This window comes from Ruegeria sp. CDSA241 (assembly GCF_059611265.1).
In genome coordinates, this window is sequence record NZ_JBXWPF010000004.1 from 1 (window position 1) to 56,482 (window position 56,482).

General features: G+C 57.1%; 54 protein-coding genes (1 of these 54 cut by a window edge). 34 read left to right on the plus strand and 20 right to left on the minus strand.

What is annotated here, in order from left to right:
* The 13 genes from AC2FJV_RS04700 to AC2FJV_RS04760 form a co-directional block, all read left to right on the plus strand.
* The coding region (locus AC2FJV_RS04700; protein ID WP_496712855.1) for a phage major capsid protein at positions 1–832 on the plus strand (832 nt) is incomplete at its 5' end.
* A 171-nt stretch (positions 833–1,003) separates the two neighbouring features.
* A complete protein-coding gene (locus AC2FJV_RS04705; protein ID WP_496712857.1) occupies positions 1,004–1,603 on the plus strand; it encodes a head-tail connector protein in 600 nt (199 codons plus the stop codon).
* Positions 1,600–1,938: a phage head closure protein gene (locus AC2FJV_RS04710; RefSeq protein ID WP_496693397.1), complete on the plus strand. Its 339-nt coding sequence runs from the start codon at positions 1,600–1,602 to the stop codon at positions 1,936–1,938. The genes AC2FJV_RS04705 and AC2FJV_RS04710 overlap by 4 nt, the downstream gene beginning before the upstream one ends.
* Positions 1,935–2,348, plus strand: a complete 414-nt coding sequence (locus AC2FJV_RS04715; protein WP_496712859.1) for a DUF3168 domain-containing protein — start codon at positions 1,935–1,937, stop codon at positions 2,346–2,348. Before AC2FJV_RS04710 ends, AC2FJV_RS04715 begins: the two co-directional genes overlap by 4 nt.
* 20 nt (positions 2,349–2,368) lie before the next feature.
* Positions 2,369–2,782 (plus strand): phage major tail protein, TP901-1 family, encoded by a 414-nt coding sequence (locus AC2FJV_RS04720; protein ID WP_496688422.1) that lies wholly within the window; start codon positions 2,369–2,371, stop codon positions 2,780–2,782.
* 2 nt (positions 2,783–2,784) lie between these two features.
* The gene (locus AC2FJV_RS04725; protein ID WP_496688420.1) at positions 2,785–3,105 is read left to right on the plus strand and encodes a gene transfer agent family protein; all 321 of its coding nucleotides are present in this window, start codon (positions 2,785–2,787) and stop codon (positions 3,103–3,105) included.
* On the plus strand, positions 3,102–3,311 hold the full coding sequence (locus tag AC2FJV_RS04730; RefSeq protein WP_496688418.1) for a rcc01693 family protein: 210 nt from the start codon (positions 3,102–3,104) through the stop codon (positions 3,309–3,311). Before AC2FJV_RS04725 ends, AC2FJV_RS04730 begins: the two co-directional genes overlap by 4 nt.
* Positions 3,298–3,960 carry an RcGTA-type gene transfer agent tail tape measure protein gene (locus AC2FJV_RS04735; protein ID WP_496712861.1) on the plus strand — a complete coding sequence of 221 codons (663 nt, stop codon included), beginning with the start codon at positions 3,298–3,300 and terminating at the stop codon, positions 3,958–3,960. Before AC2FJV_RS04730 ends, AC2FJV_RS04735 begins: the two co-directional genes overlap by 14 nt.
* 15 nt (positions 3,961–3,975) lie before the next feature.
* Positions 3,976–4,608 carry a DUF2460 domain-containing protein gene (locus tag AC2FJV_RS04740; protein WP_271947592.1) on the plus strand — a complete coding sequence of 211 codons (633 nt, stop codon included), beginning with the start codon at positions 3,976–3,978 and terminating at the stop codon, positions 4,606–4,608.
* A complete protein-coding gene (locus AC2FJV_RS04745; protein ID WP_496712863.1) occupies positions 4,608–5,495 on the plus strand; it encodes a phage/gene transfer agent baseplate hub protein in 888 nt (295 codons plus the stop codon). The genes AC2FJV_RS04740 and AC2FJV_RS04745 overlap by 1 nt, the downstream gene beginning before the upstream one ends.
* A complete protein-coding gene (locus tag AC2FJV_RS04750; RefSeq protein WP_271947589.1) occupies positions 5,492–5,938 on the plus strand; it encodes a C40 family peptidase in 447 nt (148 codons plus the stop codon). Before AC2FJV_RS04745 ends, AC2FJV_RS04750 begins: the two co-directional genes overlap by 4 nt.
* Positions 5,939–9,901, plus strand: coding sequence for a baseplate multidomain protein megatron (locus AC2FJV_RS04755; RefSeq protein WP_496712865.1), 3,963 nt, complete (start codon positions 5,939–5,941; stop codon positions 9,899–9,901).
* Positions 9,902–9,906: 5 nt separating this feature from the next.
* Positions 9,907–10,203, plus strand: coding sequence for a DUF7742 family protein (locus AC2FJV_RS04760; protein ID WP_496688410.1), 297 nt, complete (start codon positions 9,907–9,909; stop codon positions 10,201–10,203).
* Here AC2FJV_RS04760 and AC2FJV_RS04765 read toward each other — a convergent pair.
* Entirely contained in the window at positions 10,184–10,522 is a 339-nt protein-coding gene (locus AC2FJV_RS04765) for a TraR/DksA family transcriptional regulator (RefSeq protein WP_496712867.1), read from the minus strand. The two genes, AC2FJV_RS04760 and AC2FJV_RS04765, sit on opposite strands and share 20 nt — an antisense overlap.
* Positions 10,523–10,606: 84 nt before the next feature.
* Between AC2FJV_RS04765 and cysE the strand changes: the two genes are divergently transcribed.
* On the plus strand, positions 10,607–11,416 hold the full coding sequence (cysE, locus tag AC2FJV_RS04770) for a serine O-acetyltransferase (RefSeq protein ID WP_142633207.1): 810 nt from the start codon (positions 10,607–10,609) through the stop codon (positions 11,414–11,416).
* 60 nt (positions 11,417–11,476) lie between these two features.
* On the opposite strand, the gene AC2FJV_RS04775 is transcribed toward cysE, so the two are convergent.
* The 5 genes from AC2FJV_RS04775 to AC2FJV_RS04795 all read right to left on the minus strand — a co-directional run bounded on the left by AC2FJV_RS04775 (position 11,477) and on the right by AC2FJV_RS04795 (position 16,964).
* Positions 11,477–12,781, minus strand: coding sequence for a pyruvate dehydrogenase complex dihydrolipoamide acetyltransferase (locus AC2FJV_RS04775; protein ID WP_496712869.1), 1,305 nt, complete (start codon positions 12,779–12,781; stop codon positions 11,477–11,479).
* Positions 12,782–12,796: 15 nt separating this feature from the next.
* On the minus strand, positions 12,797–14,167 hold the full coding sequence (locus AC2FJV_RS04780) for a pyruvate dehydrogenase complex E1 component subunit beta (protein WP_271947583.1): 1,371 nt from the start codon (positions 14,165–14,167) through the stop codon (positions 12,797–12,799).
* 15 nt (positions 14,168–14,182) lie between these two features.
* Complete coding sequence (gene pdhA / locus AC2FJV_RS04785) at positions 14,183–15,172, minus strand: pyruvate dehydrogenase (acetyl-transferring) E1 component subunit alpha (RefSeq protein ID WP_142633213.1); 990 nt, start codon at positions 15,170–15,172, stop codon at positions 14,183–14,185.
* Positions 15,173–15,347: 175 nt separating this feature from the next.
* A complete protein-coding gene (locus tag AC2FJV_RS04790) occupies positions 15,348–15,647 on the minus strand; it encodes an FtsB family cell division protein (RefSeq protein WP_185956602.1) in 300 nt (99 codons plus the stop codon).
* Positions 15,648–15,773: 126 nt separating this feature from the next.
* Complete coding sequence (locus AC2FJV_RS04795) at positions 15,774–16,964, minus strand: phosphoglycerate kinase (RefSeq protein WP_496693403.1); 1,191 nt, start codon at positions 16,962–16,964, stop codon at positions 15,774–15,776.
* Positions 16,965–17,097: 133 nt separating this feature from the next.
* Between AC2FJV_RS04795 and AC2FJV_RS04800 the strand changes: the two genes are divergently transcribed.
* Complete coding sequence (locus AC2FJV_RS04800) at positions 17,098–17,604, plus strand: peptidylprolyl isomerase (protein ID WP_271947577.1); 507 nt, start codon at positions 17,098–17,100, stop codon at positions 17,602–17,604.
* Complete coding sequence (locus AC2FJV_RS04805; protein WP_142633219.1) at positions 17,597–18,145, plus strand: peptidylprolyl isomerase; 549 nt, start codon at positions 17,597–17,599, stop codon at positions 18,143–18,145. The genes AC2FJV_RS04800 and AC2FJV_RS04805 overlap by 8 nt, the downstream gene beginning before the upstream one ends.
* A gap of 59 nt (positions 18,146–18,204) precedes the next feature.
* On the opposite strand, the gene aqpZ is transcribed toward AC2FJV_RS04805, so the two are convergent.
* Positions 18,205–18,891 (minus strand): aquaporin Z, encoded by a 687-nt coding sequence (gene aqpZ, locus AC2FJV_RS04810; RefSeq protein WP_281994467.1) that lies wholly within the window; start codon positions 18,889–18,891, stop codon positions 18,205–18,207.
* 177 nt (positions 18,892–19,068) lie between these two features.
* Between aqpZ and AC2FJV_RS04815 the strand changes: the two genes are divergently transcribed.
* Entirely contained in the window at positions 19,069–19,842 is a 774-nt protein-coding gene (locus tag AC2FJV_RS04815; RefSeq protein ID WP_496693404.1) for a hypothetical protein, read from the plus strand.
* 77 nt (positions 19,843–19,919) lie between these two features.
* On the opposite strand, the gene AC2FJV_RS04820 is transcribed toward AC2FJV_RS04815, so the two are convergent.
* The 4 genes from AC2FJV_RS04820 to AC2FJV_RS04835 form a co-directional block, all read right to left on the minus strand.
* Positions 19,920–20,420, minus strand: a complete 501-nt coding sequence (locus AC2FJV_RS04820; protein ID WP_271947570.1) for a bactofilin family protein — start codon at positions 20,418–20,420, stop codon at positions 19,920–19,922.
* On the minus strand, positions 20,410–21,735 hold the full coding sequence (locus AC2FJV_RS04825; protein ID WP_281994469.1) for a M23 family metallopeptidase: 1,326 nt from the start codon (positions 21,733–21,735) through the stop codon (positions 20,410–20,412). Before AC2FJV_RS04825 ends, AC2FJV_RS04820 begins: the two co-directional genes overlap by 11 nt.
* 210 nt (positions 21,736–21,945) lie before the next feature.
* Positions 21,946–22,782 carry a ferritin-like domain-containing protein gene (locus tag AC2FJV_RS04830; protein ID WP_425595905.1) on the minus strand — a complete coding sequence of 279 codons (837 nt, stop codon included), beginning with the start codon at positions 22,780–22,782 and terminating at the stop codon, positions 21,946–21,948.
* 65 nt (positions 22,783–22,847) lie between these two features.
* Entirely contained in the window at positions 22,848–23,309 is a 462-nt protein-coding gene (locus AC2FJV_RS04835) for a peroxiredoxin (protein ID WP_496688394.1), read from the minus strand.
* A 68-nt stretch (positions 23,310–23,377) separates the two neighbouring features.
* Between AC2FJV_RS04835 and AC2FJV_RS04840 the strand changes: the two genes are divergently transcribed.
* The 4 genes from AC2FJV_RS04840 to AC2FJV_RS04855 all read left to right on the plus strand — a co-directional run bounded on the left by AC2FJV_RS04840 (position 23,378) and on the right by AC2FJV_RS04855 (position 29,925).
* A complete protein-coding gene (locus AC2FJV_RS04840) occupies positions 23,378–26,761 on the plus strand; it encodes a YhdP family protein (protein ID WP_496712871.1) in 3,384 nt (1,127 codons plus the stop codon).
* A gap of 44 nt (positions 26,762–26,805) precedes the next feature.
* A complete protein-coding gene (queA, locus tag AC2FJV_RS04845) occupies positions 26,806–27,852 on the plus strand; it encodes a tRNA preQ1(34) S-adenosylmethionine ribosyltransferase-isomerase QueA (protein WP_496688390.1) in 1,047 nt (348 codons plus the stop codon).
* A gap of 111 nt (positions 27,853–27,963) precedes the next feature.
* A complete protein-coding gene (locus AC2FJV_RS04850; protein WP_271947562.1) occupies positions 27,964–29,238 on the plus strand; it encodes an MFS transporter in 1,275 nt (424 codons plus the stop codon).
* 108 nt (positions 29,239–29,346) lie between these two features.
* Positions 29,347–29,925, plus strand: a complete 579-nt coding sequence (locus AC2FJV_RS04855) for a DUF924 family protein (protein WP_142633241.1) — start codon at positions 29,347–29,349, stop codon at positions 29,923–29,925.
* Here AC2FJV_RS04855 and AC2FJV_RS04860 read toward each other — a convergent pair.
* Complete coding sequence (locus AC2FJV_RS04860; RefSeq protein ID WP_496688388.1) at positions 29,922–30,356, minus strand: hypothetical protein; 435 nt, start codon at positions 30,354–30,356, stop codon at positions 29,922–29,924. The genes AC2FJV_RS04855 and AC2FJV_RS04860 overlap by 4 nt on opposite strands.
* Positions 30,357–30,570: 214 nt before the next feature.
* Between AC2FJV_RS04860 and lpdA the strand changes: the two genes are divergently transcribed.
* Positions 30,571–31,965: a dihydrolipoyl dehydrogenase gene (lpdA, locus tag AC2FJV_RS04865; RefSeq protein ID WP_271947557.1), complete on the plus strand. Its 1,395-nt coding sequence runs from the start codon at positions 30,571–30,573 to the stop codon at positions 31,963–31,965.
* Positions 31,966–32,074: 109 nt separating this feature from the next.
* Here lpdA and AC2FJV_RS04870 read toward each other — a convergent pair whose 3' ends face one another.
* Positions 32,075–33,460 carry a M20/M25/M40 family metallo-hydrolase gene (locus AC2FJV_RS04870; protein WP_496712873.1) on the minus strand — a complete coding sequence of 462 codons (1,386 nt, stop codon included), beginning with the start codon at positions 33,458–33,460 and terminating at the stop codon, positions 32,075–32,077.
* A gap of 324 nt (positions 33,461–33,784) precedes the next feature.
* Between AC2FJV_RS04870 and hemA the strand changes: the two genes are divergently transcribed.
* From hemA to AC2FJV_RS04890, 4 genes are all read left to right on the plus strand, one after another.
* On the plus strand, positions 33,785–35,008 hold the full coding sequence (gene hemA, locus AC2FJV_RS04875; RefSeq protein WP_496693409.1) for a 5-aminolevulinate synthase: 1,224 nt from the start codon (positions 33,785–33,787) through the stop codon (positions 35,006–35,008).
* Positions 35,009–35,136: 128 nt separating this feature from the next.
* Positions 35,137–36,348, plus strand: a complete 1,212-nt coding sequence (locus AC2FJV_RS04880) for a helix-turn-helix domain-containing protein (RefSeq protein WP_142633252.1) — start codon at positions 35,137–35,139, stop codon at positions 36,346–36,348.
* Between the two features lie 70 nt (positions 36,349–36,418).
* On the plus strand, positions 36,419–37,540 hold the full coding sequence (ispG, locus tag AC2FJV_RS04885; RefSeq protein ID WP_496688384.1) for a flavodoxin-dependent (E)-4-hydroxy-3-methylbut-2-enyl-diphosphate synthase: 1,122 nt from the start codon (positions 36,419–36,421) through the stop codon (positions 37,538–37,540).
* 305 nt (positions 37,541–37,845) lie between these two features.
* Positions 37,846–39,267 (plus strand): pectate lyase family protein, encoded by a 1,422-nt coding sequence (locus tag AC2FJV_RS04890; protein WP_496712875.1) that lies wholly within the window; start codon positions 37,846–37,848, stop codon positions 39,265–39,267.
* A 39-nt stretch (positions 39,268–39,306) separates the two neighbouring features.
* Here the strand turns inward: AC2FJV_RS04890 and AC2FJV_RS04895 are convergent, their stop codons facing one another.
* Positions 39,307–40,065: a DsbA family protein gene (locus AC2FJV_RS04895; RefSeq protein WP_271947549.1), complete on the minus strand. Its 759-nt coding sequence runs from the start codon at positions 40,063–40,065 to the stop codon at positions 39,307–39,309.
* On the minus strand, positions 40,062–41,444 hold the full coding sequence (locus tag AC2FJV_RS04900; RefSeq protein WP_496712878.1) for a M48 family metalloprotease: 1,383 nt from the start codon (positions 41,442–41,444) through the stop codon (positions 40,062–40,064). The genes AC2FJV_RS04895 and AC2FJV_RS04900 overlap by 4 nt, the downstream gene beginning before the upstream one ends.
* On the opposite strand from AC2FJV_RS04900, the gene AC2FJV_RS04905 reads away from it, so the two are divergent.
* The 3 genes from AC2FJV_RS04905 to AC2FJV_RS04915 all read left to right on the plus strand — a co-directional run bounded on the left by AC2FJV_RS04905 (position 41,443) and on the right by AC2FJV_RS04915 (position 46,478).
* Positions 41,443–42,606: a pyridoxal phosphate-dependent aminotransferase gene (locus tag AC2FJV_RS04905; protein WP_496712989.1), complete on the plus strand. Its 1,164-nt coding sequence runs from the start codon at positions 41,443–41,445 to the stop codon at positions 42,604–42,606. The genes AC2FJV_RS04900 and AC2FJV_RS04905 overlap by 2 nt on opposite strands.
* 66 nt (positions 42,607–42,672) lie before the next feature.
* A complete protein-coding gene (locus AC2FJV_RS04910) occupies positions 42,673–43,893 on the plus strand; it encodes an N-acetylmuramoyl-L-alanine amidase (RefSeq protein ID WP_142633265.1) in 1,221 nt (406 codons plus the stop codon).
* A gap of 95 nt (positions 43,894–43,988) precedes the next feature.
* Entirely contained in the window at positions 43,989–46,478 is a 2,490-nt protein-coding gene (locus AC2FJV_RS04915) for a penicillin-binding protein 1A (RefSeq protein WP_281971944.1), read from the plus strand.
* Here AC2FJV_RS04915 and AC2FJV_RS04920 read toward each other — a convergent pair.
* A complete protein-coding gene (locus AC2FJV_RS04920; RefSeq protein WP_496712880.1) occupies positions 46,472–47,305 on the minus strand; it encodes an aminoglycoside phosphotransferase family protein in 834 nt (277 codons plus the stop codon). The two genes, AC2FJV_RS04915 and AC2FJV_RS04920, sit on opposite strands and share 7 nt — an antisense overlap.
* A 77-nt stretch (positions 47,306–47,382) precedes the next feature.
* Here AC2FJV_RS04920 and prfB point away from each other — a divergent pair, with 77 nt between their 5' ends.
* From prfB to AC2FJV_RS04940, 4 genes are all read left to right on the plus strand, one after another.
* A complete protein-coding gene (gene prfB / locus AC2FJV_RS04925; RefSeq protein ID WP_142633271.1) occupies positions 47,383–48,510 on the plus strand; it encodes a peptide chain release factor 2 in 1,128 nt (375 codons plus the stop codon).
* Between the two features lie 23 nt (positions 48,511–48,533).
* Complete coding sequence (locus AC2FJV_RS04930; RefSeq protein ID WP_496712882.1) at positions 48,534–49,217, plus strand: M50 family metallopeptidase; 684 nt, start codon at positions 48,534–48,536, stop codon at positions 49,215–49,217.
* Between the two features lie 95 nt (positions 49,218–49,312).
* Entirely contained in the window at positions 49,313–50,707 is a 1,395-nt protein-coding gene (locus AC2FJV_RS04935) for an amidase (RefSeq protein WP_496712884.1), read from the plus strand.
* 29 nt (positions 50,708–50,736) lie between these two features.
* Entirely contained in the window at positions 50,737–51,516 is a 780-nt protein-coding gene (locus tag AC2FJV_RS04940; RefSeq protein ID WP_496712886.1) for a DUF2189 domain-containing protein, read from the plus strand.
* Between the two features lie 16 nt (positions 51,517–51,532).
* On the opposite strand, the gene AC2FJV_RS04945 is transcribed toward AC2FJV_RS04940, so the two are convergent.
* The 4 genes from AC2FJV_RS04945 to AC2FJV_RS04960 all read right to left on the minus strand — a co-directional run bounded on the left by AC2FJV_RS04945 (position 51,533) and on the right by AC2FJV_RS04960 (position 55,281).
* Complete coding sequence (locus AC2FJV_RS04945) at positions 51,533–52,375, minus strand: helix-turn-helix domain-containing protein (protein ID WP_342781989.1); 843 nt, start codon at positions 52,373–52,375, stop codon at positions 51,533–51,535.
* 186 nt (positions 52,376–52,561) lie between these two features.
* Positions 52,562–53,122 (minus strand): acetolactate synthase small subunit, encoded by a 561-nt coding sequence (ilvN, locus tag AC2FJV_RS04950; protein ID WP_142633282.1) that lies wholly within the window; start codon positions 53,120–53,122, stop codon positions 52,562–52,564.
* Positions 53,123–53,128: 6 nt separating this feature from the next.
* Positions 53,129–53,521, minus strand: a complete 393-nt coding sequence (locus AC2FJV_RS04955; RefSeq protein WP_142633284.1) for a hypothetical protein — start codon at positions 53,519–53,521, stop codon at positions 53,129–53,131.
* A gap of 8 nt (positions 53,522–53,529) precedes the next feature.
* The gene (locus AC2FJV_RS04960; RefSeq protein ID WP_496688368.1) at positions 53,530–55,281 is read right to left on the minus strand and encodes an acetolactate synthase 3 large subunit; all 1,752 of its coding nucleotides are present in this window, start codon (positions 55,279–55,281) and stop codon (positions 53,530–53,532) included.
* Between the two features lie 422 nt (positions 55,282–55,703).
* On the opposite strand from AC2FJV_RS04960, the gene AC2FJV_RS04965 reads away from it, so the two are divergent.
* Positions 55,704–56,482 carry the 5' portion of a HalD/BesD family halogenase gene (locus AC2FJV_RS04965; protein WP_142633288.1) on the plus strand. 67 nt of this gene lie beyond the right edge of the window, so the window shows 779 of its 846 coding nt (coding positions 1–779); the start codon lies at positions 55,704–55,706; its stop codon lies beyond the right edge, outside the window.

Genomic DNA, 56,482 nt, shown 5'->3' on the forward strand with positions numbered 1-56,482 from the left:
CGCCGAGATCATCAAATCGGTGCTGAAATCTACGGCCTCTATCCGCTCGATTGCTTCGATCGTAAATGTCGAGGCGAACTCGTTCGATGTTTTGATCGACCACACGGATGTCGGTGCGGGCTGGGCAGATGAAAATGCTGCGGCGAGCGAAACCAGCACCCCGTCGATTGACCGAATCTCGATCCCGCTGCACGAGCTGAGCGCACTGCCCAAAGCCTCGCAGCGACTGCTGGATGACAGCGCGTTCGATGTCGAGGGTTGGCTGGCCGGCCGTATCGCGGACAAGTTTGCACGCGCCGAGGCCTCGGCCTTTATCAACGGCGACGGTGCGGACAAACCCAAGGGTATTCTGAACCACGCCAAGGTCGACAACGATGTTTGGGATTGGGGTAACATTGGTTATGTCCCCACCGGCATCGATGGCGGTGTCGAGGCGGATGCCATTGTGGACGTGGTTTATGCGCTGGGTGCGCAGTACCGGGTCAACGGAACCTTCGTGATGAACTCGAAAACTGCTGGTCTGATCCGCAAGCTGAAAGACAGCGATGGCCGCTTCTTGTGGTCGGACGGTCTGGCGGCGGGTGAGCCGGCACGTCTGATGGGCTATCCGGTGCTGATCGCCGAAGATATGCCGGATGCGGGAACCGACAGTTTCTCGATTGCCTTCGGTGACTTCCAGGCGGGCTATACCATCGCCGAGCGCCCGGACCTGCGCGTATTGCGCGATCCCTTCAGCGCCAAACCGCATGTTCTGTTCTATGCGACCAAGCGCGTCGGCGGTGATGTCAGCGACTTTGCTGCGATCAAACTCGTGAAATTCGGCACCGCCTAAAGCGGGCTGAAACCCGGGGGGCCTTCGCCCCTCGGGGCGGCGGGCGCGGGTCGGGGTGAGACCCCTGCGTTGTCTAGCTGCTCCCCTCCGTCCGAGCAACGTGGGGCGGCGCGTGCCCGTCAATTCCTGAAGTTACGGCCCCGGAGGGGTCCGAGATTGCGGAGTGAATGGATGATGTTGATCGAAGAAACCGCCATCGCGGATGCGGCGCTGCCGGTGGATCAGTTCAAGGCGCATTTGAGGCTGGGAACAGGCTTTACTAGTGCCAGCGTGCAGGATGAAGTGCTCAAGGGCTTCTTAAGGGCGGCGATTGCTGCGATTGAGGCGCGTACCGGGAAGGTACTTATCACGCGTGAGTTTTCCTGGAGCCTTAACAGTTGGCGTGACCCTGCGGGCGAAGTGCTGCCTGTGGCGCCGGTCTCGACCATCAATACGGTCAGTTTGACGGATGCAGCGGGTACTGAAACCGCCGTTTCGTCTGACAGATACAGATTGGATCGCGATAGCCAGCGCCCGCGGATACGCCCTGCCGGGGCTGTCTTGCCCGCTATTTCGACCGGCGGATCCGTGAAGATCGCGTTTATCGCCGGTATTGCCGGGGAATGGTCAAACTTGCCGGCAGATCTTGGGCAGGCGGTTCTGTTGTTGGCCGCGCATTACTATGAATACCGGGATGAGACCACGTTGAGTGCCGGCTGTATGCCCTTTGGCGTGACCAGCCTGATCCAACGCTATCGTGTGGTTCGTTTTGGTGCAGGGGTGGCCCAATGAAGGCGCCCCGGCTGAATAGAAAACTGTTGCTTGAATCCTCTGTGCGCACCGCTGATGGCGCCGGTGGGTATCTGGAAACATGGGTCGCCTTGGGCTCGGTTTGGGCCGAAGTCACTGCGCGCAGCGGGTCAGAGAGAAATGTTGCAGGGTTGCCGGTTTCGCGTGTCGGCTACCGGATTGTGGTTCGTGGCACGCCAGAAGGATCGAGCATGCGCCCCTCGCCGGATCAGCGGTTTGCGGAAGGCACACGCCGTTTCGTTATCCGCGCCGTCGCCGAGCGAGACCCGCGCGGCCAGTACCTGATCTGCTTTGCGGATGAGGAGGTGGCGGTATGAGCTATGGCGTTTCAGCCGCGTTGCAGGCGGCAATCTACCAGAAATTGTCGGAAGACACACAGATCAGCACTCTTTCAGGTGGAGCGATCTATGACGCCGTTCCAGCGGGTTCAGTGCTGCAAACCTATGTGACGCTGGGCCCGGAAGAGGTGCGCGATGCCTCGGACCGATCGGGGACCGGTGCCGTCCATCGTTTCACGGTGTCTGTCGTGTCCGAAGCTGCCGGGTTCGGTGCAGCAAAAACGCTGGCGGGGGCGGTTTGTGACGCCTTGGACAGTGCGGGGCTGACCCTGGATCGAGGCCGATTGGTCGGGCTGTGGTTCGAACGTGCCTCGGCCCGTCGGACCGGAACGGGCGGCGCGATCCGCCAGATCGACCTGAGATTCCGCGCCCGCGTGGAAGACGATTAAGTAATCAACGGAGAGAGCAAATGGCTGCCCAGAACGGAAAAGACCTGTTGGTCAAAGTGGATATGAACGGCTCAGGCCTGTTCGAGACCATTGCGGGGCTGCGTGCCACGCGGGTCAGTTTCAACGCGGAAAGTGTCGATGTGACCAGCCTGGAAAGCCAGGGTGGCTGGCGCGAGCTTTTGTCTGGCGCGGGGGTCAAGTCGGCCTCGATTTCGGGCTCGGGCGTATTCAAGGACGCAGGAACGGATGAGCGCGCGCGACAGCTGTTCTTTGACGGTGAGACACCGGGTTTCCAGATCATCATCCCGAATTTCGGGATTGTTGAGGGTGCGTTCCAGGTGACCGGCATCGAATATGCGGGCTCTCACAATGGCGAAGCGACCTATGAAATGAGCATGGCAAGCGCCGGTGCTCTGACCTTTACGGCGCTGTAACGATGGCCAATCCGTGGACGGGAGAGGTGGCACTGACCATCGATGGAGAGCAACGGGTTCTGAAGCTGACGTTGGGCGCTTTGGCGGAACTGGAACGGGAGTTGGGCACAGGGACACTGGTTGAACTGGTGCAACGGTTCGAAGGCGGCGCCTATTCCAGCGGTGATGTTCTGGCGCTTATCGTCGCCGGGCTGCGGGGGGGCGGGGCCAATGTCACCCGCGCCGATCTGCTGAGTGCCGAGATTGAGGGCGGGCCAATGCACGGCGCACGTGCAGCGGCCGAGCTGTTGGCAAGGGCCTTCATGGTGCAGGGGCAGGCATGAGCGGGTTCGACTGGCCCGCATTGATGCGGGCCGGATACCTCAGCCTACGCCTGACACCGGATCAATTCTGGAGCCTTACCCCGGCCGAGTTGCGGCTGATGCTGGGGCAGGGCGCGGGCATGCCTTCGATGAACAGAATGGGTCTGGATGCGTTGCTGGCGGCCTATCCGGACAAGACAATAGGAGAGCGTGATGACGGATCGTGACGGGTTGGACGACCTGCAGGAGCGAGGCGAGGCGCTTGGCGACTCGTTGGGTGATGCGGCGTCGATGGCCGCGGCATTTGATGGGCAGATGAAGCGCATCAAAGCAGCCTTTGAGGAAACGGGCAAGGATGTTGCAACGCTGGAGCGTGGCATGTCCGGCGGCCTGCGGCGGGCGTTCGATGGCGTCGTGATGGACGGAATGAACCTTTCCGATGCGCTGGACGTTTTGAAGAACTCGATGGTCCGCACCGCTTATTCTGCCGCGATCAAACCGGTCACGGATCATTTCGGCGGCCTTCTAGCCAATGGGATCGGAGGTTTTGTGAAGGGCATTCTTCCTTTTGCTGACGGCGGCAGTTTCAGTCAGGGACGGGTGATGCCCTTTGCCAACGGCGGAGTGATCAGCGGTCCAACCACGTTTCCAATGCGTGGCGGCACCGGGCTGATGGGCGAGGCTGGCCCCGAGGCCATCATGCCGCTGGCCCGCGGTACCGATGGGAAGTTGGGCGTGCGCATGTCTGGCGGAGGCTCTGCGGTGAACGTGGTGATGAACATCACGACCCCGGACGTGCAGGGTTTCCGTCGAAGCCAAAGCCAGATCGCGGCCCAGATGAGCCGCGCGCTGGGCCGTGGCAATCGCAATAGGTAGATCAAGGAGCAGACCATGAATTTCCACGAGGTGAGATTTCCGGCCAGCCTGAGTTTTGGTTCGGTCGGTGGGCCCGAGAGGCGCACGGATATTGTGACGCTGGCGAATGGGTTCGAAGAGCGCAATACCCCCTGGGCGCATTCGCGGCGTCGCTATGATGCCGGTCTGGGTATGCGATCCTTGGATGACATCGAAACGTTGGTCTCGTTCTTCGAGGCGAGGCAGGGGCAGATGTTTGGATTTCGCTGGAAAGACTGGTCCGATTTCAAATCCGGTGCGGCTACGGGCGAAGTTGCCCAAGGCGACCAGATCATTGCGGAAGGTGATGGCGTAGCGACAGAATTCCAGCTGGTAAAGACCTATTCCTCGGGTGGATTCAGTTATGTAAGGCCGGTCGTCAAACCCGTATTGGGAACCGTCCGCGTAGGCGTCGAGCAGGATGAGATGCGTGAAGGTGTCGACTTCGAGGTGGATCTGAACTCGGGGTTGGTCACGTTCTATTCGCCTCCGCCTGAACGGGTTGATATCACCGCCGGCTTTGAATTCGATGTGCCAGTGAGGTTTGACACCGACAAGATCCAAACAAGTGTCGCGAGTTTTCAGGCAGGGGACGTTCCGAACGTGCCAGTGGTCGAGGTGCGTGTCTGATGGCTGGTGACAAACAGGCCCTGCAGGCCCATCTGCAGAGCGGCCTGACAACGACCTGTCGGTGTTGGGCGATTACGCGCACAGACGGTGTTCAGCTTGGCTTTACCGACCATGACCTGAAGCTGAGCTTTGAAGGCCTGGACTTCAATGCAAGTTCGGGTCTGACGGCGGCCGCGATCGAGCAGGCAACGGGGCTGTCCATTGATAACTCGGAAGCAATGGGTGCGTTATCGGATGTCGCAGTAACCGAAGAGGATATCGAATCCGGTCGCTTCGACGGGGCCGAGGTGCGGGCATGGCTTGTGAACTGGGCCGATCCATCGCAGCGAATGTTGCAGTTCCGCGGATCAATTGGTGAATTGCGACGGGCAGGTGGGGCTTTTCATGCCGAACTGCGGGGCCTGACAGATAAGTTGAACCGACCTTTGGGCCGGATTTACCAAAAGCCCTGCACAGCCGTGCTGGGCGACAAGGCGTGCGGGTTCAACACCGATGCCCCGGGATATTCTGACGAAGCCGAAATCGTCGGTTTGACGGGGGGCAGTATTTTGCAGCTGCGAGGGGCGGAAACTCACCTTGAGGCATGGTTTGAACGTGGGCGGCTTGATGTGCTGACAGGCCGTGCGGCTGGGCTGTGGGGGGCGGTCAAGAAGGACCAAAAGACCGACACAGGTCGATCGGTCGTTCTGTGGTCTGCAATCAGCGGAGGATTGGCCGAGGGCGACAAGGTAAGGCTGACCGCGGGTTGTGACAAGCGCATGACGACCTGTCGTGCGAAGTTCAATAATATCAATAATTTCCAAGGTTTTCCTGACCTGCCTTCCGAAGATTGGGTGATGGCCGTTCCCAAGAACAACGGGGCGAACCGCGGAGGCAGCAGACGATGATCCCGATAAAGCAAAGCATTGTTGATGAGGCCCGAAGCTGGCTTGGTACCCCCTATGTTCATCAAGCTTCTGTCAAAGGGGTCGGAACAGACTGTCTGGGCCTGCTGCGCGGCGTATGGCGGGCGGTGCTTGGGCACGAACCTGAGGCCGTCCCGATCTATAGCATGGATTGGTCTGAACCACAGGGCGAAGAGCGTATGTGGGCCGCAGCACGCCGCCATCTTATCGAGAAAGACCCGGCATGGTTTTCTGTCGGAGACGTGTTGCTGTTTCGTATGCGGGAAAGTGGCGTTGCCAAGCATTTGGGGATTGTCAGCACCTGTCGAGACATCCCTCGGTTCATTCACGCTTATTCCGGACATGGCGTTGTTGAAAGCGCCCTGAGCGACCCGTGGCGACGGCGGGTCGTTTCTTGTTTTGAGTTCCCCACGGAGGATATCTAGATGGCGACGATATTACTGTCTGCGGCGGGTGCCGCTGTTGGCGGGGCCATTGGCGGGACGGTTGCGGGGCTGTCCACGGCAGTTATCGGCCGTGCCATTGGTGCCACTCTTGGGCGTGTCATCGACCAGCGTTTGATGAGCCAGTCGGTCATGGGCAGCGGCAGCGAAGTTGTAGAAACGGGCCGATTGGACCGTTTTCGCCTTACTCAGACGGGCGAGGGCGCCGCTGTCGCCAACATCTTTGGTCGGATGCGTGTCGGGGGGCAGGTTATCTGGGCTTCGGATTTTCTGGAAGCCCGCAGCACCAGCTCTACCACGCAATCGGTTGGGGGTGGCAAGGGATCCCCCAAGCAGCCCGAGGTTACAACGACCACCAACAGCTACAGCTATTCAGTTTCATTAGCGGTCGCGTTGGGCGCGGGGCAAATATCTGACGTGCCGCGTGTCTGGGCAGATGGCGAAGAGATTGAGCGCAGCAGTTTGAATATGCGCGTCTATCCTGGCACCGACGATCAGCTGCCCGATCCGTTGATCGAAGCAATCGAAGGTACTGGAAATGTCCCGGCCTATCGTGGCACCGCCTATATTGTGATCGAAGATTTGAAGCTGGGCGCTTTTGGAAACCGCGTCCCGCAGTTCTCGTTCGAGGTCGTGCGGCAAGAGCAGCCTGGTTTGCCTGATACCGAAAATTCCTTGTCACGTATTGTACGAGGCGTGGCGCTAATGCCTGGGACCGGTGAATATGCACTGGCGTCCCAGCAGGTGAATTACACAAAAGGCCGCGGCCGCAGTTGGGCGGCCAATGTGAATTCAACCTCTGGTTTGCCTGATCTCGTGACGTCCACACAAGCCTTGAAAAGTGAACTTCCGGGCTGTGAAGCCGCCTCTTTGGTTGTGTCCTGGTTCGGAAGTGATCTGCGATGCGGTCAATGCAAGATACAACCAAAGGTTCTGCAAAATGGTATCGAAGGCAAAAATATGTCCTGGGGTGTCGCGGGGCTGACAAGGGCAACCGCCCAAATCGTTCGTCAGGAAAATAACGAGCCCGTCTATGGCGCGACACCAGCGGACGCGTCGGTCATTCAAGCGATCCAACACCTTAAGCAAGAGGGGAAGCGGGTCATGTTCTACCCGTTTATCCTGATGGATCAGATCGGTGGAAACGGATTGCCCGATCCGTGGTCAGACGCCAGCGATCAGCCCCACCTTCCCTGGCGCGGTCGCATCACCCTGAGCGTTGCGCCTGGGCGGGACGGGTCTCCGGACCAGATGGCTGAGGCCGATGTTCAGGTGTCCGATTTCTTTGGTCAGGCGCGAGCGGATGATTTTGTTATCGGAAACGGCACGGTTTCCTATTCTGGCCCGCAGGAATGGGGGTTGTGCCGATTTATTCTTCACTACGCTGCCTTGTGTAAGGCGGCAGGTGGGGTGGACTCCTTCTGTATCAGTTCGGAAATGCGCGGTCTTACCCAGATTCGTGGCCTAAACGGATTTCCGGCCGTTGAGCAGCTGCGCGTTTTGGCAGGGCAAGTGCGTAGTATTCTGGGGCCAGACACAAAGATCGGTTATGCGGCGGACTGGAGCGAGTATTTCGGCTACCAGCCAAATGATGGCAGTGGGGATCGCTACTTCCACCTCGATCCGCTTTGGGCGGATGACAACATAGATTTCGTCGGTATCGACAACTACATGCCTCTGTCCGACTGGCGGGACGGTGAAGATCACGTGGATGCGGATGCCGGCGCAAAATCCATCTACGATCTTTCCTATCTGCGTGGGAACATCGAAGGTGGCGAAGGCTATGACTGGTATTATGCCTCGCCCGAAGAAGAGGCGGCACAAATCCGTACGCCGATCGGAGATGGTTCACATAACGAGCCGTGGATCTGGCGTTATAAGGACATTCGCAACTGGTGGTCACAACCGCATCACGAGCGAATCAATGGTGTGCGTAGCGATAACCCGACTCTTTGGTTGCCAGAGTCCAAGCCCATCTGGTTCACTGAGCTCGGTTGTGCGGCAGTAGACAAAGGCACCAACCAGCCCAACAAGTTTCTAGACCCTAAATCTTCAGAATCCGGGTTGCCGAAATATTCAAACGGGCTTCGGGACGACTTTCTGCAGACGCAATACCTCAGGGCGGTTCTTGGCTATTGGTCGGACGCAGATATCAATCCAGTTTCATCCAGCTATGGCGGCCCGATGGTGGACGTGTCCAATGCCTATGTCTGGGCGTGGGATGCGCGGCCCTATCCGACCTTTCCAAACCTGCGCAGCCAGTGGAGCGATGGGGCCAACTATGCCCGCGGCCATTGGCTTAATGGGCGTTCCGGCTCACGAACGCTGGCCTCTGTTGTGACCGAGCTTTGCCATGCTGCCGGTGTTACCGAGATTGATGTCTCGGGCCTTTACGGTTCCGTTCAGGGCTATGCGGTTGAACAGGTTTCGGATGCCCGTTCGGCATTGCAACCGCTCATGCTGCGGTATGGTTTCGATGCGCTTGAACGCGAAGGAAAACTGATCTTTCAGATGCGGGATGGCGCACGTGCCCTGACCCTGAATGAAGAGCAGTTGGCCATCACTTCGGACATTGACGGACACGTGGAATATCGCCGCGAGGCTGAGGCGGAAATGTCTGGCCGTGTCAGGCTGCGCTTTGTTCAGTCTGATGCTGACCATGAAATAGCCTCGGAAGAGGCTGTGTTGCCTGATGATGAAACCCATTCGGTATCGGTAAATGAGATGCCGTTGTCCATGACGCGGGCCGAGGGGCGTCAAACGGTGGAACGCTGGCTGAGTGAGGCGCGTGTCTCGCGTGAAACGGCTAGGTTTGCATTACCGCCTTCGCTTTTGAATGTCGGGGCAGGGGATGTTGTGCGGCTGGTCAGTGGTGGGCAGGACGCGCGCTATCGCATTGACAGGCTTGAACAGGTCGAAATGCAACTGGCCGAGGCTGTCAGGATCGAGCCCGGCGTTTACACACCGCCAGATGCCCCCGCTGATGAAGTTACGACGAAGCCATTTGTCGCTCCGGTGCCGGTGCTGCCGGTATTCTTGGACCTGCCTCTGATCACCGGTTCCGAAGTGCCGCATGCGCCATATCTTGCGGTTGCAGCAGACCCCTGGCCAGGAAGCGTTGCGGTGTACGCCGCATCAAGCGATGAGGATTACGCGTTGCAACAGGTGATAACAGGGCAGGCCATAATAGGCTTCACCGAAAGCCCGATGCGAAGGGCCAGTGCCGGACTTTGGGACGAGGGCGATGCCTTACGTGTCAATCTTGTAGATGGCGTCCTGGAGTCCCGTCCACGGACTGCCTTGTTAAGCGGGGCAAATCTTGCGGCGATTGGCGACGGAACGCCGGACAACTGGGAGGTGTTCCAATTCGCGGATGCGGCTTTGCAATCGACAGGTGCCTACTCCGTGTCCGGGCGGTTGCGCGGTCAGCTGGGGACAGATGCGATTATGCCCGATCTCTGGCCCGAAGGATCAATGTTCGTGTTGTTGGACGAACGTGTCTTCCAGACAGGGTTGTTGCGGTCGGAACGTGGCCTGACCAAACATTATCGCATTGGCCCTGCAACCAGAGGGTATGAAGATCCCTCTTACGAGCATCTGGTCGAGGCCTTTGAAGGCAATGGTTTGCGGCCCTATGCCCCCTCTCATCTTCGCGTGCAGCAATCCAGCTCGAGGGACGTGTTCTCATGGGTGCGGCGGACACGTCTGGATGGCGATGACTGGTCCGGGCTGGATGTGCCGTTGAATGAAGAAACCGAAGCCTACCTTGTTCAGGTTCGGCAGAATGGTAGCCTGATCCGCGAAGAGGTCGTTGCCCAGCCGGATTGGCACTATACGTCATCCATGAAGGCCACGGATACTGTTACAGGGTCTTATGAGGTGTCGGTTTCGCAGATATCTGCGGCTTACGGACCCGGATTGCCTGTCAGGCTGCAGGTCGGATAGGCGCGGTGCGGCCCGTATTGCACGGAGATGTCAGCGCGGCGGCGCGTGTTTTGTTGAACGCGCCGCCCGATCAGCGTGACCGTTTATGCCGACGTATGATTGCCGAAGCTGAAACGGCTGATGGCCATGTAAGTAAAACAGGGCGGCTACACCCGTTGTTCGGCAACGGTTCGTTAATGGCTGCGGCGCGAAACCGGCACCTTGCCGCCGAACCCTCATTCGATGATCTGCAGTATTGCCGGTGTTTTGAGACGGTGCTGCGTCATTTGATCCGGTTCCGCATTAACCAGAAGCACAGCTGACAAATCTGGTTGCGGCGAGGTCCAATTCAAGTCGGCCATTTGGAATCGGCTCGCCGCAATCTTCGCAGAATCCGTATTCTTGACTTTCAATCCGCTTCAGCGCGGCCAAAAGGCGTCGGTATTCCAGGTCCCGATTGACTTGGTGCGCCTTGGCCATGGCCTGGTTCTGTAGCGCATCCATCCGGCTCAGACGACCGATAGATTGTTGATCCAGTTCAACAACAGATTGCGCATCTTTCCCGGCCTGCGACTGGCGCTCCAATTCGTCCATCCTGGCACGGATTTTCTCGTTGATTTGCTTCAGGTCAGCCTCATTCATTTTCGTTGCTTTGCCGATCACGGGTTTGCGTTTGGCGTTTTAGCCACTAAATGGCATTCTAGGCGCAGCAAAGGATCAAAAGCCATGTTGGAAAAGCGCAGTCATGTCACACCTGTAGATCCCGTTTGGGATCGCATCACGACCGAGGCTCAGGCCGCGGTCGAGAATGAACCACTGATGGGTGGATTGGTGCACGCCTGTATTCTGCATCATCGCAGCCTGACCAGAGCATTGTCCTATCGCGTTTCCGCTAAACTATGCTCGAACGAAATGTCGATGATGGTTCTGCGCGAGATCGTGGACGAAGCTTATGCTGACGATCCCCATTTGATTGAGGCCGCCCGCGCAGACCTGATGGCGGTCTACGAGAGGGACCCGGCCTGCCACCGTCTTCTGCAACCGATTCTGTATTTCAAGGGTTATCAAGCGATGCAGGCCTACCGCGTCGCCCATTGGCTATGGCTCAAGGGGCGATATGATCTGGCCTATTTCTTCCAGATGCGGTCCTCCGAAATCTTCGGCATCGACATTCACCCGGCTGCCAAAATCGGTAAGGGGATCATGATCGACCATGCTCATTCCATCGTGATCGGTGAAACGGCCATCGTTGGCGACAATGTTTCGATGTTGCATTCGGTCACGCTGGGCGGGACCGGAAAAGAAGAGGAGCAACGTCACCCCAAGATTGGTGATGGCGTTTTGATCGGCGCCGGCGCCAAAGTCTTGGGCAATATCAAAGTGGGCCATTGTAGCCGGATTGCCGCCGGTTCGGTGGTGCTGCAAGAGGTGCCACCATGCAAAACTGTTGCCGGTATTCCGGCCAAGATCGTCGGTGAAGCAGGATGTGACCAGCCCTCGATCTCGATGGATCATATGCTGGGCAAAGATCACTAGATCTGAAGGTTCTTAAAGAAAAAGGCCGCCCAGTAGAGGCGGCCTTTTTTTAGCCAGATATCAGGCTAGCATGACCATCGGGTTTTCCAGATTGTCGACGATCGCCTGCAGCAGCTGCGCACCGAGGGCACCGTCAATGACCCGGTGATCGACCGACATCGTAACCGACATGACTGTTGCAACCGTCAGTTCGCCATCGTCACCAACAACTGGTTTCTTTGCGCCAGTGCCGACGGCCAGAATGCCCGCATGCGGTGGGTTCACGATAGCGTCGAAATTGTCGATGCCGAACATGCCTAGGTTCGAGACCGCAAATGTACCGCCCTGATACTCATGCGGGGCCAGCTTGCGTTCGCGGGCACGGGCAGCCAGGTCCTTCATCTCGGTTGAAAGCGCTGACAGCGACTTGGTGTCGGCGTCTTGCAGGACCGGCGTGAACAGGCCACCTTCGATCGCGACGGCAACGGCCACGTCCGAGGGTTTCAGCTGCAGAACCCGATCTCCCGCCCAGACGGCGTTGCATTCGGGTACCTGTTGCAGCGCATTGGCCAGGGCCTTGATGATGAAGTCATTGACGCTGAGTTTGACGCCACGGGCCTCAAGTTGCTTATTCAACTGACCGCGGAATTTCAGCAGTGCGTCCAGCTTGATATCCCGGCGTAGATAGAAATGCGGGATGGTTTGTTTGGCCTCGGTCAAGCGCGCGGCGATGGTTTTGCGCATCCCGTCCAGCTTGACCTCTTCGTAATCGCGGGATTCGTACATCCGCATAACCATATCCGTCGAGGGGCCGGTTGGCGTAGCTGAGGCTGCGGGTGCTGCTGCGGCCTGTACCGGGGCAGCCGCCACAGCAGGGGCTGCGGTTGCGCTTTCGACATCCGCCTTGACGATACGCCCATGTGGGCCGGATCCACTGATTTGTGCTAGGTCGAGACCTTTTTGCGCAGCGATGCGACGAGCCAGGGGCGAGGCGAAGATACGACCGCCATCTGCCTTGACCGGCGCTGCCGGGGCGGGGACGGGCGCTTCGGACGCCGCTGGAGCGGAGGCCTCGTTGCCCGTGGCGGCTGGCGCCGCCGCCGGAGCCGCTGCAGGCGTTGCACTGATATCATCAGCGCTTTCGCCTTCTTCCAGCAAAACCGCGATGGCGGTGTTGACCTTGACCCCTTCGGTTCCTTCAGGGATCAGGATTTTGCCGATTGTGCCTTCGTCAACGGCCTCGAACTCCATCGTGGCCTTGTCGGTTTCGATTTCGGCGAGCAGATCTCCGGAGGAGACTGTGTCGCCCTCTTTGACCAGCCATTTGGCAAGCGTGCCTTCCTCCATGGTCGGCGACAGGGCGGGCATCAGAATTTCGGTGGGCATCTGTCTGTTGCTCCCTTACCGGTAGGTCACTTGTTTGACGGCTGCGATCACCTCGTCGGTGGTCACCAGCGCCAGTTTTTCGAGGTTCGCTGCGTAGGGCATCGGAACATCCTTGCCGGTGCAGTTGATGACAGGCGCGTCGAGGTAATCAAACGCTTCCTGCATCACCACCGATGAAATGTAGCTGCCGACCGAGCCTTGCGGCCAGCCTTCTTCGACGGTCACAAGACGGTTGGTTTTCATCACCGAATTGATGATTGCGCCTGTGTCCATCGGGCGGATGGTGCGCAGGTCGATCACTTCGGCACTGATACCGTCCTCGGCCAGCTTGTCTGCAGCTTCCAGTGCGAACTGCATGCCAATGCCAAAGCTGACGATGGTCACGTCTGTGCCCTCGCGCCAGATGCGGGCCTTGCCCAACGGAATGCTCAGGTCATCCACCTGCGGTACTTCGAATGAGCGGCCATAGAGGATTTCGTTTTCCAGGAAGATCACCGGGTTCGGGTCACGGATCGCGGATTTCAGCAAGCCTTTGGCGTCGGCCGCTGAATAGGGCATGACGACCTTGAGGCCGGGGATCTGCATATACCAGGCTGCATAGTCCTGGCTGTGCTGCGCGGCCACGCGGGCGGCGGCACCGTTCGGACCCCGGAACACGATGGGACAGCCCATCTGACCGCCGGACATATAGAGCGTCTTCGCGGCCGAGTTGATGATCTGGTCAATCGCCTGCATGGCGAAGTTGAAAGTCATGAACTCGACAATCGGTTTCAACCCGCCAAAGGCCGAACCAACTGCGATCCCGGCAAAACCATGTTCGGTGATCGGAGTGTCGATTACGCGCTTGGCGCCAAACTCATCCAGCAAACCTTGCGAGATTTTATAAGCGCCCTGATACTCCGCGACTTCTTCACCCATGAGGTAGACGTCACCGTCATTGCGCATTTCTTCGGCCATGGCGTCGCGCAGGGCTTCACGCACGGTTTCGGACTTCATCTCGGCATCAGCTGGCCAATCTGGGGACAGATCTACCTTAGGTGCGGCTGGGGCAGAGACAGGAGTAGGGGCCTCAACCGCAGCAGGGGCGGCTTCGGTCGTCGCTGCGGCTGCGGGTGCAGCCGCGGGCAGGGCGGAGGCGTCTTCGCCTTCTTCGACGAGGATGGCGATAGGGGTATTTACTTTGACCCCTTCGGTGCCTTCAGCGATCAGGATCTTGCCCATGATCCCTTCATCAACGGCTTCAAACTCCATCGTGGCCTTATCTGTTTCGATTTCGGCCATGATATCGCCGCTTGATACGGTGTCGCCTTCCTTGACCAGCCATTTGGCCAGGGTGCCCTCTTCCATCGTGGGGGAAAGGGCGGGCATGAGAATTTCGGTTGCCATGTCTTAATCGTCCTCTCAGGCGTAGATATCTGTCCAAAGCTCGTCCAGCGACGGCTCGGGGCTTTCTTTCGAGAATTCAGCGGCTTGATTGACGATCTCCTTGATCTCTTTGTCGATCGCCTTCAGGTCATCCTCGGTCGCGTGTTTGCCGGAAAGCAGCAGCTCGCGGACATGTTCGATCGGGTCGCTTTGTTCGCGCACCTTCTGAACCTCTTCGCGGGTGCGGTACTTGGCCGGGTCGGACATCGAGTGTCCGCGATAGCGATAGGTTTTGATTTCCAGAATGTACGGACCTTTGCCCGCGCGGCAATGGGCAACAGCCTTTTCGCTGGCCTCTTTGACCGCTAGCACATCCATGCCGTTGACGATCTCGCCAGGGATGCCGAACGCCTCGCCCCGGTGGTAGATATCCTTGGTCGAAGTCGACCGCGCCTGGGATGTCCCCATCGCGTATTGGTTATTCTCGATCACGAAGATCACCGGCAGTTCCCAGATGGCGGCCATGTTGAAAGTCTCATAGACCTGACCCTGGTTGGCGGCACCGTCCCCGAAATAGGTGAAGGTGACGCGGCCGTTTTCCTGATACTTGTCGGCAAAGGCCAGACCGGCACCCAGAGGAACCTGCGCCCCGACGATGCCGTGACCGCCATAGAAATGCTTCTCTTTCGAGAACATATGCATCGAACCGCCTTTGCCCTTGGACAATCCGCCCTCGCGCCCGGTCAGTTCTGCCATTACGCCGCCCGGATCCATGCCGCAGGCCAGCATATGCCCATGATCGCGATAAGAGGTGATCCGCTTGTCACCTTCTTCGGCGGCTGCTTCCAGTCCCACAACAACTGCCTCTTGACCGATATACAGGTGGCAGAAACCACCGATCAGACCCATGCCGTATAGCTGGCCAGCCTTTTCTTCGAATCGGCGGATCAGCAACATTTCACGGTAATAGGTCTTGAGTTCTTCCGCAGAAACGTTTGGTTTCTTTGTGGTTTTTCGCGCAGCCATTGTGGCGATCTCCCCCTCTCGGCAAGATAGTTTAGCGTTAAACTATCTAATAGAACATTTGAGGCTTTCTGGCGAGTGGAAATATTGCGCTGTGGTTTGACACGCGGAAAACCGTTCAGGTAGGGACGTATGCGTTACCACAGCAAGGATTTCCGACGAAGAATTTTGGTCCCGCTCAGCGGATGACAATCTCATCCGAGCGGATCATACCAAGGATCGAGCGCGCCTGCTGATCCAGTAAATCGAGGTCAAGATAGGTGTCTGAAAGCCTGCGGGTCAGATTTTCCATTTCGGCGATTTCGGTGCTCAACGCTGCAAGGTCGCGCGACAGAGCATCCCGTTCCGCTGCAATCTCGACCCGTCGAAACAGGCCATAGTCTCCCTGGACGGCAGCAAAGGTGAAATACACACCCAGCATGAAAGCCACCGAGAAAAAAGCAACTGAGCCCAAACCGGGCCGATGGGAACGGGACACTCTGTTTACCGCCGTATGAAGTCTGCCTCAATGTCGTGCCATTATGCTTGGCATCTGACTGCACTATGTCACAGGTGATTCGGCTTGTGAATCCCCCGATTCGCAAAATTACCCGTGCAGCTGAATTTATTGTTCCAGCGCGGCGACGCCGGGCAGGGTTTTTCCTTCCATCCATTCCAGGAATGCGCCGCCTGCTGTCGAGATATAGGTGAAATCCCGCGCCGCGCCGGACGCGTTCAGGGCGGCTACGGTATCACCACCGCCCGCGACCGAGACCAACTGGCCCGAACGGCTGAGCGCGGCAGCCTTCAGTGCGGCCGCATTCGTTGCGGCATCGAAGGGTTCCAGTTCAAAGGCGCCCAAAGGGCCGTTCCAGATCAGGGTTCGGCTTTGGCTGATGATTTCAGTGATAGCGGCGACACTCTTGGGGCCTGCATCCAGGATCATGCCGTCTTCGGGGCATTGGTCTGCGGGCAAAACTTGATGCGGCGCATTGGCCTGGAAGGCTTTTGCGACAACCACGTCACACGGCAAAACGATCTGGCATCCAGAGTTTTCCGCCTTGGCAAGAATCTCTGCGGCAGTGTCTTTCATCGCGGTTTCGGCCAGCGATTTGCCGACACTGATACCTTGTGCCACCAGAAAGGTGTTGGCCATGCCACCGCCGATGATCAGGTGATCCACCTTGTCGATCAGGTTGCCCAGCAGCTCTAGCTTGGTTGACACTTTTGCCCCACCGACCACCGCTGTCACCGGACGCTCGGGCGCGCCAAGGGCGCTTTCAAGTGCCTGCAGCTCGGCCTGCATCAGCCGACCAGCGCAGGCAGGCAGCAGGCGAGCGATAGCTTCGGTTGAGCTGTGGGCGCGGTGCGCAGCGGAAAAGGCGTCGTTGCAATAGACCTCGCCCAGTTTGGCCATGCCAGCAGCCAGATCAGGATCATTCTTGGTTTCAGCAGCATGAAAACGGGTGTTTTCCAACAGCAATACTTGCCCGGCTTGCAGAGTGTCTGCGACAAGCTCGGCCTCGGTGCCGACGCAATCGGCTGCGAACAGAACCTGCGCACCAAAGGCGCTTTCCAATGTGGGGATAAGTTGTTTCAGCGACAGGCTTTCGCGCCGCTCTCCGCCCGGGCGTCCGAAATGGGCCAAAAGGATAGGCTTGCCACCTGCAGCGAGAATATCGCGTACTGTGGGTACGATGCGCTGAATCCGGGTAGCGTCGGTCACGACCCCATCCACCACGGGCACATTGATATCCACGCGCACCAGCACGCGCTTACCGTTCAGGTCCATATCGTCCAGTGTTTTCCAGCCCATCGCGCGATCCTCGTGTTTGGCAACCGATCTAGGCGGTTCTTTTCCTGCATTTTGCCCTCAGGTCAATGCGTCACTTGGCTTTCGCGTGCGTGGCGCATAGGTATTTGCGCAAGATAAACGACAGGAGGGCCACATGGCCGAGATCAAGGATCCCGAAAACACAATCATCATCGAGCTGAAGGGCGGCAATGTCGTCATCGAGCTGCTGCCAGATGTGGCCCCGCAGCATAGCGCTCGGATGAAGGAACTGGCGCGCAGCGGTGAATATGACAACGTGGCATTTCACCGTGTGATCGACGGTTTCATGGCGCAAACCGGTGACGTGCAGCACGGCGATATGGAAGACGGATTCAACCTGCGCAGTGCAGGCACAGGCGGGTCATCGCTGCCGAATGTTCCGGCAGAGTTTTCGAAACTGCCGCATGATCGCGGCACGTTAGGCGCGGCTCGGTCGCAGAATCCGGACTCGGCCAATTCGCAGTTTTTCATCAACTTTAGCGACAACCATTTCCTGAACGGCCAATACACGGTCTATGGCCGTGTTATCGACGGGATGGAGCATGTGGACGCCATCGTTCGGGGCGAGCCGCCTGCAAGCCCGGATCGTATGATCAGCGTCAAGGTGGCTGCCGATGTATAAGCTGGCCGCCGCATTTGTCCTGCTGGCCGGTCCTGCACTGGCCACGGGCCTTGAGATCGAGATTGAGGGCGAGGGGGCCAATGGCACCGTAACCGTTGATCTGTTTGACGATATTGCCCCCAAGCATGTTGAACAAATTAGCGCCCTTGCCGCTGCTGGTCAGTATGATGGCGTGGTGTTTCACCGCGTGATCGACGGCTTCATGGCTCAGACCGGTGACGTTGAACACGGTCGGGTGGGTGGCGATATGCGTCGTGCCGGTACTGGTGGTTCGGATCGGCCGGATCTGCCAGCTGAGTTCTCGGACTATAACTTTGATCGTGGTGTTATTGGCATGGCGCGGGCGCAGGATCCCGACAGTGCCAACTCGCAATTCTTCATAATGTTTGAACCTGGGCCGTTCCTGAACGGTCAATATACGGTTGTCGGTCAGGTTACTGACGGTATGGACGTTGTTGATGCGATCAAGCGAGGCGAAGGCCCGAACGGAGCCGTAATCGGCCAGCCGGATGCGATGAAAAAGGTCACCGTGACCGAATAGATAAAAGGACCCCGGTGCCTGGTCAGGTGCCGGGGTCTTTTTGTAAGCGTGCGCTTGGGTCAGTCGTCAGACATGGCCTTCCAGATCAGCGCACCAATCGCGCCACCAATCAGCGGGGCAACCCAGAACAACCATAGCTGAGCCAGCGCCGGCCCATCGGCAAACAGGGCAACACCGGTTGACCGTGCTGGGTTGACAGATGTGTTGGTCACCGGGATCGAGATCAGGTGGATCAGCGTCAGCGCCAGACCGATGGCAATCGGCCCGAACCCTGCCGGAGCACCGCTTGAGGTCGCGCCCAGAATGATCAGGATGAAAAATGCCGTCAGCACGATCTCGATCACCAAGGCGGACATCATCGAATAGCCCATGGGTGATGCCTCGCCATAGCCATTGGACGCAAAGCCTCCGACCCCGGCGAAATCTGGTGCGCCGCTGACGATCAGATACAGAACAGCCGCTGCTGCAATGGCTCCGATAACCTGAGCAATCCAATAGGGCAGCAGATCCTTAGCCGGGAACCGTCCGCCGATCATTAAACCCAGACTGACTGCCGGATTGAAATGCCCGCCTGAAATGTGGCCAACGGCAAATGCCATAGTCAGCACTGTTAGGCCAAAGGCGAAAGATACGCCCAACCAGCCGATACCGACATCCGCGACGCCAGCCGCTAAAACAGCGCTGCCGCAACCGCCAAGCACCAACCAGAATGTACCGAAAAATTCAGCCATGAGTTTTGTTGACATGAAAAGTCCTCCGAAAACCAACGGGCTGTAGTGTAATCCAAAACACAGAAATATCGAAGCTACTCATCACACATAGAAATTCGGCGAAGAATGAAGGGGTATTTGAGCGCGCTTGCCACGTCAAAAGTGGGCAGATAGACCTATGGGTGTGGCATGGAAATATGGGTTCAGCCTACGATGACGTCAAAGACGAATAAGCCGGTTAAGGCCAAGTTATTGCCGGATGATCCGTTCTTCCCGCTCATTCAGGATGCTTATCGCGTTTTTAAACGTCCAAAGCCAAGCAATATCGAGGTCTGCGAAGGGTGCTGCATGGAACCGGATATCGAGGCTGATTTCTTTCACCCGCCCATTCAGGAACTGCCGTTGCACTATCTTCAGGACTGGTATTTTGCAGCGAGTGATCCGGGAGGGATTGCCAAGAATACCTGGGCCTATCTTTTGCCGCGTGTGCTAGAGGTCTTGGCCTGTGGCGAAGAGGTAAGCTCTGTCGGGATCGAAGTCAGCCTGAGCCGGTATCCGACGGGACAGGCCCGGAACTGGTCGTCGGAGGAGTGGCGTGTCCTGGACGATTTCCAGAAACGTTTTCTTCTGAAGGCGATCGAAGGGGGCTCAGAAGAATGTCTGGACGATACGCTATGCATGTTTCGCCTCGGGGGTTGGCCAATGGATGGCCTTTTGGCGCAAGTAGCCGCAGTTAAAACGGCGACTTTGGCAGAACGGTTCTGGCAGGACTGGTGTTACGGGTATGCACCCTCGGTTTGGATCACGGCCTTCTGGGAAAGCCCGGACGGCACGGCTGCATTTGATTTTTACACGTCTGAAGTCATGTATCGAAGAATGCAGCAGCTTGCCTTTGATGATGGCACGCCACCAGAATTGTCCGAAAAGGCGCTGATGGTCGCAGAAGTGATCGAGGCCAATGCGACCTGGAACCAACCTGATCAGTGAAAGCCTTTCGGTCAGAATTGCAAAAGAAAACGCCGCAGGCTGTCCCGCGGCGTTTGTTTCCTGTCAGTCTGTCAGGATTACTGTTTGACGTCAGCAGCCGGGTTAGCGCCCGGTTTTCCGCTGCGGCCAGGGTTCAGAGGATCGTCCTGACGCTGAACGGAGCCTTCGAAATGCGCGCCGCTTTCGATGGCGATTGTCTTGTGAATGATGTCGCCTTCGACCCGTGCGGTCGAGGTCAGGCGCACTTTCAGGCCACGCACGCGGCCAACGATACGGCCGTTGATGACAACGTCATCTGCAGTGACTTCGCCCTTGATGGTCGCCGTTTCACCGATGGTCAGCAGATGCGCACGAATGTCACCTTCCACCGTACCTTCGACCTGAATGTCACCCGAGGTTTTCAGGTTTCCGGTGATGTGCAGATCCGAAGACAGGACCGATGCGGGTGGCTTGGGTTTGGGCGCGGTGCTGGCCTTGGTTTCCGTCGGTGCAGGGGTTGCCGGAGTGGCCGGAGCGGCAGGCTTGGCGGCCTCTGGGGCATTGGTTCCGGGCTCGTTGATTTTGCTCTTAGAAAACATTTCTTGCAGCCTTGATGTAAGTCATTGGGTTAACTGGTTTTCCGTTTACGCGGACCTCATAGTGCAGGTGCGTTCCGGTCGACCGTCCGGTGTTACCCATATCAGCAATATGATCCCCGCGCGAGACCCTTTGGCCAACCTTAACCCGTAACTTGGTGTTATGAGCGTAAAGTGTCTCAATTCCGAAGGCGTGCCGGATTTTGACCAGACGCCCGAAACCCGATTGCCAGCCCGCATGGGTGACTACGCCGTCGGCGGTCGCAAAGATATCAGTTCCAAGTGCACCGGCGAAATCGGAACCGTTATGCATGCGGCGACCGCCCGTTTTTGGGTCACGGCGCGTGCCGAAGCCACTGGTAAAGCGGACAGCCGCTTTCACCGGGCTGGCAAACGGGGCCTTTTCTGCTGCGATACGATAGAGGTTCAGCTGGTCCATCTGTTGCAACAGAGTGTTCGCGCGGATCTCGTCGGGGGTCAGGTCCTCACCGCGCGTGCTGAAGGAAATTGGGGTGAGGGGGCCACCCATGCCGCTATAGCCACGCCGTACTTCTTCAATGATACGGTCAGTTGGCATACCTGCCTGTCGGAACATCTTGTCGAGCGGTTCAACCGAGATGATCATTGCTTCTTCTAGCTGACGGAAAATCTCGTCGCTGCGTTCCTGCATCAGCCGGATCTCAAGCTCGAGATCGTCCCGCTGATCCAGTGCGTTCCGGGCGTCGGCTGCGATCTGATCACGCTCCTGCGCGGTGCGGGTCAGAGCAACGGTCATAAATTCCATCTGTTCGGGGCTGGCAGTGTTTGCCAACGTGAGCCCATCATCGGAATCTGATTGTTGCAGCGCCGCAAGCTCCTGACGGGCAGATTCCCGTTGTTTCATGGTGGTGCGCAGGGTGGACTGGATTACCTCGATCCCCGTTTCCAACTCACGGCGGCTGTTTTCGGACGCCAGCAGCTCGGATTGCATCGCAGAGATCTGTTCAAGCGCGGCGTTGAACCGGTCCTGAGCCATCAGAGCCTCATGAGCGCGCACGTCACGCTCTGCTGACAGAATATTCAGCCGCTCCTGATATGTCGCCTGATCGCGCTTGGCCTGTTCTCGGAAGTTGCCTGATCCGATGCTGTCCATCAACAGGATTGCCGTAGTGACCGCAGTCCAGCCAACAAACAGGGCAACACCAGCAACTGCAAAGATCTGTGTCTCTGAGCTGAGCCGGATGAACCGTGTGTCATTGTCAGATTTCAGAAAGACCCGGCGTTCCGGGAAGTGCTGCTCAAGCAGCGAATGTAGTTTGATTGCCAGACGTGCTCGCACGCGCCTTACCTCTCGATCCCCAAATTCGGGATCGGTTGTGAGTGGTCTCCGTCCCTTGGGGCAACTGAATAGAGGGGACGTCCGATTTGGGCAAGTTTGTTAACTAGTTCACACAACAAACAGGGTTAATCCCGCCAATTCTCGGCGAGAAATTGCCGATTACATCAACTGGAGGATGATTCAAAGACCGCTATGACCGTGCATGCCGACCTAGCGGGCAGAGCCGGGCGGCGGCAGGCCTTCGGTCAGCGGCCAATAGAAATCCGGCGGTAACCCGGCTTCGGCCCGCTTTTCTTCGTTGAAGGGCGGTTTAAGAACGCCATGAAAATAGCGCCGGACCAGATCGTGAAAGATACCCTTTGGGTCAGCGTTCTCGCGTCCGCAAAGGAAATGGAACCACTTGGACCCGTAAGCAACATGCCCGACTTCTTCGGCGTAGATCACCTCGAGCGCGGCAATGGCCTGTTCAGCCTTGGCCTTGCGGAAGATGTCAATCATGCCGGGGGTCACATCCAGACCCCGCGCCTCAAGCACCATCGGCACTACGGCCAAACGGCCCATCAAATCTTCTGCTGTATCTTCGGCAGCGCGCCACATACCCGCATGGGCGGGCAGGGCGCCGTAATGACTGCCCATCTGTTCCAGGCAATCACAGACCATTTCGAAGTGGCGCGATTCCTCTTCGGCGCATTTGACCCAGTCGTCGTAGAAACCGATAGGCATAGGGACATGGCCAAATCGGGCGATTAAATCCCAATGCAGATCAACCGCGTTCAGTTCGATATGGGCGACCGCGTGTAGCAGGGCGATGCGCCCAGCCTCGGAGCCGGGGCGGCGCCTTGGGACATCCCGGGGGGACAGCAAATCTGGTTTGTCCGGTCGGGCGGGATTCAACGGCGGTGTTGCGGTGCCCACTTCAATCGCAGGAGCGTCCCCTGATCGCGCCGCAAACCAAGCTGCGGCATGGCGCTTGGACAGGGCGGTCTTTTCGCGCCCGTCTGCTGTGGTCAGAACTTCGGTCGCCATTTGGGTCAGTGTTTTCGACACCGGGATATCTCCGCTTTCAAGATTTGTTCGGGTAATAATCCGGATGACGACCGCGGTGAAGAGGGTTACAGCGCGCGCACGGCTTCCAGTACCTCTTCCACATGGCCGGGCACTTTGACCTTTCGCCAGATGCGAGCGATCTTACCGTCGGCGTCAATCAGAAAGGTTGAACGCTCGATCCCCATCGACTTGCGCCCGTACATGTTCTTCTCGACCCACACACCGTAATCCTCGCAAACGGTCGAGCCTTCGTCGGACAAAAGTGGCGTCGTAAGACCGTGTTTGGCGACGAATTTGTCATGCTTAGCCACCGTGTCGCGCGAGATGCCGAAAACCAGGGCGCCGGCATCAGCAAAGGCTTGAAGTTGTTCCGAGAAACCGATGGATTCCTTGGTGCAGCCCGGCGTATCATCACGGGGATAGAAAAACAAAACGACGGCGCTGCCTTGCAGGTCTGACAGCGTAACCTCACCACCGCCGTCGCGGGGCAAAGTGAAACCGGGGGCGATGTCTGTAACGTCGGGCATTGGAAACTCCGCTAAAGGTTTTTAAGTGCTGCCTGACATCATGGTGCGGTGCAAGCAGGTAATAGGGCGTGGGTCGGAATTTGGCGCGGCAAGAAGATACACAAGAAGGCCCGGACGGGAAACCCCGCCGCCGTCGGTCACGCCGCCGCATCGCTGCGTGGGGGATCGTCGGAACCTTCCTGTTGCTTTGCCTGCTGGCCTTTGGCGGCTGGTTCTTTCTGATTGGCAAACAACTGCACGCGCCCGACTGGATGCGGGCGCAGGCCGAAAAACGGCTGGATGAAAGCCTTGGAGGGATCAAGATCCGCTTTGGCGACGCCAGCTTTATCGTCAACGAAAACTGGTTGCCACGTTTGCGACTGACGGATGTGACCATAAGCGACGCGGCGGGACAACAGATCGCGCAAGTGGCGGATATGCGCACCCGGTTGTCGATGCGGTGGCTGCTACGGGGGAAAATCCGCCCGCGCACGATTACCCTGCGCGATGCCCAAATCGCATTGACCCGCGGATTGGACGGGGCGCTTTCGTTGACAGTCGGTTCTGGCAGTGCACCGGTTCAGCGGGCGCGGACATTGATCGAGTTGATCGAGGAATCTGACGATGTCTTTTTGTCACCACTGCTGTCGGGGCTGCGGTCGGTCGAGCTTGAGTCGTTGACGCTGGACTATCAGGATTTGCGCCTGTCGCGCGCCTGGGTTTTCGACGGCGGACATATTTCGATCATCCGTACCGGTGACGAAATGCGCATGTCCACCGGGTTCTCTGTTCTGACAGGGCGCGATTATGCCAGTTCGATTGAGGTAAATTATACCAGCGTACTTGGAACGCCCCAGGCAAGCTTTGGCTTTGCCATAACCGACCTGCCTGCCGAGGATATTGCAAGTCAAAGCCTTGCCTTGTCATGGTTACAGGTCCTTGACGCTCCGATCTCGGGCGCGGTGCGCGGCAGCGTTGATGGCAACGCGGCGCTGGGGCCGTTATTTGCGACCCTGAACCTTGCGGCAGGCGCGGTGCAAGCCAACCAAGAGACAAAACCGATCCCGTTTGAATCCGCCAGGGCTTATTTCAGCTATGACCCAAGTCGGCAGGAGCTGGATTTCGACGAGGTTTCTGTAGTCTCCGCCTGGGGGTCCGTTCAGGCCGAGGGAAGGGCCTTTTTGAGAGGTATCGAGAATGGACTGCTGGAAAGCCTGACCTCTCAACTCCGTCTCAGCAGCATCGACATCAACCCGGCTGGTCTGTTTCCGGAACCCCTCAAGTTGGCGCGTGCCGACCTTGATCTGAAGATGAAGCTGGCCCCGTTCGAGTTGCGCCTCGGACAGATGACGGTTGAAGACGAAAACCTAACGCTGCGTGCTAGGGGTAATCTGAATGGTGAAGCCGAAGGTTGGTCGGGGTACCTCGAGGCCCATCTGGACGAGTTGGAGTCAGGCCAGTTGCTGAGATACTGGCCCCAATTACTTGCCGAAAAGCCGCGTAAATGGGTGTCCGACAATTTATATGAAGGCCGGCTCTCGGATGTCGATTTTGCATTGCGGTTGAAGCCGGACACCAAGCCGGACATTTACTTGGACTTCGGGTTCGACGACGCCAAAGTCCGCTTTGCCAAAACTTTACCGCCGGTCCAGAACGCTCAGGGGCAGGCCAGCCTGATCAACCAACGGTTTACGGTGACAGCCGAGAAAGCGGTTGTCATTGCCGATCAGGGCGGCCCGATAGACGGGTCAGGAACATCCTTCATAATTCCAGATACGTCGATCAAAAAGCTTTCGCCGGCGATTGTGCGCGTCAAGGCCAAGGGCTCGGCAACGGCCGCCTTGTCTTTGATGGATCGTCCCCCTTTGCAGCTGATGACAAAGGCAAATTTGCCCGTGGATGTGGCCTCTGGCGATGTGGAACTGTCAGGCACCTTATCTCTGCCGATGAAGAAGGGGCTGAAGTTCGATGAAACCCAGTTTCACTTTACTGGTAAGATTGGTGATGTGCACAGTGATCGCTTGGTCAAAGGTTTTGTCGTCAGCGCGCCTCAGTTGACTATTTCAGGTGATCAATCCGCTGTCGAAGTCGGCGGCGACGGATATTTCGGCGACGTGCCCCTGCAGGCAACCTGGCGCCAGCCTATTGGGGGTCGAGAACCGAAACCCAGTGAACTGAAAGGGCAGATCGAGATTTCGCCCCGGTTGGTGACCGAGCTGCGTGCCGGGTTACCAAAGGGTATGCTGACTGGAAAAGGCGTTGCCGAAATAACCTTGGGCATCGGTGCTGGCCGCCCCCCGAAACTGACGGCGACATCGGATCTGGAAGGCGTAGTGCTGTCTATCCCCGAGCTCGGGTGGCGCAAAGGCGCTGGTACCAAGGGGTCGATCGATGTCGAGGCAACGCTGGGCGATCAGATGCGCGTGGATACACTTCGGCTGGATGCGGCGGGGTTGAGAAGCCTGGCCTCCATTAATTTCAAAAATGGTGCTTTCGATCGTGTAGAGTTCAGCTCATTCGAACTGGGGAACTGGCTTGCGGTTCCGGCGGAGCTGATTTCACGGGGGTCAGCCTTGCCCGACATCAGGGTTTTAGGGGGCGTGATGAATCTGGGGGGCGCGACCTTTGGATCCTCCGAAGGTGGTGGCGGTGGTTCCGGGCAGGGGCCCGAGCTGGATGTAGTGTTGGATCGCCTCCAGATTACAGAGACGATCGCCCTGACCGGGTTCAAGGGAAAATTTGCGACAACTGGCGGTGTCAGCGGCGCGTTCACGGCGAATGTAAACGGCGGTGCTGCTGTGCGCGGGCAGGTGACCCCGCGCGGAGGGCGCAGTGCAGTCAATCTAATCTCTGGTGATGCAGGCGACGTTCTGAGATCGGCCAAAATGATAACCCAGGCGCGCGGTGGCAAACTGGACCTGCAACTGGAACCGGTCGGCGGGGCCGGGAACTTCGATGTCATCATGAAGATCGTGAACACCCGAATTCATGACGCCCCGGCCATGGCTGCCTTGCTGAACGCAATCAGCCTTGTTGGGCTTGTGGATGAAATGGCTGGGCAAGGCATCTTTTTCTCGAGCATCGAAAGCCGAATGCGGATTACTCCGACCGAAATCAAGGTTCTCAGCGGCAGCGCCGTCGGTCCTTCGATGGGATTGTCCTTCGACGGGACAATCGACACGGTTAGCGAAATGCTGAACTTGCGTGGCGCGATTTCCCCAATCTATCTGGTGAATGCGATTGGAAGCGTCTTCACCAAAAAAGGTGAAGGTGTGATCGCGTTCAATTATACTCTGACCGGCCCTTTGAAATCACCCTCTGTCTCGGTCAACCCTCTGTCAGGGCTTGCGCCATTGTTCTTGCGCAACCTTCTAAGGGAGCCCGCGCCGAAGGTTCAGGATGGGCCAAATGCACAGAAAGCCAAGCCGGATGAGCCCAAGCGCACATTTGGATCGCCGCCAAAAGACAACTGAACAGGGATATAGCCGAATCTGATACGACCCTGTAAGGCGCGCCCATGAAACTCAGCGATTTCGATTTCCACCTGCCCGAGAATTTGATTGCCACCCGGCCTGCCAACCCGCGGTCTTCGGCGCGTTTGCTTGTGGCCGAGGGCGATGCAATCTCGGATGCGCACGTCTTTGACCTGCCAGACTGGCTGCGACCCGGTGACCGGCTGGTGTTGAATGATACGCGGGTCATCCCGGCACGCCTCACCGGGCGGCGTCATCGCGACAGTGCGCAAGGGCCGGTGTCTGCGTCGATCGAAGCGACGTTGCTTGATCCGCAGGCAGACGGCACCTGGGCCGCGTTGATCAAACCGCTCAAGAAGGTCAAGACAGGTGAGGTTATCCGGTTTTCGGATCAACTGAGCGCTGAGTTGGATAGGGTGGCGGACGGGCAGGCCTTTCTGCGGTTTAACCTTACGGGGCAGGATTTCGATGCTGCGCTGGAACAGGCCGGCGCGATGCCGCTGCCGCCTTATATTGCCGCCAAGCGTCCTGCCGATGCGCAGGACAAGACGGATTACCAGACGATCTGGGCGCGCAACTCCGGGGCCGTGGCCGCGCCCACCGCGTCGCTGCATTTTGACGAAGCGCTGATGCAGGCGCTTACCGCGCGCGGCGTTTCTGTTTCCTACGTTACGCTTCATGTCGGTGCCGGAACGTTTCTGCCAGTCAAGGTCGAGGATGTGACGACCCATAAGATGCATGCAGAATGGGGCAGGGTCAGTGCGGAAGCCGTCAGTGAAATTCGTGAAACCAAAGCCATAGGTGGCCGTGTCATTCCGGTGGGCACAACCGCGCTGCGATTGATCGAAAGCGCCGCCCGCAGTGGGCAGATCGTACCCTGGGAGGGCGATACCGACATCTTCATCTATCCGGGCTTTCAGTTTTACGTCACGGATGCGCTGATCACCAATTTCCATCTGCCGAAATCCACGCTGCTGATGTTGGTTTCAGCTTTGATGGGGCAGGATCGGATGCAAGAGGTTTATGAGCACGCGATTGCGCAGAACTATCGGTTCTTTTCATATGGGGATGGGTCGCTTTTGATCCCTTGAGCGGCGTGTTGTCGGGATCGTTGCGTTTCGATGTCGTAGACAAGCTGGTTCAAAGCCGTTTTTGATATAAAAACGAATCTCTAGTTCAGGTTAGCAATCTCGGAGGCCTCTATGCTTCAGGTCATTACCAGCGCGTGGTCACTTCTTCTTGGCATGGGCCTGCTTATGATTGGCAATGGCCTACAGGGCACAATCCTGGGCGTCCGAGGCGAGATCGAAGGGTTTTCGACCCTTCAGATGTCTGTTGTGATGTCAGCTTATTTCGTAGGTTTCCTCGGAGGTTCTCGCCTTGCACCGGAGATGATCCGGCGGGTGGGGCATGTGCGGGTCTTTGCTGCGCTCGCTTCTTTTATTTCGGCCGTGATGATCATGTATCCGATGTTGACCGAGCCAGTCGCGTGGGCTTTGGGGCGTGTCGTGATCGGGTTTTGTTTCTCGGGAGTGTATGTCACCGCCGAAAGCTGGCTGAACAACGCGGCCAATAACGAGAACCGGGGCCAGGCGCTTTCGCTTTATATGATCGTACAGATGACTGGGATCATCACCGCTCAGGGGCTTATGCTGGTTGGCGATCCTGCTGGTTACGAAACCTTTGTGATCGCATCCATTCTGGTTTCGGTTTCCTTTGCTCCGATTCTGCTGTCGATTTCACCGACACCGGCATTTGACACGACCAAGCCCATGACATTGCGTGAACTGATGGGGAAGTCGCCGTTGGGCTGCGTGGGCATGTTCCTGCTGGGCGGAGTGTTCTCGGCCCAGTTTGGTATGTCGGCGGTCTATGGCGCGCGCGCTGGGCTGACACTGGTTGAGATTTCGACCTTCGTGGCGGCTTTCTATGTCGGGGCAATACTGCTGCAATATCCGCTGGGTTGGTTCTCGGACCGGATGGATCGCCGGTTCCTGATCATGCTGGCGGGCATCATTGGTGCTTGCGGGGCGGCCACTGCGATGATGTTCGGGTCGACTTCATTTCCGTTCCTTCTGGCCTCGGCCTTTGTGATTGGCGGCATGTCTAACCCGCTGTATTCGCTGCTGATTGCGCATACGAATGACTTTCTGGAGCATGAGGATATGGCGGCGGCCTCTGGCGGTCTGGTCTTCATCAATGGACTGGGCGCCATTGCTGGCCCGCTGATTACCGGTTGGTTGATGGGCGATGACGTGTTCGGACCGTCGGGCTTTTTCCTGATCATCTTTGCACTGCTTGCAGCCACTGCTGTCTATGCGATGTATCGCATGACACAGCGTGCGGCGATTCCTGTGGATGAGACGGGCACCATGTCTCCGCTTTACCCAACGGCCTCGCCGGTGGCTTTCGAATTGGCGCAAGAGGTGGCCATCGAAGCCGCCGAAGCCGATCAGGAAACGCAAGATGTAGCCTAGGACACGAAATTATGTCGCAAGTGTTGCAAATTTTTACTGTCACAAATATGTAAATCAGCCTTAAATGACGTTACGTCCCTGGGGAGGGCAAAACGACGGAGCAAGGCAATGGTAGGGCCTGAAGAAGTATTGAGTTTTTGGCTGGATCAAGTGGGTCCAGATGGTTGGTATATTGAGGATGAAGCGCTAGACGCAGAGATCCGCGAAAAATTTCTTTCCACATGGGAAATTGCAAATGAGGGAAAGTTCTCTCTCTGGCTGACATACCCCAGCGGGGCACTGGCCTATATAATTCTGATGGACCAGTTTCCTAGAAATATGTTCCGCGGCAGTGGTAAGGCGTTCGCCACTGATAAGGCGGCCTTGTCGGCAGCGAAATGCGCCATCGACAAGGGCTGGGATCTGAAGATTGACGAACCCGCGCGGCAGTTCTTTTATCTTCCACTGATGCACTCGGAAAATCTGTGTGACCAAGAGCGTTGTGTACGCCTGATGTGCCAGAATATCGACGAATCCAAGTCAACCAACCTGCTGCATGCAAGGGCGCATAGGGAGGTGATCCGAAAGTTCGGCCGTTTCCCCTATCGTAACGAAGCATTGTCGCGCCCCATGACCGAACATGAGGCCGCCTATGTAAACATGGGCGGGTACGGGTCCACCGTCCGAGAGCTTCAGGCCGCAGGTTAGCCTTCGACCGAACAACCTTTGATTGTGATAATACGGTCGGCCACAGTGTCGGCCGTTTTTTCTATTGCGGTGCCGATGAAGGCGTCAGGCGTTTCGGCAACCGCAACGATACGAGACTGCGCCGCCTGCAGCGTATCTTCGATTTGGCTCAGACGGTCGAGCGTTTGCGAGACCCGTTGGGCGGTGGCGGTGTCGGCAAGCGCGCCATTGACTTGTATAGTTGCGAGTTCAGTGCGAAGTGCTGCCAATTCACTGCGCACGCCTTGAACCTCTTTGCGCAAAGGGGCGACGATCTGAACCTTCTGTGAAAAATCAGACATCAGGGACTGCGCTGTTGTGGTCAGCTTCCAGCCCAAAAACAAACACAAGGCCACCAGGATAAGCGTGGCGTTAATTAGGGCGAGGGCCAGATCTTTCAGCGTTTTAGCCATGTTATGCCTTTCGCGTAAATGGATTTAGAATGGAGCAACTGGGATACTTAGCTATCTTCTAGCGTTTTGAACGGGTGCGGTATAGGCTCGAACCTCTGCAATCCGTATGGGTTTACCCTGCGTAGCTTTTGTCGCGGGGACTAAGTGTTGAAGGGTGGCTGATATTAGTTTAATGGTAAACTAATTTGGAAATGACCTGCTCCGAGAGGGAAACATGGCAGCACAATCTTTTGATCTGATCGTAATCGGCGCTGGTCCTGGCGGGTATGTCGCAGCCATTCGCGCAGCACAGCTTGGTTTGAAAACCGCCGTGGTCGAGCGCGAACATCTCGGGGGGATATGTCTTAACTGGGGCTGCATCCCAACAAAGGCGCTGCTGCGGTCTTCAGAAGTGTTTCACCTGATGGAGCGCGCAAAGGATTTTGGGCTGAAGGCCGAGAAGATCGGATATGATCTGGATGCTGTGGTCAAGCGATCGCGCGGTGTCGCCGGGCAGCTTTCAGGCGGTATCGGTCACCTGCTGAAAAAGAACAAAGTGACGGTTGTCATGGGCGAGGCGACGATTCCGGCCAAGGGCAAGGTCTCCGTCAAAACCGACAAGGGCAGCGAAGAGTTGACAGCCAAGAACATCGTTCTGGCAACCGGCGCGCGCGCCCGCGAGCTTCCCGGGCTGGAAGCGGATGGTGATCTGGTCTGGACATACAAACACGCTCTGCAGCCGCCGCGGATGCCCAAGAAACTGCTGGTCATCGGGTCGGGTGCAATCGGGATCGAGTTCGCTAGCTTCTACAATACGCTCGGTGCAGATACGACGGTGGTTGAAGTCATGGACCGGGTTCTGCCCGTCGAGGATGCCGAGATCAGCGCCTTCGCCAAGAAAGCCTTTATCAAACAGGGCATGAAGATCATGGAAAAGGCGATGGTCAAGCAGTTGGACCGCGCTAAGGGTAAAGTCACTGCGCATATCGAGGTGAAGGGAAAGGTCGAAAAGCACGACTTTGACACTGTGATTTCTGCCGTGGGCATCGTCGGCAATATCGAAAATCTGGGGCTTGAAGCGCTGGGTGTGAAAATCGACCGGACCCATGTCGTGACTGACGAATTCTGTCGCACTGGTGTCGATGGCCTATACGCCATCGGTGACATTGCCGGAGCGCCATGGCTGGCGCATAAAGCAAGCCATGAGGGTGTCATGGTGGCCGATCTGATCGCCGGGAAACATGCCCATCCGGTCAAGCCCGAAAGCATCGCGGGCTGCACCTATTGCCATCCGCAGGTTGCGTCGGTCGGCTATTCCGAGGCAAAGGCGAAAGAGCTTGGCTATGACATCAAGGTCGGCCGTTTTCCCTTCATCGGCAACGGCAAGGCAATCGCGCTTGGAGAGCCCGAAGGGCTGGTCAAAACAGTCTTCGACGCCAAAACCGGAGAGCTGTTGGGCGCCCACATGATTGGCGCGGAAGTCACTGAGTTAATTCAGGGGTATGTGGTCGGGCGCCAGCTTGAAACCACCGAAGAGGACCTGATGAACACAGTGTTCCCGCATCCGACTTTGTCCGAGATGATGCATGAAAGCGTTTTGGACGCTTACGGGCGCGTGATCCATATGTAACTCAGGGCAGGGGGTACCTCTGCCGATCTGCGGCACATTACCAAAAGTATCTTTGGCCAGATGAAGCAGCGAGCCAAGCTTCATCTGGCCTTTTGATTCCCGGATTTGCTTATCGGGTCAGCGCGTCGAGAATGCGTGCCCAGGACCGGATGCCCTTGTGAAAGCTTTTGACGTCATATTTCTCATTCGGTGAGTGAATGGCGTCGTCATCATTGGCAAAGCCCACCAGCATGGAATCCATGCCCAGCTCCGTGTTGAAATAGCCGACCACAGGGATCGATCCGCCCATTCCGGTAAAGACAGCCTCGCGCCCCCATTCATCGGACAATGCGCCTCGGGCGGCTTCGAATTCGGGGCGGTTGATATTCATGACGGATGCGGGCGAGCCTTCAAGATCGTTGTCCCACTGTACTTTCGCGTCGGGTGACAGGCGGTCTTCTACATGCTTGCGAATCTGGTCGCGCAAGGCGTCAGGGTTCATGTCACCCACCAGACGGCAGGTGATCTTGCAATGCGCCTGTGAGGGAATGACCGTCTTCGAACCGGCGCCGTTATAACCGCCCCAAAGCCCGTTTACCTCAAGCGTCGGGCGCGCCCATTGTTGCTGCAATGTCGAATATCCTTTTTCGCCATGTGGCTGAGAATACCCCACCGAGTTCAGATAATCCGCCTCATCGAACCCGCAGTTTTCCCATTGGCGCAACTGTTCGGCCGGGACCTCATGAACCCCGTCATAAAAGCCGTCGACAGCGACGCGACCGGTTTCGTCGTCATAGAACGAGGCGACAATCTTGGAGAGCTCTCGCAGCGGGTTTAGCCCCGGTCCGCCGTAATGGCCCGAGTGCAGGTCGATCCGCGGACCGATGATGGTGAATTCGTCCTTGAGCATCCCGCGCAGCTGAGACGCGATTGATGGCACCCCACGCGACACCATCGAAGTGTCGCATACCAATGCCAGATCCGCTTTCAACTCGGCCACGTTTTCACGCAGGAACGGGACCAGCGACGGCGAACCGGATTCTTCTTCGCCTTCGAAGAAGAAGGTGATGCGGCAGGGCAGGGTGCCATGGACGGCCTTCCATGCGCGGCACGCTTCGACGAAGGTCATCAACTGTCCCTTATCGTCCGAAGAGCCCCGACCCCGGATAACTGGCCCATTTTCGGTTTCTTCAATGGCCGGATCGAACGGATCCCGGTTCCACTGGTTCAGCGGGTCAACGGGTTGCACGTCATAATGGCCATAGAACAGAACATGGGGCGCGCTGTTGTCCTCACCTATATGCCCGACCACCATGGGATGTCCGGCGGTTTCACGTTTTTCAGCCTGAATTCCTATGTTTTTCAGGTCAGATACCAGCCAGTCAGCTGCCTGGTTGACCTGTTGGTCAAAGGCCGGATCGGTGGAAATTGACGGAATGCGGAGCAGTTCCATCAGGCGGTCGATTGAGGTTGGCAAATCGGCGTCGATGCGGTTCAGAACAGCGTCCAGCGACATAAGAGGGCTCCTGCTTGATTTGGATTTTCCGGAACCCTATCAGCGCCACTTTTGCCGTCTAGCCCGCAAGGACAGGAATCTGGTATAATATCGGAAACCCGGATGAGATAATGTGCTGTGCCTGCGTCGTTTCCTCGCGTCCAGGGGGCGTAACTTTACTTGTCGGTCAGGGTCAGAGCGGATATTTGATGCAAATCAAATAAGCGTTCACTGTGCTTGCGGTATCAAGCAGGCAGTGGGAAATGCTCTGGTGCAGATTCGTATCCTGCGCAGAAGAAGACGTTCGGTCGCCGTAATATCGGTCGGGCAACTAAGGAGAAACCGGTGGATTATACTGCTCAGCTTGATTCAGCGATCGCAAGGCTGCATGACGAAGGACGGTACCGGACCTTCATTGATATCGAACGTCGCAATGGTCATTTCCCGCATGCGGTGCGCACGCGCCTCGATGGATCGCAGCAAGATATCACCGTCTGGTGCGGCAACGACTATCTTGGCATGGGGCAACACCCTGTGGTGCTGGAGGCGATGCACGAGGCCGTGGATGCCGCAGGCGCCGGATCAGGTGGAACCCGCAACATTTCGGGCACCACGGTTTACCACAAACGGCTTGAGGCCGAGCTGGCCGATCTGCACGGCAAAGAAGCTGCGTTGCTGTTCACCAGCGCCTATATCGCAAATGACGCGACACTCAGCACTTTGCCGAAACTGTTTCCTGGTCTGATCATTTATTCTGACGCATTGAACCATGCTTCGATGATCGAAGGGGTGCGCCGCAACGGCGGGTCCAAGCGCATCTTCCGCCACAATGACGTCGCCCATCTGCGCGAACTGCTTGAAGCGGATGATCCCGCAACGCCCAAACTGATCGCTTTTGAGTCGGTGTATTCGATGGACGGCGATTTTGGCCCGATTGAAGAGATATGTGATCTGGCCGATGAATTTGGTGCGCTGACCTATATTGATGAGGTCCACGCCGTTGGCATGTACGGACCGCGCGGCGGTGGCGTGACCGAGCGTGATCGTCTTGCCCATCGGATCGACATCATCAACGGCACATTGGCCAAAGCCTATGGCGTCATGGGGGGCTATATCGCGGCCAGCACTAAAATGTGTGACGCTGTGCGGTCTTATGCTCCGGGCTTCATCTTTACGACGTCCCTGCCACCTGCCGTTGCTGCGGGTGCCGCAGCTTCGGTTGCCTACCTCAAAACTGCGTCCGAATTGCGAGAGCAGCATCAGACGCAAGCAAAGATCCTCAAGCTTCGGCTCAAGGGGATGGGCCTGCCACTGATTGATCACGGCAGCCACATTGTGCCCGTGATTGTCGGCAACCCCGTGCACACGAAGAAACTCAGCGATATGCTGCTGGATGACTATGGAATCTACGTTCAGCCCATCAATTTCCCCACTGTTCCGCGTGGAACAGAACGCCTGCGTTTCACACCGTCCCCGGTTCATGGACCTGGCGAAATGAACCGTTTGATCCAGGCGATGGACGAACTTTGGTCACATTGTGCGCTAAATCGCGCCGAACTTGCCGGTTAACCTAACGCTAAAGTGTGCAATTCGTATGCCGCGTGCTAAAATTACGCTAACAAAACTACGGCGCGAATCATTCTTTTAATGATTCGACCACGGCGTGAAACACGCACAGGCAGAATGGGGCAGCAGGGATGATTGGGCGCAGATCACAGCGCGGATCCGAAGGCGACACTGACGTCAGGCCCAAGGGCTTTGACGACTATGAGGTGCGGCTGGGTGACATGATGCGTGGTGAACGCGCAACAATGGGCAAATCCCTACTGGATGTGCAGCGCGAACTGCGGATCAAAGCCAACTACATTGCAGCCATAGAAGATGCCGACCCGGACGCCTTCGATACGCCCGGATTTATCGCTGGGTATGTGCGCTCTTACGCCCGCTATCTGGGGATGAACCCCGACGAAACTTTCTTTGCGTTTTGTAAGGAAAGCGGGTTTGAGGTCGCACATGGCATGTCGGCCGAGGCGTCGGTGGTTCGAAAGACCTCGGGCAGCTTGCCGGCTCGCGGTCCGATGGGGCGCGATCCGTTTATCTCGCCAAACACTCCCTATATTCCCGGACGGGAATCGTTGGTCAGCCAGATCGAGCCGCGTGCCATCGGGTCGTCTCTGGTTCTGTTGGCTGTGATCGGCGGTATTGGATATGGCGGATGGTCCGTCCTGAACCGGATTCAGCAAGTGCAGGTAAGCCCGGTTGAACAGGCTCCGGTTGTCTTGTCTGATTTGGACCCGCTTGAGGCGGCGCGTGGCACCACCGAAGATCAAGTCGCGCTGATCGACACCCCCTCGGCTGAGGCTCTGGATAGGCTGTATCGCCCACAGGCCCTGGATTTGCCGGTGCTCGTTGCCCGTGATGCACCAATTTCTACACTGGACCCGCGTACCGTTGGCACCTTCCAGCCGCCTGAGCCGCCCAAGGTTGAGGTTGCCGAAGTCCATACGGTTCTTCGCCCGGCATTGCCGCAGGTGGTTGAACAGATTGATACGACCCTGAAAATCGTCGCCGTTGATCCGGCGTGGATGCGGGTCACCGCTGCGGATGGAAGTATCATCTTCGAGGGTACGCTTGGAACCGTCGAACAGGGCAGTACATTCGAGGTACCGCTGACAGAAGAACCGCCTAACCTACGTGCAGGTGCCGCCGGATCTGTCTATTTCTCGATGAATGGTGACCATTTCGGCCCGGTCGGAGCACCAGGAACTGTCGCTAAAGGTGTCGTACTGTCCAAGGATGCGGTTTCCGAACGCTATACGGTAGCTGATCTTGAGGCCGAGCAAAACGTCGCCCTCAAGCAACTGGTGGCGGAACTTCAGGCGCAAAGCTCTGCCGCACCGACAGAATGATCTGGCCATTGCAGTGGCCAGTTAGGCTGACTATTTAAAGACCAACTCAGACAGTCTTGGACCCGTCCACATGTCCCTTAATCACGTGCGCCCATGGCGCAATATCTACCGCCGCAAATCTCGTCAGATCATGGTTGGAAACGTCCCCGTCGGAGGTGACGCTCCGATTGCGGTGCAGACGATGACCAACACGCTGACGACGGATGTGGCGGCGACTGTGGCTCAGGTGCAGGCCGCCGCAGAGGCGGGTGCGGATATCGTGCGCGTTTCGGTCCCGGATGAGGCCTCGTCCAAGGCGCTGAAAGAGATCGTGCGCGAATGTCCGGTACCTATCGTGGCGGATATCCACTTTCACTATCGCCGTGGGATCGAGGCTGCCGAGGCAGGCGCAGCATGCTTGCGGATCAACCCTGGCAACATTGGCAATGAAAGTCGGGTGAAAGAGGTCATTCAGGCCGCGCGTGACCATAATTGCTCGATCCGGATCGGGGTGAATGCGGGAAGCTTGGAAAAGCATCTGCTCGAGAAATACGGCGAGCCTTGCCCCGAAGCGATGGTTGAAAGCGGGCTAGAGCATATCCGTATTCTTCAGGACAACGATTTCCACGAATTCAAGATCAGCGTGAAAGCCAGCGATGTCTTCCTGTCGGCAGCTGCCTATCAGGGCATCGCCGAGGCCACGGACGCCCCCATCCATCTGGGTATTACCGAGGCCGGAGGACTGGTTTCGGGCACCATCAAATCGGCGATTGGTCTGGGCAATCTATTGTGGATGGGCATTGGCGACACGATCCGCGTCAGCCTGTCTGCGGATCCTGTCGAAGAGGTCAAGGTAGGGTTCGAGATCCTGAAATCTCTGGGCTTGCGCCATCGCGGGGTTAATATCATCTCATGCCCCTCTTGTGCGCGGCAGGGGTTCGATGTGATCAAAACAGTCGAGGCGTTGGAACAGCGTCTTGAACATATCAAAACACCAATGAGCCTTTCAATCATCGGCTGTGTCGTGAACGGCCCGGGCGAAGCGCTGATGACCGATGTCGGCTTTACCGGCGGCGGCGCCGGATCGGGTATGGTGTATCTGGCGGGCAAGGCCAGCCACAAGATGTCCAACGATCAGATGGTCGACCACATTGTTGAAGAGGTCGAGAAGAAGGCCGCTGAATTGGACGCTGCGCAGGAAGCCGCTGAGTAATTTTCCAGCTTGATTGGCCGTTGAATGACCAGTTCGGCAGGCATGCAGGGTCAATTCATCGGGCCTGCACGTTATTGGCCGCGTGTATCTGGTGGACCCCAATCCCAGACACCTCATTGAAAACGCGACGATGTTGGTCCACATTATTGTGAGGAATGAGATTTTCATTCCCGCTTAGATTTGTTGTTTTTGTTTCATGGGTTTCTTAGTCGTATGCCAGTAAGCGATCGTTTGAAGATTAGATTGTCTCCTGCCTCTTCGGCCCTCGGTCTTTGCGGTCTGGACTCTAACAGGGGGCTTATGCAATGCGCCGTAACTTGAAAGCCTTCGGCCTGGGTGCAGTGATCGCCGGGTGTTCGGGTTTCACGGTGGCAGATAGCGTAGTGGCCGATCAGCCCGCATTTCCCGGTGCGGTGGGATATGGGCAGAACGCTACGGGTTGGCGTGGCGGCGAAGTGTTTCATATCACAACCCTGGACGATACCGGCCCGGGCAGCCTGCGTGAGTGCGTCGAAAATGACGGCTCCGGACGGGTTTGCGTTTTCGATATTTCAGGGACGATCACTGTAGACACCCAGATGAAAGTGGCTTCGAACACCTATATCTCCGGACAGACCGCGCCGGGACAGGGGGTGCAGATCAAACTTGGCAAGGTTCTGGATTCACCCCTGATGATTTTTGAGGCGCAGGACGTTTTGCTGCGGAACCTCAAATTTCGGCCTGGACCCAGTTACAAGCCCTCGTCGAACGTGGACGGGCTTTCCATAGAGAGCAGTTCGAATATCTACGTTGACCGTGTCTCGATCCAATTTGCCACGGATGAGAATCTGGGCGTTGGAACGGAAAACCTGCCAAGCGAAGATATCACGATAGCCCGCAGCATCTCAGCCCTGGCTCTGGATAAGTCCACCCATACAAAGGGAAAGCATTCAAAAGGGGCTCTGCTGTGTTCCGATGATGGAACGGCAAGGCAATGTGGGCGGGTCACCCTGTATCAAAACCTGTTTGCCCATAACCGCGACAGAAATCCAGACATCCAGTCGTCACCATCTGGGCAAGTCGACATTATTAACAACGTATTCTACGACGCGACCTCGCAATTCGGTGAGTTCTGGAACCATTACGGCGACACATGGATCGCCTATGTGGGAAACGTGGTCCTGCCGGGCCCCAGTACACGGAACAGGCCGCCCCCTGCCGCATTCGAGGTGTTCCCTTATGGCGCGGACAAAGGGTTCAGCATCTCGGTTTTCGAACAAGATAACCTGCATCTGGACAGCCGTATTGAGCTGCTATGCGACAGATCAGTGAAGGGCAAGATTGCGGATGATGCGGCGGTCGAATTCCTAGTGGCTGAACCTCACCAGCCGCTGTCGGTTGAACCTGCCGAGGTGAGCACGACATACGAAACCGTTCTTGGAACCGTGGGGGCCCGGCACGGGGATGACCAAGCTTTGGACAGTCTGGATGCGATGGTGATCGAAAACGTCCGCGGCTGTGATGGACATCGGATAAACGATCCGGGCGAGGTGGGCGGTTGGCCGGATTTGCCCATTGTTCACGCGGCAGTTGATACTGACCGGGACGGAATGTCTGATACTTGGGAAACAGGGCGGACTGGCCTGGACCCGAATGATCCCTCAGATGTCTGGGCGGACCGGGACGGCGATGGCTGGTCTAATCTAGAGGAATATCTAAGCCACCTTGCTGGCGACCCGATGCCCTGACGGAATGGCCGGCTCCTGTTGCGGAACCGGCCTGCCAAATCAGCCTTGCTCGGCGCGAACGGCATTCGCAATTTGCTGCATCTGATCTGCTTTCAGGTACCCGCGCAGCATTTCGGTGCCCAGCACAAACGAAGGCGTGCCCGAAATCTGCATCCGCTGCGCCAATTCACGGGTCTTTTGGATTTCCTCGGTGACCTGTTCGCTGTCCATTGCCGCCAGAATCGCGTCACTGTCTAAACCCAGCCCGTCCGAGATACGGCGCAAAGTAACCGGCGACGGTTCCCCGGTGAATTCGAGCAGGGCATCGTGAACCTGTTTATAGGCATCGTCCCCGGCAACATGTTTGGCGGCAACGGCAAAGCGGGATGAGATCATCGACGCGTCTCCGAGGATCGGAAACTCTTTGATCACAAGCCGAATATTGCCATCCTCGGCCAGCAGGCTGGCCACTTCGGGAACCGCACGGCGGCAATATCCGCAGCGATAGTCCATGAATTCGACCAGAGTAATATCTCCGTCCGGATTGCCGCCCACCCAGCTGTACCCGTCGTTGAAAAGCTCATCAGCATTGCTGGCGACAAGCTCTTTATCCGCCTGCGCTTCTTCCACGGCGTTGCGTTGTTCCAGAATGTTGATCGCTTCGATGATGACTTCGGGGTTTTCTAGGAGGTATTCGCGTACCTGCTCTCCGAATTGTTGTTTTTCGGCGTCGGTCAGCTGGCTCAGGTCCAGGGCCTGCGCCGATCCTGCGATCAGGGAAAGCCCCAGAAGGGCTGGTGCAGCGTGTCTGAGGATCATTTCCGTTTCCTTTTCGAATTACTCTTGTTTGCTTGTTCAAACGCAATCAACACATCTTGGGCCCGTTGCCAACCCGGTGATCCGACCGGCAACTGCGCAACCGCGCGTTTCGCGTGAATACCGGCGTCATCCAAACGGCCCTGCAGGGCATATCTTTCGGCTGTAACCGCCGATGCCATGCCAGTATTGCCTGTTTTGGCATAAGCTGCACCCAGGTCTTGCATCAATCTTGCGTTACGAAAATCTCTGGCCCGTGCTTTTTCAAGAATGGCCAAGGCTTCCAATGTCTTACCTTGAACCAACAGGGACCGCCCGAATCCGGCTAGGATAAGTGGGTTATTCGGCGCCAATTCAACGGCTTTGCCATATGCTGCTACCGCATCAGCCACTTGACGGTTTTCAAGCATGATCTGGCCTTTGAGGTCATAGTAATAGGGGTCATTGGGCCGGATTGCCAAAGCACCATCAATCGCAGCGCGCGCTTTGGTCAGATCACGGTTTTGATGGTGGGCTGCTGCCTCGCGCATCAGTCGTATGTCCTGGGCGGATTCTTCTTTGGCGCGCCGCATCGTCCATGTGGGCGAGCGGATGAAGGCCGAAAGCTTACCTTTCGCCCTTGCGAACCAGTAATCGGCATTCTGGCTGGGTTTGGCTTTATCGCCGAACTCTTCCAGAAACGCCTCGGCGGCGCGCAGCCTCTCGCGGCTGGTGGGGTGTGATCGCATGTATGGGTCCTGGTTGACCGTGTTTAACAGCTCTTGCCCCGCGAATTTACGGTGCAGAGACACCATGCCACTGGGCGAGATGCCGGCCCAACGTAAATAGCTTGCTGCGCTGCGATCCGCCGAGGACTCTTCAGCGCGGGTGTGGCCAAGAAAGCTGCGCAGGGCTGCCGAATTAGTACCGGCTGCAATTCCGAATGCGGCCTCGCCGCCGCCAGCAGCTGCAGCAATCAGTGCCAAAGCCGTCCCAAGCCCGGCTTTTTGCCGTGCTGCATTCAGGTTTTCGTAACGGCGCGATAAGTGCCCGTTGGCGATATGGGCCGCCTCATGTGCGATAACCGCTTGCAACATCTCGGGGCTTTCAACTGAAAGAATTAGCCCATAGTTCAGATAGATCGCATTGTAATCCAGAACGAAGGCATTGAACGTGCTGTCATTGACCACCAGTATCTGGACCCGGTTGGTATTCAGACCGGCGGCGCGCAGAACGGGAAAGGCCAACTCTCGCAGACCGTGTTCAATATCTGGATCACGGATCAGGCTTTGGGCCTGAACAGCGCCTACGAGCCAAGTCACTGCAAACAGCAACAGGGCTGGGATTGACGCCAGCCTGGATACGCGTTCAAAAGCCATGATTGCAACATGGGAGATGGCCATGCGAAACTCAACCCGGTCCGGGGTCGATCCGTTCATCGTGATGGACGTGATGGAGGCTGCCCGCAAAGCCGAAGAAGCTGGCCGCCACATCATCCACATGGAGGTCGGCCAGCCTGGAACCGGCGCACCCAAAGGGGCGACCGAGGCATTGGCTAAGGCAATGGAGCAAGGCCCGCTGGGATATACCGTTGCATTGGGTCTGCCAGCACTGCGCCGCCGGATCGCGCAGATGTATGGCGAGTGGTATAATGTCGATCTCAATCCCGAACGGGTGGTGGTAACCCCCGGTTCGTCAGGCGGATTTCTGCTGGCGTTCACCGCGCTGTTCGACAGCGGGGATCGCGTGGGTATTGGGGCCCCCGGCTATCCGTCATATCGGCAGATATTGCGGGCCCTGGGGCTGGTCGCGGTTGATCTGCCCACCGCTCCGGAACACCGCCTGCAGCCGGTGCCAGCCGATTTCGCAGGGCTAAATTTGCAGGGACTGATGGTGGCCTCGCCCGCCAACCCGACAGGCACCATGCTGGATCGCTCCGCAATGGGGACGCTGATCGAGGCCGCTCAGGGGCAGGGTGCGTCTTTCATCAGTGATGAGATTTACCACGGTCTGGAATACGAAGCCAAAGCCGTCACCGCGCTGGAGCTGACAGATGAGTGCTATGTGATCAACTCATTCTCCAAGTATTTCTCTATGACAGGTTGGCGCGTTGGCTGGATGGTTGTGCCTGAGGATCATGTGCGCGCCGTTGAGCGGATTGCGCAGAACATGTTTATCTGCGCGCCTCACGCCAGCCAGGTGGCAGCGCTGGCGGCGATGGATTGTGATGAGGAATTGCAGGCCAATCTTAATGTCTATCGGCGGAACCGGGCGCTGATGCTGGACGGTCTGCCCAAAGCCGGTTTCACCAATATCGCGCCACCTGATGGGGCATTCTATGTCTACGCCGATGTGTCTGACCTGACCGACGACAGCCGTGCCTTTGCGGCTGAGATTTTGGATAAGGTCGGCGTGGCGGTCACTCCGGGGCTGGATTTCGATCCTCAGCGCGGGCACGGCACCATCCGTTTTTCCTATGCACGTTCGACTGGGGATATCGAAGAGGGGCTGCGGCGGCTTCAGCGTTTCATGGCTGATCGGGGCTTGATTTCTGCCCAAGCCTAAAGCGTTCACATCCAAGTGCGGGTCGGGTAGGCTGCGCTTCAATCGATCTCGGGAAAACTTGAGGCCATGAGCAGAATTATCTACGCCATCGCGCTGATCTGGGCGCTAGGCAGTACCGCCGTTGCGCAGGATTTCAGCGCACTCGCCCGTGTTTTGCCAGACCAAAGTTCGATTGTTGATGACGGGCGGTCCGGTGTAAGCATCCAGCTTGGGCTTAGCCAGGGGGTGCCTTATCGCGTTTTTACCCTGCGCGACCCGTATCGGATGATCCTGGATTTCCAGGAGGTAGACTGGACCGGTCTTGATCGTGACCGCTTTCTACAGACTGGTCGTATCAGTGGTGTGCAGTTCGGCTCTTACGTACCGGGCTGGTCCCGCATGGTGCTAGAGTTGGGCGCGCCTCTGATGGTCGAGACGGCGGATATGCGAGTGGACTCTGCGACTGGGGCCGCGCATTTGACGCTTGGGCTGCAAGGGACAGATTTCGACAGTTTCGCAGCCAGCGCTGGCACGCCCCGGCAAACCGGCTGGGATTTGCCGGAACCGGCGGTAACATCTGTCACGCCTAGGGGGCAGGGCAACGGAACTTTGCGTGTCATGTTGGATCCCGGGCATGGAGGAATTGATCCCGGCGCCGAAGTTGACGGTGATGATGAGAAAACGCTGATGCTGACCTTTGCCCGAGAGCTGCGCGAGATGCTATTGCGCACGGGCGGATACGAGGTTGAGATGACGCGGACCGATGATCAGTTCGTTTCTCTTGAACGTCGTATTGCATTGGCACACCGTGCAGGTGCAGATGTGTTCATCTCTATACATGCCGACATTCTGACAGAAGGGCGGGCTCATGGCGCGGCCGTTTATACGCTGTCTCAAGATGCCTCGGATGTAGCAAGCCACAAACTGGCCGAGCGGCACGACCGCAGTGATTTGATTTCGGGCGTCGATCTGAGCGGTGCGGATGATCAGGTTGCAGATGTTCTGCTGGACCTTGCGCGTCAGGAAACCAGGCCGCGTACGGATGCGTTGGCACAAATGCTGGCGAATGGAATGACGCAACAGGGCGGTCCGATGAACAACAAGCCAATTCGCACCGCCTCATTTTCGGTTCTGAAGGCAGCGGATATTCCTTCCGTTCTGATTGAGCTTGGCTTCCTTTCCAGCCCTAGAGATTTGAAAAATATACGAAATCAGGAGTGGCGCATGGGAATGGCGCGCGGTATTCGGGATGGGCTAGAGAAATGGCGCCAGGACGATATGGTAAAACGATCCCTGATTGGACAGTGACCCCGTGGCGCAAACCGGCTATTATTGGCCATGGTGTTTTGACCCTGCACAGGTGCGACACTATATAGGCGGCACCGCGAGCAAAAGGCAGTAACGTGATCCGTTTCATTCTTTCGATTTTCGGGGCGATATTCAGCCTCGTGACCTTGGGTATTTTTATGGCTGCGCTGGTTATCGGCGCGGTGTTCTGGATGTATGGGCGCGACCTGCCCAGTCACGAATCCCTGGCGCAGTACAAACCGCCCACGATCAGCCGGATTTATTCTGGCGAGGGTCAGCTGATCGACGAATTTGCGCAGGAACGCCGTCTGTTCACCCCGTCAGAAGAAATCCCCGAACTGGTTAAGCAGGCCTTTATTTCGGCCGAAGACAAGAATTTCTATAACCATAAGGGCTATGATCCGCGCGGGATTATTGCCGCTGGTGTCGAGGCAGTGAAGTCCAAGGGCGAGAATGTACGGGGTGCATCGACGATCACACAGCAGGTAATGAAGAACTTCCTGTTGTCGGGGGACCGTCGGGCCGAGCGCAAGATCAAAGAGATCATCCTGGCCACACGGCTTGAGAATACGCTGGATAAGGAACAGATCCTAGAACTGTACATGAACGAGATTTTTCTGGGCCAGAACTCGTATGGTGTAACCGCAGCAGCGCAAACCTATTTCAACAAGACCCTTCAGGAATTGGCTCCGCATGAGGCCGCCACTTTGGCGGCTATGCCCAAGGCGCCGTCGGATTATCACCCGGTTCGGCAGAAAGAACGCCTTGTGAACCGGCGCAATTACGTGCTGCGCGAGATGAACCAAAACGGTTATATCGACACGGCGACCTATGAGGCCGAGGTCGAGATGCCTTTGCGGTCTGTCCAGAATGGTGATTTCGAAAGTTTCCGCACCGCCTTACCGCCGCGGGATTACTTCACCGACGAAATCCGCCGCCAGCTGAGCGAAGATTTCGGCGAGGGCGAGTTCTTTACAGGTGGTTTTACTGTCCGCGCCTCTGTGGACGAGGAAATGCAAGTCAAAGCCGCGCACGCCCTGCGCGAGGCGCTGCAGAAATACGACCGGTCTCGTGGAAAATGGCACGGGACCGACGAAGTGATCGCCGAAGAAATACTGGCGGATGAGGTGCAGTGGCGTGAGACCTTGGCGATTCTGGAAATCCCCCGTGATGTGGTTCTGCCTACGCAGTGGTATCCCGCCGTAGTACTGGATGTCGGTGAGCAGGCCCTGACCGTCGGCATTGAAAATGGTCCGGCTGACGGCATCATCCCGCGCTCGGACATCAAGTGGATGCAGGGCAGCTTCTTCGACAACTTCAAACGCGGTGACGTCATTCTGGTGATGGCCGGGGAAGAAGGCCAATGGTCCGCCCGTCAGGTCCCCGAGGTTCAGGGCGGCTTTGTTGCGATGGATGTGAACTCGGGCCGAGTTTTGGCGATGCAGGGCGGATTCTCGTATCAGGATTCTGTGTTCAACCGTGCCACGCAGGCGCAGCGTCAACCCGGGTCAAGCTTTAAGCCTTTCGTCTATGCCGCTGCGTTGGACAGCGGGTATAGCCCTGCGACCATTGTGGTCGACGCTCCGATCGAAGTGAACACACCGCAGGGCCTGTGGCGACCCAAGAATTCGACCAACAAATTCTACGGGCCGACGCCATTGCGTACCGGGATTGAACAGTCGCGGAACCTGATGACTATCCGTCTGGCGCAAGAAGTCACGATGCCCGTGGTTGCCGGATACGCGGAACGCTTTGGCGTTTATGACCGGATGGGTGCTTTCCTGGCCAACTCGCTGGGGTCCGAAGAGACGACGCTGTACAAGATGGTTGCGGCCTATGCGATGTTCGCAAATGGCGGCGAGCGGGTTGAACCCACTCTGGTTGACCGTATTCAGGATCGGTTCGGCAAGACAATCTATCGCCACGATGACCGCCAGTGCCTGGATTGTAATTCGGCCTGGCTGGAACCTGATGAATCCCCCACGATCGAGACAAACCGCAGTCAGGTCATGGATGCGATTACCGCCTATCAGCTGACGTCGATGATGAAAGGTGTCGTAGATCGCGGCACGGCATCCAGCGTTATCAATCTGCCTGTGCCGACCGCAGGTAAGACCGGGACAACCAATGAATCCAAAGACGCCTGGTTCATCGGCTTTACTTCGAACATCGTTGCTGGCTGCTATATCGGCTACGACCGTCCGCGCCCGATGGGCCGGGGCGCGTATGGCGGCACTTTGTGCGGTCCCGTGTTCCAAAGCTTCATGGAGACAGCTGTCGAGAAATACGGCGGAGGTCCGTTCGAGGTGCCACCGGGTGGTCACTTTATCAAAATTGACCGATTCAGCGGTGCACGCTTGCCATCTGATGCGTCCGGAGACTTTGTCGTGGCCGAGTATTTCCGCGATGGCGCCGACGGCTTTATCGACCGCATCTATGACGGTGGATTTGCGATGGGTTCCGACCTGCCGCTGTTTGAAGAGGTCAACAGCTCGGGCCGTCAGGTGACCACCTCGACCGGCGACACCATCACTGTGGGTCCCAATGCCAGCCAAGGCGATTTGCAGGGCGGCGGGCTTTACTGATCCGCCGCGCGCAACAACAGATTCAAGAGCGTCGCCTCGGGCGCAGCTGAAACTATCCCATGGCCGCGCCACATGATGGATAGCGCACATTTTGCAGCGGCCCATTGGGCAAGACGTTTCCGCGACACACCTAACGCTCCGGAGTAAAGCTGGAGGCAGCGTTCGATCTGGTCGCGGCTGCGAACCAGATCGGGCATACCTTTGGGATGCCGCAGTGCGTTTGCAAGTTCAAAAGCAGGATCGCCCAGATACCCCTTTGCATCAATTATCCGTGCCCCTGAAGGCGTTTGAATTACGTTATCGGTGTGAAGGTCACCATGCAGCGGCACCACCTGCGGTTGGCTCGTCAGAAGGTTTGATGCCAGTTCCGTTGCGCGGATCACATCGCGTTGTAGTGCATCAGGGCAATCGCGGGCAAACGTGCAATCAAACAGTGGATTGAATACCTCGTGCAATGGTCGCAGCTCGTCGAACGCAACCGTGGGCTTTTGGTGAAGGCGGTGGGCCATCTCCGAGAAAACCTGCAGCGCGCTTTCAGCGTTTCCGTCACGCGCGATGTCACCCAGTGTCGGACCCTCCAACCACTCCATCAATACGGCTTTGCCCGCTTCGGCATAAATGGCAACCGCGCCACGATCCTGCCAAAGCGACAAAAGCCTGGTCGAAGCAGCTTCGTTCCCGCGATCTGCGCGGTGGTATAACTTTAGCGCGGCCGACCCATAATCCCGCGCGTGAACTTTCCAGACTAACGCATGCTGGGCTTCGGCGATCAGAGTGGCACGGCATAATCCCCAGCAATCCATGATATCACCCGGAACGATATGCATTCAGGTCTCCGCTGTCTTGTGGTGGCCCCACGCTCTTGCTATCACGCAGGCCTGATTGAGCAAGTTGGGACGTAACCATGCGCGCCGAAACCCAGAATACCGTGGCGGAAATTGAAAAGTCGCTAGAGCTGCTGGCGCAGCGCATGGACTATGAAACCGCACCCCATCGCCTTGAGGAATTCAATGCCCGGGTTGAGGATCCCAACCTGTGGGACAACCCCGAGAATGCGCAAAAACTGATGCGCGAGCGGCAGATGCTGGTCGATGCTATTGAAATCTATGAATCCATCAAAACCGACCTCAGCGACAATATGGAATTGATCGAACTGGGCGAGATGGAAGAGGACGAAGAGGTCGTCACCGACGCTGAAGAGGCGATCAGAAAGCTAAAAGCCAAAGCCGCCAAGAAAGAGCTTGAGGCGCTGCTGGACGGAGAGGCCGACGGCAACGACACCTTCCTCGAGATCAATTCGGGCGCAGGCGGCACCGAAAGCTGCGACTGGGCTTCGATGCTAGCGCGGATGTATGTCCGCTGGGCCGAGAAAAAGGGCTATACGGTCGAGCTGCAATCCGAGACCTCGGGCGAAGAGGCGGGTATTAAATCCGCGGCGTACAAAATTTCTGGCCACAACGCCTATGGCTGGCTGAAATCGGAAAGCGGCGTGCATCGGCTGGTGCGAATTTCACCTTATGACTCGGCGGCCAAACGGCATACCTCGTTCAGTTCGGTCTGGGTTTACCCGGTGGTGGACGACAATATCGAGATCGAGGTCAACCCGTCCGAGATTCGCATCGACACCTACCGGTCCTCGGGGGCAGGAGGCCAGCACGTGAACACCACGGACTCGGCCGTGCGGATCACGCATATCCCGACCGGGATCGTTGTTACATCATCCGTGAAATCCCAGCACCAGAACCGTGATATTGCGATGAAAGCACTGAAATCTCGCCTGTACCAGCAAGAGCTGGACCGCCGCAATGCTGACATCAACGCAGCCCACGAGGCCAAGGGCGATGCGGGCTGGGGCAACCAGATCCGGTCGTATGTTCTGCAGCCTTACCAAATGGTGAAGGACCTGAGGACCAACCATGAAACCTCGGATACCAAGGGGGTTTTGGATGGGGATCTTGACGGGTTCATGGCCGCCACGCTGGCCTTGAACGTGGCCGGAAAAAGCCGTTCCGAAGCGCAGGGCGAAGGCTGATAGCAGCGCGTTCGATGCCCATGATGAAGCTGATTAAAGGACATTGGCAACTGATTGCGCTTGTCGCTTTGGTGTTTGTGTTCTGGTCTACGCCGATTGTGGTGCCTCTGAAGATACTCATCGTTTTCCTGCACGAGCTGTCGCACGCGATAACCGTCGTCCTAACCGGTGGTTCGGTCGAGAGCTTCTCGATCTCACCGCAGCAGGGTGGTCTTGTCACAGCGCGTGGTGGGCAAAGATTCTTCAGCCTGTCCGCCGGTTATCTCGGGTCGCTGGCGCTAGGGATGGGGTTGTTGCTGATAGCATTGCGCACGCATTGGGACCGGGCGGTGCTGGGTGGATTTGGCGGCGTGATGCTGTTGGTAACAGCGCTTTATGTTCGCGATCCCTTTGCCATGGCGTTTTGTGCAGGTGTTGGGGCGGTAATGATCGGCATGGCGTTCTATCTAAGTCGGCCGATCTGTGATCTGGCTTTACGCGTGATCGGGCTGACCAGCGTGATCTATGTGCCTTATGATATCTTTGATGACACGATCCGGCGCTCGGGTGTCCGCTCGGATGCCTACATGCTGGCCCAAGAATTCGGCGGCACGACCATGATGTGGGGCGGCATCTGGCTTGTGTTAAGCGTCCTTTCCATCCTTTTGTGCGTAAAACACTTTCTTGGGCACGACAGCAATTTGCATTTTGAGTCTCGATCCAAGTGACTTCGGGTGGTCTTTGCTAAAAAAGATGCATTCAAACTGAGGGTTTAAATGAGGATACGCTCCGGCTAGGCTGACCAAAAAGGTGGAGCCCAGGGATGGATCTAGGCCAAATAACAGCTGCCGAATTGTTGAGTGCATTGTCCTCTGGGCGTTTATCGGCGGCTGAGCTGATGCAACTGACGCTAGAGCGGATCGCCGCAGTGAACGAGCGCCTGAATGCAATCGTGGCAATGCGTGATCCTGATGATTTGATGGCCGAGGCCCGTGCTGTTGATGCCGGACCAAACCGTGGTCCGCTGCATGGTCTGCCGATTGCCGTCAAAGACTTGGTGAATGTTGCGGGCGTCGTTTCGTCCCAAGGATCACCAATCCTGAATGGGTTCATTCCGGAAACAGACGATCTGTTAGCCCAGCGGATGAAAGAGGCCGGGGCAATCCTGATCGGTAAAACCAATACCCCGGAATTCGGGTTGGGCTCACATACGTTCAATCCAGTATATGGCGTGACATGCAATCCATATGACCCCGAGCGTACTTGCGGCGGTTCATCCGGTGGAGCAGCGGTCGCGCTGGCGTCTGGCATGGTGGCGCTGGCCGATGGGTCTGACATGATGGGCAGCCTGCGCAACCCTGCGGCATGGAACAACGTCTATGGCTTCAGGCCCAGTTGGGGACGGGTGCCAAACGAACCCGACGGTGACGGGTACTTGCACCAGCTTTCTACATTGGGCCCGATGGCGCGGAGCCCCGAAGATATTGGTCTATTGCTTGATGTGATCAGCGGCACTCATCCGTCTCAACCTTTGGGTCATCCGGGGGAAACCGTGTCTCCGGTCCAACCCGCAGATCTGACCGGAATGCGTATCGGGTGGTTGGATGACTGGGGCGGAGCCTTTCCATTCGAACCTGGTATCCGCGAGATTTGCCGTGACGCGCTCGAGGTGTTCACTCAACTCGGGGCCAAGGTCGAACCCCTCACACCACCCTTTGACGCAGACCAGATGTGGAATAGCTGGATTACATTGCGTTCGTGGAGCGTGGCGGCCGGTCTTGCGTCTCTGACAGAACACCGCGCGTCACTGAAGGATACTGCGCAATGGGAACTGGACCGTGGTCTGGCGCTGACAGCGATGCAGGTCCATCGTGCCAGTGTTGTGCGAACCGAGTGGTTCCGACGTGCGACCGAAGTTTTCCAGGACTATGATGCGCTTATCCTGCCGTCGGCCCAGGTCTGGCCATTCGACTTGCAGCTTGCATTTCCCACCGAAATCAACGGCACCCGGATGGATACCTATCACCGTTGGATGCAGGTCGTGGTGCCGGTCAGCCTGATCGGACTGCCTTGCCTCTCGGTTCCTGTTGGATTTGGATCCGAAGGCTTGCCGATGGGAATGCAGATCTTTGGTCCGCGCGGAGCGGACTCTCGCATTTTGTCCATCGGATCTGCTTATCATTCTGCCACCAGTTGGCCGCAAAAACGACCCGCCTGAAAATCGACCGGATACGAAGGATAAAAGCCATGGACAAACAGTTTGGTGTTCCGAACATGGGGCGGGTAGATGTCGAAATGCTGCACGAGGCCCTAAGGCGAGGCTGGAGCGATTTTCGCCGCGCTCCGCTTTTTGGGCTGCTCTTTTCCGGGTTCTATGTATTGATAGGCTGGCTGATGGTTTGGGTCACTCTCACGACCGGAACGACCTATTGGCTGATTTTGGCCGCAATCGGTTTCCCGATGCTGGGCCCCTTTGCCATGGTGGGGCTGTATGAGGTATCGCGGCGCATTCAAGAGGGTGAAGGTTTGGATTCTCGGGCCATATTTGGCGTAATCCTGAGTCAAAGCCGCCGTCAGTTACCTTCGATCTGCGCCATCATCGTTGTGATGTTTCTGTTCTGGTTCTTTCTTGGCCACATGATCTTTGCCCTTTTTATGGGGCTATCGACCATGACCAATGTGTCTTCGTCCCTTGAGGTGTTCCTTACATCAAACGGGTTGACGATGTTGGCGGTTGGAACAGCTGTTGGCGCGATTTTTGTGACCATCCTCTACATGATCACGGTGCTTTCAATTCCGATGCTTTTGGACCGAGAGCTGGATTTTGTGACCGCAATGATTGCCAGCTATAGCTATGTGGCCGCAAACCGCAGATTGATGCTGGGGTGGGGCGCGCTGATTGCGGTTCTGACGTTTGCCGCAATGATTCCCTGGTTTTTCGGCTTGTTGATCGTACTGCCGCTATTGGGGCACGCCAGTTGGCACCTATACTGGCTGATCTCTCAGGGCGGGGAAATCGCGGGTTAACACACCAGGATCGTTGTCAAGCGCGGGCCATGACTTCTGGTCGGCGTGCAATGCGCGCGGCGGCCAGGACTGTCGAGGTGTCGTCCCCTAAATGTCTGAGCAATATCCGCCGTGTCGTCGTTGCTGTAGCTGTAGTTTTTGACAGGCAAATTGCGACACCGCGCCAACAGTTTGTTTGATTTTCAATTCCACGTGTAACCAGATAGATCCTACTTTTCTGAGACGCACGACAGGACATGAGCATATAAATCTGCCGCCCGGCACAAGCCACGATACCCTGGACTTCGCGCTCTGCGACTGATGCTCCGGGTGTCTCGGAAATTGGTTCAAACCCTCTCACCAAAGTACATTGCGGTAACCTTCGGGCGTGAAAAAGCCTGTGCCTCAGGGGTTTTGTGCCATCAAGTTCTGTCTCGGTCGCATAATAGAACCCGCCGGGAAACAGAATTTCAGTCAAGGTGGCTGGGGTGGATCCTAGAAACTCAGTCAGGGCGACGGCAGCCGGGTGCTTGGACGGTTGGTCAATCTGATCCAAGGGATGGAGCAAAATCCGAGCATCAACATCAAAAAAGCGGCATATTCGGTCAAGGACATCGGGTCGGGGAAAGCTTTCGCCGCCAAGATAGCGATTGAACTGAGTTCGGTTCACTCCAAGCTGGCGGCACAGCTCGGAAACTGAATTATATTGTCCAGCAAGAGTTCTCAGATTGGCGCCGAACATCCTGCGTAGGTCGTCGGGGCTGCGGCTGTCGTTCGTCATTTTCGTCCCGGTACTTGTGTGTATTCCGAATAACCGCGACACAACTGGCCAACAAACCAGGCGCTGTCTGAAATCGTACAGATGACCCAGCGGACGCATCCCAACGCCGCGCTACCCTTGAAGGCTAACGCGATGATGCACAGACGCAATAGGTTAATTCTGATTTAGCTTAAACTTTTTAGGCAAATGTGACGTTGATGTTCACGTTTGGCGTATTGTGATCTTGCAAATTGGGTATTGCCGATACCCCGCCGCCAACTGGATGCGCCGGCGGGGCAGTTTTGGTCAATCGCCGCGCAACAGGGCTGCAACGCCGGTCCGGGCGATTTCGATCAGACCCAGTGGGCGCATGAGATCGGCAAAGGCGTCGATCTTGTCAGGTGCGCCAGTGATCTCAAAAATGAACGAATTCAACGTGCTGTCCACGACATTGGCACGGAAAATATCGGCCAGACGCAGCGCCTCGACCCGCTTGTCGCCGTCGCCGACCACCTTGATGATGGCCAATTCCCGCTCGACCGACGCGCCTTCGACCGTCAGGTCATGCACGTCGCGTACCGATACGATCCGGCCCAGCTGCGCCTTGATCTGTTCGATCACCTGCGGGGTGCCGGTGGTGACGATGGTGATGCGGCTGAGGTGGCCGGTATGGTCCACCTCGGCGACGGTCAGGCTTTCGATGTTATAACCACGGCCCGAGAACAGGCCGATGACGCGGGCTAGAACCCCCGGTTCATTCTCGACCAGAACTGCGATGGTATGGCGTTCCTGTACGTCGGAAAACGTGGGTCGTAGGTTATAGGCCGAATGGCGGGTGGAGCCTTTTTTGATATGTAGGGCAGACATGCTGAGCTAGTCCTCTTCGTAGCGAAGGTTCGATACACCTTCGGCATTCTCCAGAATTTTCCAAATTGCGCCACGCAATGCATCCACCTTGGGGGCTGCGTGGTATTTCTTGAACATCTTTCTCACATGCTCGGTCTTTGGTGAGAACTGAACCAGATGGCCATCACCATAGTTTGAGCAGCCGAAAACCAGGGCAAACGGCTCGTCGTGATCAATTTCGTGATACCATCCCCAGTCCTCGGCACAGGCGAAGGAAACCTCAAACCCGGATGCGGCAAGCTCTTCACTCAGAAAGATGCTGAGTTCCTTGCCAAACACATCCGGATTGATGAAATCATCAGCTTCTTCGTTCAACTCGTCCGGCGTAGGCTGGAAGCGCGTTGCGTCAAAACTGATCATCTGCGCTGTCATACCAGAACCGAACCTTTGCTATCGATCACGCCCTGCGTCTCGGCCTCGCCCAGCAGCATCTCGTTATGGGCCTTGCCCGACGGGATCATGGGGAAGCAGTTCTCGTGCTTTTCGACCAGACAGTCGAAGATCACGGGGCCGTCATAGTTGATCATCTCCATGATCGCATCGTCCAGATCGGCGGGGTCAGAACACAAGATACCCTTGGCGCCAAACGCCTCGGCGAGCTTGACGAAATCAGGCAGCGCTTCGGACCAGGAATGCGAATACCGTTCGCCATGCAGCAGTTCCTGCCACTGGCGCACCATGCCCAAGCGTTCGTTGTTCAGGATGAACTGTTTCACCGGCAGGCGATACTGCGTAGCGGTGCCCATTTCCTGCATGTTCATCAGCCACGAGGCCTCACCGGCCACGTTGATCACCAGCGCGTCGGGATGTGCCATCTGAACACCGATCGAGGCCGGGAACCCGTAACCCATCGTGCCCAGACCACCTGAGGTCATCCAGCGGTTGGGATCTTCGAAGCCAAGGTATTGAGCGGCCCACATCTGGTGTTGGCCAACCTCGGTCGTGATGTAACGGTCATGTTTTTTGGTCAGTTCTTCAAGGCGTTGCAGCGCGTATTGCGGTTTGATGGTCTTTTCGCTGTTGGTATAGGCCAGGCAGTTCACCTTGCGCCATTCGCCGATCTGTTCCTGCCATTTCGCAATAGCTGCGGTGTTGGTCTTGCGACCGCGCGATTTCCAGACCTTGAGGATGTCCTCAAGCACGTGGGCCACATCGCCAACAATCGGGATATCAACGCGGATCACCTTGTTGATCGAAGACGGGTCGATGTCGATATGCGCTTTTTTGGAATCGGGCGAGAACGCGTCGATCCGACCAGTGATGCGGTCATCAAAACGAGCGCCGATATTGATCATCAGATCGCAATCATGCATCGCCAGATTGGCCTCATACAACCCGTGCATGCCCAGCATGCCCAGCCAATTCCTGCCAGACGCCGGATAGGCGCCCAGGCCCATCAAGGTCGAAGTGATCGGGAAATCTGTTGCGTCTACCAGTTCCCGCAGCAACTGGCTGGCTGCCGGGCCCGAATTGATGACGCCGCCGCCGGTGTAAAACACTGGTTTTTTCGCGGTCTCAATCGCAGCAACCAGCTCGGTGATCTCTTCCAGATCACCTTTCAGGACAGGTTGATAGTGTGAGGTAGATGGTTTCGGTGCGCTGTATTCTCCGGATGCAAACTGAACGTCCTTGGGAATGTCGATCAGGACCGGGCCAGGACGGCCCGAGGTGGCGACATGGAACGCCTCGTGCAAGGTATCGGACAGCGAATTCGTGTCCTTTACCAGCCAGTTATGTTTGGTGCAGGGGCGTGTGATGCCAATGGTATCAGCCTCCTGAAAGGCGTCCGAGCCGATCATGAAGGTCGGAACCTGTCCGGTCAGAACAACAATCGGGATCGAGTCCAGAAGCGCATCGGTCAGCCCGGTCACCGCATTGGTAGCGCCGGGGCCCGAGGTCACAAGCGCAACGCCGGGCTTGCCGGTCGAGCGGGCATAGCCTTCGGCGGCGTGAACCGCACCCTGTTCGTGACGCACCAGAATGTGGCGAATGTCGTTTTGCAGAAAGATCTCATCATAGATCGGTAGCACGGCGCCACCGGGGTATCCGAATACCGTGTCCACGCCCTGATCCTTGAGGGCCTGAACTACCATCTTTGCGCCGGTCATCTCACGTGTCATCTGCTTTGCTCCGTTCGCGACATGTGTCTTGCGTTTCGCATAAAAAAAGCCCCCGAGATTTTCGGAGGCGCATGGGTTCGATTATGGTTTACCGTTACCGGCCCATGCGCGTGGTTCCTACGATTACGACTAGCGTTCTCATCGCCAGAGGCTCCTTTTTGCGTGGGTTGGACATTATGGGCGGTGGAAAGGGGCGTCAACAGGCAATTGCACCAATTTTCTAACTTCTGGGTGGTATTTTGCGACATTTTATTGCGCATTTTGACGCATGTTCGGAACTTTCGGGATTTTCGGCCCTTTGCAATGCTTGGCGAGTGGCACGGAAGTGTCGAAATGCGTCATGCCGATGTCCGAAACGGGCATGATCGTGATTTTAGGCTGAGTCACGCTGGACTTAATTGCAGTGGCGAGGGAGGCCGAACATGTTGCAGGATCTGGTTGATCTCGGGCGATACCCGATAGACCGCCCCGGTTCATGGGCATATGAGCAGCTGATAGGTGATCTGAGGCGCGAGCTGGATCGGGACGGCTGTGCTGTTCTTCCAGGTTTCGTACACGAGGATGGCGTGGCGCGTTTGCTGAAAGAAGCCGATAAGACTGCCGTTGGTGCACATAGGTCATTTAGCCGAACGAATCCGTATTTCACCAAAGACGACCCGGCATTGGCGCCAAGCCATCCGGTGCGTCGATTTTATGATCGGTCGAATGCCTTTGTGCCAGCGGACAGTTTTTCCAAATCCGGACCGCTGCGACGTATTTATGAGTTCGCTGGTTTTTTACCTTTCATTCGAACGGCATTGAACGAGTCCGAAGACCGGTTCTTTCGCTACGATGATCCTTTGGCTGATGTCATCATCAACGTGGTCGAAGAAGGGCAGGGGTTTCCCTGGCATTTTGACACCAACAACTACACCGTGACGCTGGCCATTCAGAATGGAGAATTCGGTGGTGAATTCGAATATGCCCCCAACCTGCGAAGCGCCGAGGATGAGAATTTCGCGGCTGTTTCTGCGGTTCTGGGCGGTGATCGGACACGGGTGCACCAGTTGGTGTTGAACCCAGGGGATCTGCAGATTTTCAAAGGGCGCTATTCCTTGCACCGGGTCGCTCCCGTGAAAGGAGAGCGCAGACGATATGTCGGGATCTTTTCTTTTGTCGAAACCGAAGGCATGTGCGGTGGGGTGGAACGGACCCGTCAGTT

Bases quoted from the DNA above. Each gene is read 5' to 3' on its own strand.
- AC2FJV_RS04705 (WP_496712857.1), top strand. From the start codon at position 1,004: ATGATGTTGATCGAAGAAACCGCCATCGCGGATGCGGCGCTGCCGGTG.
- AC2FJV_RS04710 (WP_496693397.1), top strand. From the start codon at position 1,600: ATGAAGGCGCCCCGGCTGAATAGAAAACTGTTGCTTGAATCCTCTGTG.
- AC2FJV_RS04715 (WP_496712859.1), top strand. From the start codon at position 1,935: ATGAGCTATGGCGTTTCAGCCGCGTTGCAGGCGGCAATCTACCAGAAA.
- AC2FJV_RS04720 (WP_496688422.1), top strand. From the start codon at position 2,369: ATGGCTGCCCAGAACGGAAAAGACCTGTTGGTCAAAGTGGATATGAAC.
- AC2FJV_RS04725 (WP_496688420.1), top strand. From the start codon at position 2,785: ATGGCCAATCCGTGGACGGGAGAGGTGGCACTGACCATCGATGGAGAG.
- AC2FJV_RS04730 (WP_496688418.1), top strand. From the start codon at position 3,102: ATGAGCGGGTTCGACTGGCCCGCATTGATGCGGGCCGGATACCTCAGC.
- AC2FJV_RS04735 (WP_496712861.1), top strand. From the start codon at position 3,298: ATGACGGATCGTGACGGGTTGGACGACCTGCAGGAGCGAGGCGAGGCG.
- AC2FJV_RS04740 (WP_271947592.1), top strand. From the start codon at position 3,976: ATGAATTTCCACGAGGTGAGATTTCCGGCCAGCCTGAGTTTTGGTTCG.
- AC2FJV_RS04745 (WP_496712863.1), top strand. From the start codon at position 4,608: ATGGCTGGTGACAAACAGGCCCTGCAGGCCCATCTGCAGAGCGGCCTG.
- AC2FJV_RS04750 (WP_271947589.1), top strand. From the start codon at position 5,492: ATGATCCCGATAAAGCAAAGCATTGTTGATGAGGCCCGAAGCTGGCTT.
- AC2FJV_RS04755 (WP_496712865.1), top strand. From the start codon at position 5,939: ATGGCGACGATATTACTGTCTGCGGCGGGTGCCGCTGTTGGCGGGGCC.
- AC2FJV_RS04765 (WP_496712867.1), bottom strand. From the start codon at position 10,522: ATGAATGAGGCTGACCTGAAGCAAATCAACGAGAAAATCCGTGCCAGG.
- cysE (WP_142633207.1), top strand. From the start codon at position 10,607: ATGTTGGAAAAGCGCAGTCATGTCACACCTGTAGATCCCGTTTGGGAT.
- AC2FJV_RS04775 (WP_496712869.1), bottom strand. From the start codon at position 12,781: ATGCCCACCGAAATTCTGATGCCCGCCCTGTCGCCGACCATGGAGGAA.
- AC2FJV_RS04780 (WP_271947583.1), bottom strand. From the start codon at position 14,167: ATGGCAACCGAAATTCTCATGCCCGCCCTTTCCCCCACGATGGAAGAG.
- pdhA (WP_142633213.1), bottom strand. From the start codon at position 15,172: ATGGCTGCGCGAAAAACCACAAAGAAACCAAACGTTTCTGCGGAAGAA.
- AC2FJV_RS04795 (WP_496693403.1), bottom strand. From the start codon at position 16,964: ATGGGCTGGAAAACACTGGACGATATGGACCTGAACGGTAAGCGCGTG.
- AC2FJV_RS04800 (WP_271947577.1), top strand. From the start codon at position 17,098: ATGGCCGAGATCAAGGATCCCGAAAACACAATCATCATCGAGCTGAAG.
- AC2FJV_RS04805 (WP_142633219.1), top strand. From the start codon at position 17,597: ATGTATAAGCTGGCCGCCGCATTTGTCCTGCTGGCCGGTCCTGCACTG.
- aqpZ (WP_281994467.1), bottom strand. From the start codon at position 18,891: ATGTCAACAAAACTCATGGCTGAATTTTTCGGTACATTCTGGTTGGTG.
- AC2FJV_RS04815 (WP_496693404.1), top strand. From the start codon at position 19,069: ATGACGTCAAAGACGAATAAGCCGGTTAAGGCCAAGTTATTGCCGGAT.
- AC2FJV_RS04820 (WP_271947570.1), bottom strand. From the start codon at position 20,420: ATGTTTTCTAAGAGCAAAATCAACGAGCCCGGAACCAATGCCCCAGAG.
- AC2FJV_RS04835 (WP_496688394.1), bottom strand. From the start codon at position 23,309: ATGCCCGACGTTACAGACATCGCCCCCGGTTTCACTTTGCCCCGCGAC.
- queA (WP_496688390.1), top strand. From the start codon at position 26,806: ATGAAACTCAGCGATTTCGATTTCCACCTGCCCGAGAATTTGATTGCC.
- AC2FJV_RS04850 (WP_271947562.1), top strand. From the start codon at position 27,964: ATGCTTCAGGTCATTACCAGCGCGTGGTCACTTCTTCTTGGCATGGGC.
- AC2FJV_RS04855 (WP_142633241.1), top strand. From the start codon at position 29,347: ATGGTAGGGCCTGAAGAAGTATTGAGTTTTTGGCTGGATCAAGTGGGT.
- AC2FJV_RS04860 (WP_496688388.1), bottom strand. From the start codon at position 30,356: ATGGCTAAAACGCTGAAAGATCTGGCCCTCGCCCTAATTAACGCCACG.
- lpdA (WP_271947557.1), top strand. From the start codon at position 30,571: ATGGCAGCACAATCTTTTGATCTGATCGTAATCGGCGCTGGTCCTGGC.
- AC2FJV_RS04870 (WP_496712873.1), bottom strand. From the start codon at position 33,460: ATGTCGCTGGACGCTGTTCTGAACCGCATCGACGCCGATTTGCCAACC.
- AC2FJV_RS04880 (WP_142633252.1), top strand. From the start codon at position 35,137: ATGATTGGGCGCAGATCACAGCGCGGATCCGAAGGCGACACTGACGTC.
- ispG (WP_496688384.1), top strand. From the start codon at position 36,419: ATGTCCCTTAATCACGTGCGCCCATGGCGCAATATCTACCGCCGCAAA.
- AC2FJV_RS04890 (WP_496712875.1), top strand. From the start codon at position 37,846: ATGCGCCGTAACTTGAAAGCCTTCGGCCTGGGTGCAGTGATCGCCGGG.
- AC2FJV_RS04895 (WP_271947549.1), bottom strand. From the start codon at position 40,065: ATGATCCTCAGACACGCTGCACCAGCCCTTCTGGGGCTTTCCCTGATC.
- AC2FJV_RS04905 (WP_496712989.1), top strand. From the start codon at position 41,443: ATGCGAAACTCAACCCGGTCCGGGGTCGATCCGTTCATCGTGATGGAC.
- AC2FJV_RS04900 (WP_496712878.1), bottom strand. From the start codon at position 41,444: ATGGCCATCTCCCATGTTGCAATCATGGCTTTTGAACGCGTATCCAGG.
- AC2FJV_RS04910 (WP_142633265.1), top strand. From the start codon at position 42,673: ATGAGCAGAATTATCTACGCCATCGCGCTGATCTGGGCGCTAGGCAGT.
- AC2FJV_RS04920 (WP_496712880.1), bottom strand. From the start codon at position 47,305: ATGCATATCGTTCCGGGTGATATCATGGATTGCTGGGGATTATGCCGT.
- prfB (WP_142633271.1), top strand. From the start codon at position 47,383: ATGCGCGCCGAAACCCAGAATACCGTGGCGGAAATTGAAAAGTCGCTA.
- AC2FJV_RS04930 (WP_496712882.1), top strand. From the start codon at position 48,534: ATGAAGCTGATTAAAGGACATTGGCAACTGATTGCGCTTGTCGCTTTG.
- AC2FJV_RS04935 (WP_496712884.1), top strand. From the start codon at position 49,313: ATGGATCTAGGCCAAATAACAGCTGCCGAATTGTTGAGTGCATTGTCC.
- AC2FJV_RS04940 (WP_496712886.1), top strand. From the start codon at position 50,737: ATGGACAAACAGTTTGGTGTTCCGAACATGGGGCGGGTAGATGTCGAA.
- AC2FJV_RS04945 (WP_342781989.1), bottom strand. From the start codon at position 52,375: ATGCGTCCGCTGGGTCATCTGTACGATTTCAGACAGCGCCTGGTTTGT.
- ilvN (WP_142633282.1), bottom strand. From the start codon at position 53,122: ATGTCTGCCCTACATATCAAAAAAGGCTCCACCCGCCATTCGGCCTAT.
- AC2FJV_RS04955 (WP_142633284.1), bottom strand. From the start codon at position 53,521: ATGATCAGTTTTGACGCAACGCGCTTCCAGCCTACGCCGGACGAGTTG.
- AC2FJV_RS04960 (WP_496688368.1), bottom strand. From the start codon at position 55,281: ATGACACGTGAGATGACCGGCGCAAAGATGGTAGTTCAGGCCCTCAAG.